This is a genomic window from Bacteroides sp. HMSC067B03, assembly GCF_001811315.1.
GTDB lineage: Bacteria > Bacteroidota > Bacteroidia > Bacteroidales > Bacteroidaceae > Bacteroides > Bacteroides faecis.
In genome coordinates, this window is sequence record NZ_KV804412.1 from 46,337 (window position 1) to 104,007 (window position 57,671).

32 protein-coding genes (1 of these 32 cut by a window edge) are annotated in these 57,671 nt (G+C 45.4%); 13 read left to right on the forward strand and 19 right to left on the reverse strand.

The features are described 5' to 3' along the window. A partial coding sequence (locus HMPREF2794_RS19185) for a glycoside hydrolase family 31 protein (protein ID WP_070752256.1) occupies positions 1-1,602 on the forward strand: 1,602 nt, incomplete at its 5' end. 283 nt (positions 1,603-1,885) lie between these two features. On the opposite strand, the gene HMPREF2794_RS19190 is transcribed toward HMPREF2794_RS19185, so the two are convergent. The 6 genes from HMPREF2794_RS19190 to HMPREF2794_RS19215 form a co-directional block, all read right to left on the reverse strand. Then, positions 1,886-4,399, reverse strand: a complete 2,514-nt coding sequence (locus HMPREF2794_RS19190; protein ID WP_032836618.1) for a glycoside hydrolase family 31 protein — start codon at positions 4,397-4,399, stop codon at positions 1,886-1,888. A gap of 24 nt (positions 4,400-4,423) precedes the next feature. Then, the gene (locus HMPREF2794_RS19195) at positions 4,424-6,202 is read right to left on the reverse strand and encodes an endo-dextranase (RefSeq protein WP_010535881.1); all 1,779 of its coding nucleotides are present in this window, start codon (positions 6,200-6,202) and stop codon (positions 4,424-4,426) included. 14 nt (positions 6,203-6,216) lie between these two features. After that, positions 6,217-7,731 carry a SusE domain-containing protein gene (locus tag HMPREF2794_RS19200; protein WP_029425143.1) on the reverse strand — a complete coding sequence of 505 codons (1,515 nt, stop codon included), beginning with the start codon at positions 7,729-7,731 and terminating at the stop codon, positions 6,217-6,219. Between the two features lie 36 nt (positions 7,732-7,767). Continuing rightward, the gene (locus HMPREF2794_RS19205; RefSeq protein WP_371441490.1) at positions 7,768-9,231 is read right to left on the reverse strand and encodes a RagB/SusD family nutrient uptake outer membrane protein; all 1,464 of its coding nucleotides are present in this window, start codon (positions 9,229-9,231) and stop codon (positions 7,768-7,770) included. A gap of 42 nt (positions 9,232-9,273) precedes the next feature. Continuing rightward, entirely contained in the window at positions 9,274-12,276 is a 3,003-nt protein-coding gene (locus tag HMPREF2794_RS19210; RefSeq protein ID WP_070752485.1) for a SusC/RagA family TonB-linked outer membrane protein, read from the reverse strand. 231 nt (positions 12,277-12,507) lie between these two features. Next, positions 12,508-14,199 (reverse strand): DUF6377 domain-containing protein, encoded by a 1,692-nt coding sequence (locus HMPREF2794_RS19215; RefSeq protein ID WP_070752258.1) that lies wholly within the window; start codon positions 14,197-14,199, stop codon positions 12,508-12,510. A 530-nt stretch (positions 14,200-14,729) separates the two neighbouring features. On the opposite strand from HMPREF2794_RS19215, the gene araJ reads away from it, so the two are divergent. From araJ to HMPREF2794_RS19255, 6 genes are all read left to right on the forward strand, one after another. Then, entirely contained in the window at positions 14,730-15,872 is a 1,143-nt protein-coding gene (araJ, locus tag HMPREF2794_RS19220; RefSeq protein ID WP_070752260.1) for an MFS transporter AraJ, read from the forward strand. A gap of 742 nt (positions 15,873-16,614) precedes the next feature. Further along, the gene (ychF, locus tag HMPREF2794_RS19235) at positions 16,615-17,718 is read left to right on the forward strand and encodes a redox-regulated ATPase YchF (protein WP_010535888.1); all 1,104 of its coding nucleotides are present in this window, start codon (positions 16,615-16,617) and stop codon (positions 17,716-17,718) included. 110 nt (positions 17,719-17,828) lie between these two features. Further along, positions 17,829-18,740 carry a ketopantoate reductase family protein gene (locus HMPREF2794_RS19240; protein WP_010535889.1) on the forward strand — a complete coding sequence of 304 codons (912 nt, stop codon included), beginning with the start codon at positions 17,829-17,831 and terminating at the stop codon, positions 18,738-18,740. Between the two features lie 27 nt (positions 18,741-18,767). After that, positions 18,768-19,613, forward strand: a complete 846-nt coding sequence (lgt, locus tag HMPREF2794_RS19245; protein ID WP_010535890.1) for a prolipoprotein diacylglyceryl transferase — start codon at positions 18,768-18,770, stop codon at positions 19,611-19,613. Further along, positions 19,610-20,254: a chloramphenicol acetyltransferase gene (locus HMPREF2794_RS19250; protein ID WP_070752266.1), complete on the forward strand. Its 645-nt coding sequence runs from the start codon at positions 19,610-19,612 to the stop codon at positions 20,252-20,254. Before lgt ends, HMPREF2794_RS19250 begins: the two co-directional genes overlap by 4 nt. A gap of 21 nt (positions 20,255-20,275) precedes the next feature. After that, entirely contained in the window at positions 20,276-22,357 is a 2,082-nt protein-coding gene (locus HMPREF2794_RS19255) for a discoidin domain-containing protein (protein WP_070752270.1), read from the forward strand. Between the two features lie 52 nt (positions 22,358-22,409). Here the strand turns inward: HMPREF2794_RS19255 and mutS are convergent, their stop codons facing one another. Together mutS and HMPREF2794_RS19265 are read right to left on the reverse strand one after the other, a co-directional pair. Continuing rightward, positions 22,410-24,998 (reverse strand): DNA mismatch repair protein MutS, encoded by a 2,589-nt coding sequence (mutS, locus tag HMPREF2794_RS19260; RefSeq protein ID WP_070752488.1) that lies wholly within the window; start codon positions 24,996-24,998, stop codon positions 22,410-22,412. 363 nt (positions 24,999-25,361) lie between these two features. Next, positions 25,362-26,231 (reverse strand): AraC family transcriptional regulator, encoded by an 870-nt coding sequence (locus tag HMPREF2794_RS19265; RefSeq protein WP_022301328.1) that lies wholly within the window; start codon positions 26,229-26,231, stop codon positions 25,362-25,364. Between the two features lie 215 nt (positions 26,232-26,446). Between HMPREF2794_RS19265 and HMPREF2794_RS19270 the strand changes: the two genes are divergently transcribed. Both HMPREF2794_RS19270 and HMPREF2794_RS19275 read left to right on the forward strand, forming a co-directional pair. Then, positions 26,447-28,819, forward strand: coding sequence for a glycoside hydrolase family 2 TIM barrel-domain containing protein (locus tag HMPREF2794_RS19270; protein ID WP_083312145.1), 2,373 nt, complete (start codon positions 26,447-26,449; stop codon positions 28,817-28,819). Between the two features lie 28 nt (positions 28,820-28,847). Continuing rightward, a complete protein-coding gene (locus HMPREF2794_RS19275) occupies positions 28,848-31,196 on the forward strand; it encodes a glycosyl hydrolase 115 family protein (protein WP_070752274.1) in 2,349 nt (782 codons plus the stop codon). Between the two features lie 154 nt (positions 31,197-31,350). Here the strand turns inward: HMPREF2794_RS19275 and HMPREF2794_RS19280 are convergent, their stop codons facing one another. From HMPREF2794_RS19280 to HMPREF2794_RS19295, 4 genes are all read right to left on the reverse strand, one after another. Continuing rightward, entirely contained in the window at positions 31,351-32,226 is an 876-nt protein-coding gene (locus tag HMPREF2794_RS19280; RefSeq protein ID WP_055269283.1) for a DMT family transporter, read from the reverse strand. An 82-nt stretch (positions 32,227-32,308) separates the two neighbouring features. Beyond that, the gene (locus tag HMPREF2794_RS19285) at positions 32,309-33,748 is read right to left on the reverse strand and encodes a sialate O-acetylesterase (protein ID WP_070752276.1); all 1,440 of its coding nucleotides are present in this window, start codon (positions 33,746-33,748) and stop codon (positions 32,309-32,311) included. Between the two features lie 31 nt (positions 33,749-33,779). Further along, positions 33,780-35,714 (reverse strand): heparinase II/III domain-containing protein, encoded by a 1,935-nt coding sequence (locus HMPREF2794_RS19290; protein WP_055269285.1) that lies wholly within the window; start codon positions 35,712-35,714, stop codon positions 33,780-33,782. Between the two features lie 21 nt (positions 35,715-35,735). Continuing rightward, a complete protein-coding gene (locus HMPREF2794_RS19295) occupies positions 35,736-37,484 on the reverse strand; it encodes a hypothetical protein (RefSeq protein WP_070752278.1) in 1,749 nt (582 codons plus the stop codon). Between the two features lie 928 nt (positions 37,485-38,412). Between HMPREF2794_RS19295 and leuS the strand changes: the two genes are divergently transcribed. From leuS to HMPREF2794_RS19320, 4 genes are all read left to right on the forward strand, one after another. Then, on the forward strand, positions 38,413-41,247 hold the full coding sequence (gene leuS, locus HMPREF2794_RS19305; protein WP_010535901.1) for a leucine--tRNA ligase: 2,835 nt from the start codon (positions 38,413-38,415) through the stop codon (positions 41,245-41,247). Between the two features lie 146 nt (positions 41,248-41,393). Then, complete coding sequence (locus HMPREF2794_RS19310; protein ID WP_008767390.1) at positions 41,394-42,311, forward strand: YitT family protein; 918 nt, start codon at positions 41,394-41,396, stop codon at positions 42,309-42,311. Between the two features lie 46 nt (positions 42,312-42,357). Further along, entirely contained in the window at positions 42,358-42,939 is a 582-nt protein-coding gene (locus tag HMPREF2794_RS19315; RefSeq protein ID WP_010535902.1) for a non-canonical purine NTP diphosphatase, read from the forward strand. Between the two features lie 161 nt (positions 42,940-43,100). Further along, entirely contained in the window at positions 43,101-43,943 is an 843-nt protein-coding gene (locus tag HMPREF2794_RS19320; RefSeq protein ID WP_022301324.1) for an OmpA/MotB family protein, read from the forward strand. 139 nt (positions 43,944-44,082) lie between these two features. Here HMPREF2794_RS19320 and HMPREF2794_RS19325 read toward each other — a convergent pair whose 3' ends face one another. The 7 genes from HMPREF2794_RS19325 to HMPREF2794_RS19355 all read right to left on the reverse strand — a co-directional run. Continuing rightward, a complete protein-coding gene (locus HMPREF2794_RS19325; protein WP_070752489.1) occupies positions 44,083-45,528 on the reverse strand; it encodes a glycoside hydrolase family 30 protein in 1,446 nt (481 codons plus the stop codon). 9 nt (positions 45,529-45,537) lie between these two features. Then, positions 45,538-47,808: a glycoside hydrolase family 3 N-terminal domain-containing protein gene (locus tag HMPREF2794_RS19330; RefSeq protein WP_070752280.1), complete on the reverse strand. Its 2,271-nt coding sequence runs from the start codon at positions 47,806-47,808 to the stop codon at positions 45,538-45,540. Between the two features lie 51 nt (positions 47,809-47,859). Continuing rightward, the gene (locus HMPREF2794_RS19335; protein ID WP_070752281.1) at positions 47,860-50,067 is read right to left on the reverse strand and encodes a GH92 family glycosyl hydrolase; all 2,208 of its coding nucleotides are present in this window, start codon (positions 50,065-50,067) and stop codon (positions 47,860-47,862) included. A 40-nt stretch (positions 50,068-50,107) separates the two neighbouring features. Next, complete coding sequence (locus HMPREF2794_RS19340) at positions 50,108-52,264, reverse strand: alpha-galactosidase (RefSeq protein ID WP_022301322.1); 2,157 nt, start codon at positions 52,262-52,264, stop codon at positions 50,108-50,110. 24 nt (positions 52,265-52,288) lie between these two features. Then, positions 52,289-54,235 carry a sialate O-acetylesterase gene (locus HMPREF2794_RS19345; RefSeq protein ID WP_029425146.1) on the reverse strand — a complete coding sequence of 649 codons (1,947 nt, stop codon included), beginning with the start codon at positions 54,233-54,235 and terminating at the stop codon, positions 52,289-52,291. Between the two features lie 7 nt (positions 54,236-54,242). Then, a complete protein-coding gene (locus HMPREF2794_RS19350; protein ID WP_070752283.1) occupies positions 54,243-56,264 on the reverse strand; it encodes an alpha-galactosidase in 2,022 nt (673 codons plus the stop codon). A 178-nt stretch (positions 56,265-56,442) separates the two neighbouring features. Further along, positions 56,443-57,671, reverse strand: partial view of a hybrid sensor histidine kinase/response regulator transcription factor gene (locus tag HMPREF2794_RS19355; RefSeq protein ID WP_070752285.1) — the 3' end only. The gene runs 2,803 nt beyond the window's last position; only the last 1,229 of its 4,032 coding nucleotides appear in the window; the start codon falls outside the window, past its right edge — the gene reads right to left on this strand; the stop codon is at positions 56,443-56,445.

Sequence of the window (57,671 nt, forward strand, 5' to 3'; positions counted from 1 at the left end):
TATAAGAACAGGAGCAACGGAAACAAAATATTTATCGATGTCCCCGGTGCAAAAGGTATCGAAGTATTCGTCATCACCGGACCGGAAGTGCTGGACGTAGTGAAGAGATACAATCTTCTCTCCGGCGGAGGATGTCTCCCTCCGATGTGGGGACTCGGATTCAAATACCGTGTGAAAGGAGATGCTACGCAGGACTCCGTGATGCGTTTTGCCGATTACTTCCGCAACAACAATATCCCGTGTGACGTATTAGGACTCGAACCGGGATGGCAGACAGCCACTTATTCCTGCTCTTACATCTGGAGCAAAGACCGATTCCCGCAGCACAAAGAAATGCTGACCCGGCTCCAAGAGAAAGGATACAAGGTCAACCTGTGGGAACACGCCTACGTACACCCCAGCTCCCCCATCCGGAAGGCACTGGAACCTTACTCAGGCGACTTCCTCGTATGGAACGGACTGGTACCTGACTTTATCAAACCGGAGGCACACAAGATATTCACCGACTACCACCGCACACTGATAGATGAAGGTATCTCCGGCTTCAAACTGGACGAATGTGACAACTCGAATATCTCATTCGCCTCTGCCACATGGTGCTTCCCGGATTTGGCGCAATTCCCTTCGGGTATCGACGGTGAACAGATGCACCAGGTATTCGGTTCTCTCTACGTAAACGCGATGGACAGCATCTACCGTGCCAAGAACACCCGTACTTATCAGGATTACCGTTCGTCCGGCATGTTTATGTCTTCACGCAGCGCCGTGCTCTACAGTGACACATACGATCCCAAAGAATACATTCAGGCACTCTGCAACTCCGCATTCGGAGGGCTGTTGTGGTGTCCCGAAGTACGCGAAGCTCACTCTGCCGAAGATTTCTTCCATCGCCTGCAAACGGTGATTCTTTCTCCACAAGCAATGGTGAACGCATGGTATCTGCAATATGCCCCCTGGCTGCAATTCGACCGTGGAAAGAACGAACGGGGCGAGTTCCTGCCGGAAGCAAAGCAATATGAGGAATATGCCCGCACGCTGATCAACCTGCGCATGGAGTTGATTCCTTATCTTTATGCAGCTTTCCACACATACCAGCAAGAAGGAACGCCTCCTTTCCGCCCGCTGCTGATGGATTTCCCGAAGGATGAACGCCTGCGCACGATCAGCGACCAATACATGATCGGCGACGGACTGATGGCGGCTCCCCTGTATGAGAATAAGAAAGCACGGAAAGTCTACTTCCCGGAAGGAACCTGGTATAACTTCAATACCAACGAAAAGTATGAAGGCAACCGTGAATATGAGATTACAACCGAACTCAATCAATTGCCACTCTACGTACGTCAGGGAACACTGTTGCCTCTTGCCGAGCCTGTTCCCTATGTAGATGCACAAACCGTATTCAACCTGAACTGCAAAGTGTATGGTACTCCGACCGCTACCTGCCAGCTTTTCGAGGATGACGGTATAAGCTATGATTTCCAAAAAGGACAGTTCAATCAAGTCACCTTGAATGCGGTTAAAGGAAAGGTAAAGCTGACGAGAACGAAAGGTTGCAAGATCAAGAGATACCAACTCAAAGGCTACGAATTTATCAACTAAGATAAAAGCTACGGTCTACTGAAGTCAGGTCCACTGAAGCAAACTATCGCAAAGAAACAAGCTAGTAATTTCATGATTAGTTTCAACCGTTGAAACACTTAGTTTCATTGCTTGGAACAAAGTGTTTCAAGCAATGAAACTAAGTGTTTCAAGCCGGGAAACAAAAACAAGAGTATCTGCCGTCCTGCAACCAATCACTATAAGCTAACTACTTATGAGCGTTCTGGTACAGACGGCAGATACTTTTTACTTTTACACTTACAAAAAGTGAGCCGAATCCAGACTATATATGCAGGGAAATCTGACTCTCTTCCCCCCGATCCGGCATACGAAGACTGCAAATGCCAGTCTCCTTATCCCAGCTCCACACTAAGCTTTCGGTATCACTATCCATATTCTCTTCCAAACGTTCCGGCTTCACTTTCTTTACTTTCGTACCCTGAACGGTCACTCCTTTGGGAGCTGTCTTCAGATAGATGCGGAAAACAAAGTTCCGGGGACCGGGCACTGTATAGCCTTTCCCTTCACGGGCACCAACCGAAAGATGATAACCGTCCTCATCCGTCCGGAAGCGAACGGGAGTTTTGGCAAATTCATCCCGCTGGTAACCGAGATTTTCTCCTTCATCTTCGTACAAAGTAAACGAAGCCTCTTCTCCCTTTGCCGCCGGGAAAACTTCAAAGATTAAAGGATAGACAGGCTTCTCATGCGTATAGTTCATCACCGGCATAGTCGGGATAACAGAACCTTGCTTTACAAACATCGGAATGCTGGACAACGGAGCCTCTACGGTAGTCCACTGCTCTCCGATGTAAGTCGTCTTCCGGTTGTTATAATCAATCCAGGTACCTTCGGGCAAGTAGACGTTCTTTGTACGCGCCCCTTTCTTCACTACGGGAGCCACCAGCAGTTCCTGTCCAAAAAGGAACTGGGCATCGGTAGAGAAAGTCTCCATGTCCATCGGATACTCCATGAAGAGCGGACGCATGATCGGTAAACCTGTGTCGTGAGCTTCGCGGGCATACGTATAAATATAAGGCAGCAAGCGGTATTTCAGTTCGATGGCTGCCTTTGCGTTCTTTTCCGCTTCCGGTCCGAAGAGCCAGGGTTCTACCGGGTTGTCGCCCTCATGATGAATGCGGCTCAGAGGATTGAATGCGCCGAACTGTATCCAGCGGGTATAAAGTTCCGCCATAGCGGGATAGTCTTCAATGTCTCCGCAATACCCGGTAATGTCACAGGTGGTAAACGGAATTAATCCCAGTCCGGCAGAAAGAATCACCGGAATCTGATTGGCCAGTTGCCCCCATCCCTGCGAAACATCGTCACCATTGCCGCAATCGCCTGTCCAGCCAAACGTATAGCGCTGCAAGCCCGCATAAGCGGCACGGGTCATCTGAAAAACACGACGGTCGGGGTTACGCTTTTCAAATTGTTCTTTCACTACCTTGTCCCAGGTCAGTCCGTAGACGTTATGGATTTCATCGTGCATGCCCAGATGATGTTTCATCACAAGGCGTTCGGTCTGCTCCTCATTGCTCCATGCCGGTTCGCCCATATCCGTCCAGAAGCCGGAGATGCCGTCATCAATAGGCTTCTGCTGATATGCTCCCCACCAGTCGGCTACGGCGGGCAAGGTAAAGTCCACTACTCCGCAGTTGCCTCCCCAGGGCCAGGGCATGTCGTAACTCTTGCCGTCGGTACTGTCTTTCACAAAGTAACCCAGACGGTCGGCTTCTTCCCACTGCTTCTTGTTGGCTTGTGAAATGACCGGGTCTTGTGATACCACGACTTTAAATCCCATTTCTTTCAGGTCGGACAGCATTTTCTTCGGGTCCGTGTAGTTTCCTTTCCGCCACTCGAAGTCCTGCAGATGTTCTGTCCAGCCGATGTCCTGATAGATGATATCGCAAGGGATTCCGCGCTGACGGTATCCTTCGGCTATCTCACGGCTCAGTTTCTCGCTGGTAAGCAGTCCCCGGCACTGAGCAAAGCCCAGTGCCCATTTCGGAGGCATAATGGGTTTGCCCGTCAAGCCGGCATACTGACCGATGATTTCTTTATAATCTTTTCCGAAGATGAAATAATAAATCATTTCGCCATCCGGTGCTTCGAAGCTATAGTAGTCACGGCTCTCGGTACCGAACTTGAACTCTGTCTTATACGTATTATCCAGAAAAATACCATACCGGTAGCTACTCATAAAGAAAGGAATACTTTTGTAGAGCGGGTCTTCCACTACACTGTAGCAGGGCTTGTCGCTGTTCCACATCTTATAAGACTCACCTCTGCGGTCCATCTTCCCCGTTTTCTCTCCGAGTCCGAAGAAGTGCTCGTCTCGGCGGAGTACCTTATATTCCACTTTCTTTGTCCCCTCGTTCACGTGTCCTTTGTCAGCATAGTCGCTGAACAAAAGCTTCTGATACTTATCGAATATCTGCAAACTCAACGGAGACTTATTCACGCGGATACGCAATTTCGCCGTGAAAATCTCGTAGCAGGCTGCCTGCTCATCCACATGTACTGTTCCCACGTCTTCCAGCTCTTCGTTGATCACTGCGAAGGAAGCATTTTTCCGTTGCAGTGTTCCGTCCGGCGAAAACCAGACCTTGACTACCGAAGGGCTGCAAAGCTGCAACTGCAACGCAGCGCTGTCCGCCAGGTGAAAAGTCACCCGGCGCCCTTGCTGTGTAAAAGAGGTGCATGTACGTACCGCATTTTCCGCCCATACCAGCGTTGGAAACATCAGGCACAGTGCCCACACCCAAAACCTGTATCTAATCTTCATACCTGTCATTTTATTCATTCTGTCTCAGCCACCTTATTCAGCTACAATCATGGTCCAATATTTCAGAGAAGGCAAAGTGAAAGAAACGACTCCGTTCTCTTGTGTAAAAGCCAGCTCCTGCAAAGCTCCCCCGTGTACATCCGGCGATGCTACCCACAGCTTGTTCACCTTTGCCGGCAGATTCATCTGCAAAGCCGCTTTCGTAATCAAAGCCGGTTCCGGCATAGTGCCGTCCACGTCTCTCCAGCTCAGGCTGTTCGCTTGCGAGAAGTTAAGGAGATGTATCACCTGCTTGTCGCCCACCTGTTTGGCATAGGTAGTGACCGACCCTTGTTGGGGAGGCCATACATTCAACTTCATTTCGCCGTTGGTACAGTTCATGGTGATGCTGTTCTCTGTTCCTCCGTCGCGAAGCAGATTCTGATACGACGTCAGGAAGTCGTAGTAATGAACCATCGCCGTTTTCAGCTCTTCGCTCATGGTCAGGTTCTCATTCGGGAAATATTCCTTGCACAGCATATGATCGCCTCCTAGTTCGAGGTGCGAACCACCCAAAGCAAACATTACGGCATCCGTCAGCAAGATACCCGGCGTATTAAACTCTCCCCGGTTATCTGCCTTGTTATAATTCATGTAGGCTGCAAAAACCGTATTCAACCGGTAGTTACCATATACTCCATTCTCATAAAGAATAGCTTTCAGATTGGTAAAGTCGGCCTCATCCGCCCATACTTCATTATAGAAGAAATCGACTTTGCCGCTCTCCCCTATCTGGCGGGCACCGTAACGGCTGACTGCGTTCATCACCAGACTCTTGTCCGGATGAACCTGCTTCATCGCTTCTATAAAAGAGGCGTATCCCTCGCGCAGGTTGACAGGAGTACCGCTGTAATCGTAAAGAGTACCGCGTCTTCCCAACTGGTCTATCTGATAACCGTCGAAGGCGAAATTAGCATACACATCGTCATTCCTTTCGGCAAGATATTCCTGCCATTCCTTGTTGGAAGGGTCTACCAGATAGATATTACTTTTCCATCCGCCCGGCAGGTCGTGACTGTCCTTAGTGGTATGAGAAGCATCCTTAAACAAGTACCATTCTTCCTTTACTCCATCCGCGGCAGCATCTTTCAAGGCTCCGAAACAAAGATTGTAGAACATGGATTTCATACCGAAACGGTGTTGTGCTTCAATGTAGTTCTTCACCGAACTTGTATAAACCTCACGGTTAGCAATGTCCATATATACCTCGTCCAACTGCGTGCGTGTGCCGCCCAACGGCCAGTGGTGCTTATTGTGCCAGTCCTGAAACTGCACCCAGTTGATATGGTGACGGTTCAGATATGCCATCTCTTCCTGCGTCTTCGCAGTTGTCTTCTCCTGACTGAAATCAGCGACAAAACCGTAGCGCGGGAAACGTGCCGGGTCACTGGATACATCTACCGCAATCGTGCCGACTATCACATCCGTGCCATTTTCCTGACGGTAAACCTCTGCCATGTATCCTTTGAAATCGGTGGCAGGCGGCTGCCACGTCCAGCCGGTACCGTTTACCGACTCCTCTCCGACCGTTTCACCCGAAAGGCGATAACGTACTTTGGTTCCGGCAGGCAGAGCGTTGTCTGCTGTAAATACCACCTTTTCTCCCGGTTTATAGAAAGCCTTATCCGTCGACAGGCCGACACTTAAGTCCGATGTTACCGGAGTCACTTCGGTCACACTTCCCGAAGCTCCTCCATGCTGCTGGTCCGACTCATGATCATCACTGCAAGCCATGCACAGGAAAGCAGCTGCCAAGTATATTATTTTCTTCATCTTGAATTCTTGTTTTATTGTTTCACAATCGAGATCGTCTCTTTCAACTGGTCAATCGTAATCCGATAAGAACCAGCTTCCTGAATATTCCACTTATTATCCAGACCACCCAAGTCCGCATCCGGATACATGCTGCTCAACTCTGCGTCAGACTTGGTGACGAACAAGGCTGTTTCCACCTCACCCGTCGGAGTCTTGCCATTCTTATCCGCCATAAACCAGTCTCCGCCCCAGTCGGACTGCTTATCGCATGAAATCTTCATCTCACCGGCTTTCAGCGTACCGCTCCATGTGAAGACGTAAGGACTGTCGGCACTCTTCGTCATCGGGGTAGCATTGTCCAGGCTCCATCCGTTCGGAGTTGCCTCACCTACCAGATACAGTCCTTCGTAAGGAGTGAACGGACGCATCAGCATCTTTTCTTTTCCTTTGCCTGTGTAGAACAGTACTTTATAAGGTTTGCCGCATTCGGTTTCCTTCATTTGCCATTTATTATCCTCGCCTCCGAGTACTACGGATGTCGAAGTGTACGGAGCATTTGCTGTAGCAGGATGAAAGAAGGCATCCGACTGGCCGAAGTCTGCCACAGAAGCGAATTTAAATTCTCCGTCTGCTTTCCAGGGGATGACAGCTCCATAATGGAACAAATCCATCTGAACGGCATCTTTGGACAGTGCTTCAAATCCCCAGCCATTGTCACCGGTAAACGAGCCGACAATGAAAAATTCTTCAAATCTCCAGCCGATGGCTTCCGTTTCGGTAAGAGTCAGCGACAAGTCGAGCAGGTCTACTTTTACAATGTACGTTCCTTCTTCACTCATTGTGAACGGTTCGTCCGGCTGGTCGCCTGATGTGCGGTAGGTTAGTTTGAGCGCTTCTCCGGCACTGGCGTCACGGTTGTATGACGGCAGGAAGTCTCCCAAAGTCGTTATAAACTTAAACGATCCGGCTGTCAGTTTTCCGGTCCACGTAAACTGTCCGTTGTCCGTACGCTCCATTGCCGTCGCTTCGTCGGCACTCCATCCTTTCGGAGTAGCGTCGCCAATCAAGTAAAGTGTGGTAGTAACCGGCTGGTAAGTAGTCACCGTGAAGGCAGCCGTTGCACTCTGCTTCTGATCTTCCATTCCGGCAACGACAGCTGTGATACGTGCTTCCAGCTCTGCTTTCACTGCATAGCCGATACCAAGCTGCGTATTCAGAAACTGGTTAAGTTCTTCTACTTTCTTTGTCCACTGGTACGTTCCTGTGCCCAAATCTACTGAGTAAGCATTGGCAAAGTCTGTTCCTGCCTCAGCCAGTTCCAGCGTATAAGAGATGCGGTTATCGCTTCCGTAATTCGTTCCGGTAGTCCACGAAAGGGCAAGCGCTTCCTGACTATGGTTCTTCTCGTTCAACACCAGCTCCTGCTGATTCACCGAAAGGGTAAGGGTATCATGTCCTTTATCTGTCTCCATATAATCCTCGGCACAGGCAACCATGGTTCCGCCGATGAAAAGAGAGCATAACAACTGATATATATATTTCTTCATCATATTATTGATCTAAATGAATGATTATAAAACAGATTAATAACCGGGATTCTGAGTCATCAGATGATTGGAGTCCATCTCTGTCTGCGGAATAGGCAGCAGGAGGCGTTCTTTGGTCACATTATTCTTACCGATGGATTTCAGGAATGTCAGCGCATAGTTTCCATTATCAATACGGATCATATCAAACCAGCGGTGTCCTTCAAAAGCTAGCTCCATCCGGCGCTCATGAATAATCTTCTCCCTCATTTCGGTCTGGGTCAGGGTAGTCGGCACATCTGCCAGCCCGGCACGCTGACGAACGATGTTCAGAGGTCCGGCAGCCAGTTCGGGATGTCCCTGTTCGTTCAATGCTTCCGCTTTCTTCAGCAGGACATCCGCATAGCGGTATACTACGAAGTTGTTGGGGTTGGTATTATACTCCGGAGAGACGGTCTTCGACACAAGGAACTTGCGCACATTATAACCTGTATTCGACCAGGAACGTCTGTACTCCATGCCGTCAAAAGCGGGACAGCCCTGATACAATACAGTTATGTCTTTCCGTAAATCACCGTCTTCGTATTGCTTGAAGAACTCTTCTGTAGGCAGGTTCCATCCATAAGCACCGGCTACCAGACTTGAATTACGAGGTCCCATGAAAGTCGACAGCCAGGATGACTGGTTATCACCGCCCCAGAAGTCATATTCCGTGCTTCCGGAGTATTGTACTTCGAAAAGGGATTCCGCACCATTGTTGATGGTAGCATCGAAGTTATCGGCATAATTGCATTGAGTCAGATCATATCCCATCGCGGCAATGTCATTGCATAGAGTCACGACTTCATCATAGTATTCGCGATGGTTAGGAGCAAGTGTCAGGTAAATATCCGCCAGCATGGCCATTGCGGCTTCTTTGCAGGCACGTCCTCTGTCGCTGTCTCCATAACTGCTCTTCGGAGGAAGCATCGCCACTGCATTCTTACAGTCGGAAAGAATCTGGGCATATACCTCATCTACCGTATTACGGGCAATATCCGTAGATTCTCCCGGTTCAAACGGTTGCAGGCGCAAAGGTACACCTCCATACAGACGCACCAGAATATAATAATAATGTGCACGCAGGAAATACGCTTCACCCATGCAACGGGTCTTTATCTCATCAGAGACAGCAGCCGAAGGCAGATTGGAAAGTACGATGTTGCAACGTCCGATACCTACCCACGGAGAGCGCCATACGTACAAGGCAAAGCCATTATCGCTCTGGGCTATGAAGTTGGAAGCCTGAACAGTTTCCAGTCCGTCGGTTCCCCCTCCGGCACCTACCTCACTGTTGCCCGCAATGATATCGAGGCTCCATATACGCTGGTTGTACATATTGGACGACTGGAGAGTCTTATAGCAGGCAGTGGTCAGTGCCACAGCAATCTCGTTCGTTACTTCCGATTCGGGATCGACTCCATATTTAGGATATTTATCTAAGAAATCGTTGCATGATGTCAATGCCAGCATGGCAAACATCATCACCAAAGTTGTTATCTTTTTCATATTCTTCCTCCTGATTTAAAAGTTAAAGTTCAAACCCATGCTGAATGTACGTGAAATCGGGTAGCGGCTGCTGTCGATACCATTGACGTCAACTTCCGGGTCGAAGCCGGAATATCCGGTAATAGTGGCCACATTCTCGCAAGAGAAGGAGATGCGGGCATTTTCCAGCTGAATCTTTTGCATCCACTTTTTGGGCAGTGTATACGAAAGTGTAATGTTCTTCAGACGGAGGTATGAACCGTTTTCTACAAATCTGTCGGATACACGGCAGTTCTGATTCGGGTCTCCCCAGATAGCGCGGGGCATGGAGTTGCTAGTTCCTTCGCCTGTCCAGCGGTTCAATACGGCTGTGGTCTGGTTGTAAGCGGCTGCCATTCCTTCGTTGTCTACATTGTTGGCATTATAAATTTTATTACCCGATACACCTTGCAGGAAAACAGAGAGTTCCCATCCCTTATAAGAAAAATTGTTGGTCAGAGAGAAGAACCAGTTCGGGTTCGGATTGCCGATTACGGTACGGTCTTCATCGTTGATGACTCCGTCGTTATTCAAGTCCCGGAAACGGATATCACCCGGAGCGGCTCCCGGCTGGGTAGCGTGGCGGTTTACCTCATCCCAGTTCTGGAAAAGCCCGTCAGTCACATATCCATAGAATACATTAATCGGATAACCGGCTCTGAGCATAGTCACGTAGGAGTTGCCCATCTGATTGATAAACATCGGGGTCTCACTGTTCAAGTCCAGAATTTCGTTCTTGTTATAGGTAGCCGTCAAAGCAGATTCCCAAGAGAAAAGACCTTTCATATTGATGGTACGCAGGGTCATTTCCACTCCCTTATTACGCATCTTGCCGGCATTAGTGAAGGTTTCGGTAGTATCTTCAAAGCCGGAAGTGATAGGAATGGAAGCTTTCACCAACATATCGGTTGTCTTCTTGATATATGCATCCAGCGAAAGGTTGACACGTGAGTTGAACAGGCTCATATCTACACCGAAGTTGGTCTGGCGCACTTCTTCCCAATGAATATTCGGATTGGAAAGGGTGGTCGATACCAAAGCGGTAGAATTATTGTTGCCGAAAGGATAGACTCCCGTATTATAGGAAGCAACAAAACCGTAGTTACCGATTTCCTGATTACCGGTCACACCGTATCCGATGCGTAGTTTGAGATCGTTCATCAGGAAGTTGTTGTCTTTCGGAAACCAGTCTTCCTGAGAAATGCGCCATGCCAGAGAGACGGAAGGGAAAGTTCCCCAACGGTTGTTCTTGCCGAAACGGGAAGAACCGTCACGACGTACAGTGGCTGTGAGCAGGTATTTATCTTCGTAAGAATAGTTGAGACGTGCCATCAGAGAAAGCAGTGCCCAGTCACTCTGGCTACCGCCGAGACTGTACATCTTCTCGCCGTTGTCCATCTCGTGGATATTATCAAACATGAAGATATTCTTTTGAGCATTCAGATAGTCGTAGTTGTTCCATTGAGCAGAAGAACCAGCCATGACACCCACACGATGTTTCCGGGCGAAAGTATGATCGAATACAAAATAATTGTCCCACAAATAGGTGAACGACTTGTTATCGCTTTTATAGCGGGAGGATTCTTCTACCGGGTTCGGTTTCCAGTTATAAGCCGGAGTAAAGTTGTCGGCAAACCAGAATTTGGCATCATAACCGAAGGTACTTTTCAGCTTCAGCCATTTGGTAAAGGTGATCTCTCCGGTAATATTTGCCAGAAAGTTATATCCTTTGGTCTCATTGGTCATCATGTGCAGTGTACCGATCGGGTTGCGAATACTTCCGTACCATTGCGCCTCCTGCCCGGGACCGCTCCAACTGCCGTCTTCATTCTTCACCGGCTGGGTGGGAAGTGCTTTCATTGCATCTCCGATACTGTAAGATCCACCTTCTTTCACATCGGTACTGAACGTCAGGTTAGTCGTGAACTTCAGCCACTTATTGACCTGAGCATCGCTGTTGGCCTGGAAATTGAAACGACGGTAATTAACGCTTTCTACGATACCGGACTGATCGAGGAAACCACCGGATACATAGTAATGAGCCTTCTCCGTACCGCCGGAGTAGCTCACAGAGTAACTTTGTTTCACTCCCGTGCGCAGCATCTCATCCAGCCAGTTCGTTCCTGCTCCCAATAAAGAAGGGTCTGCCCAGTAAGGGTTTGTATTATCATCATTATTAGACAGCATATCATTGCTCAGGGCAGCATATTGAGCGGCATTCAGCATATCGGGCACCTTGGTTGCATTCTGAACCGCCCAGTTTGCATTTACCGTTACCTTTCCCGCACCTTCTGCACCACGTTTGCTGGTAATCATCACTACACCATTTGCACCACGCGAACCGTAGATAGCCGTTGCCGAAGCATCTTTCAATACGTCTACCCGCTCTACATCAGCCATGTTCAGAGAAGACAATCCCAAGTCGGTAGGGATTCCGTCGATGACAATCAAAGGGTTACTGTTATTGATCGTTCCCAAGCCACGGATTTTAATGGTAACATTGTCACCCGGCTTACCGGCATCGATAATCTGTACACCGGATACCTTGCCTTGCATCGCCTGACCGATATTGGCTACCGGAGAGTCTTTGATATCTTTCACCCCGACAGAAGACACGGCACCGGTCAAATCGCTCTTTTTCATTGTTCCGTAACCTATTACAACTACTTCATCCAATACTTCCGTATCTTCCTGCAAAGTTACTTTCAACGAGGTTTTCCCGTTCACCGAAATGGTTTGCGTCTTATAGCCGACAAAAGAGACAGTCAGTGTGCTGTTGGCTGAAACACTTAATGAGAAGTTACCGTCTATATCGGTAATCGTACCATTCGTGGATTTCCCTTCTATCACGCTGGCACCGATAACCGGCTCACCTGCGGCGTCTGCCACATGTCCTTTTACTGTAATCTGTTGTGCAAATGCACTAAGAGATAGGAACAAGCCCCACATTATTAATAAGAGGCGGCGTTCAAAGCCTTTCGACTTCATGCTCTGTTTCATGTACAATAATTTAAAGTTAATATTAGGATTACTATTTGTTCTCGCTGAAACAAAAGTATCCACAATTAAACCCGCTTCTTTTGAGAGATAGCAAAAATATAGTGATTTATACAGTAACATACAGTATAAACCATTAATAATAAGATTATTATAGAATAACAATTATGCTAAAAAAGTAGTGGTTTTCTTACTTTTTCGTCTTACCGGTTTTCACTTTTCCCTTCATTTTCTCTATTCCGGGCGGGCGGCTTTCTCTTCCGTCTCCGCAACCTTCTCTTCTACCTTACCTATTTTCATCACTTTAGCCTCAAACTCATCTCGTTCGCCAAGTGCTTTATTACGGACACGCGTCCGGTAATTGTAGATGGTAGTAACAGAATAACGCAGGAATTGGGCAATCTTCGTACTATCCGTAATCCCCAGCCGGATAAGAGCAAAGATACGAAGCTCGGTATTTAATAGTTCTCCCGCCTTAGGTTGCATCGGCTCAACGAGCAGAGCATTGAATTCTTCCACGAAGTTGGGGAAGAGCTGCAGGAAGGTCATATCGAAATTAGCATAGAACTCTTTCAATTCTTCTTCGAGGAATTGGGAGGATTTGATTGCTTTATAGAGTTCTTCAACCTTACCAGCAGCCGCAATCTTATTCAGAGAGCGACGGTACAAATCCATTTTGTCGAGGTATGTAGAACATTGGTCCATATATCGCCCGATATACTCTTCTTTGATATAGTTCGTTTCTGAAAGCGTATGGTTCATCTCTTTCAGTTGTGAATTGGAGTGATGAAGTTCTTCATTCAGCTCTTGCAACAGTGTATTGGTGTCAAGCACTTCACGACGGGCTGCCGCCACTTTCTTCATCTGTTTATAAACAAAGAAGACAGCTACCAGCAAAAAGATAGAAAGCAAGCTAATACAGATCAGCGATATCTTCATTTCCTGTTGCTGCCGCTTCGCTTTCAGTTGGTAGGCCTGATCGATGATAGGGAACACCTGAGAGATTTCTAATGTACGCAGACGGGCATTGCAAAGAGTAGCATCTTCTAACGAGCACTTCAGATAATTATAAGCGCGGTCTATATCTCCGTCCTCATAGACAAGAGAGGCCAGTTTCCGAAGAGATACATATTCTTTCACCGCCGATTTCAAATCGGCAATAGCCGAAAGAGCCAGATAGTGCTTTTGCCCTTTTTTATCTCCCTTCAGGCGATATCCTTCTGAAAGGGTGTAAGTAATCATAGCTTTGGAGTGTTCATCCATCGAAGGTCTTCCGTAATAATCCATCAGCATACGAATTGCTTCATCATATTGGGCATGGACTATACATTTATCAGCCATGACTAATACGTGCCCCAAAGAATCGGAAGCATTTATCTGCAAAAGAGAGTCCCGATACAGGTCTGTCATCCGGTAATATGCCTTCTTTTCTTTTTCCGTGACGGCATAGTCTCCCATCAGTCCATAGATGGTACGATATAAATGATAGTAATAGGAATACAGATAATCGGGCAATGTCTTCTTGTCTATCTGCCCCAGCTGCTCCAGAGCTTCTTTATACATTCCGGTTGTTCCCATTACCTCTGCCATATTCATCGCGGAATCATCCAGATAATCTTGTTTTCCCATATGAGAAGCCAGATTCTGCTTTTTTTGTGCATATACATAAGAAGAATCCAGATTATAGGCCCGATATTCATCGAAGAGCCTGCCACAAAACCCATAACGCTGTTCATCGGAAGTTGCTTCCGAAAGTAGTTTCTTCAGGTCAGCAATACGAGCTTCCTTCTCTGCTCCGTAAGTCTGGCGGTTCTTAATGATACCATCAATCTGACGAAGCAACGCGTCGGTACTCTTATCATCATTTCTTGCACAAAGCAAACAGGGAAGGACAACTGTCACGAAAATCAAAACAATCTTTCTCATAGTCTATGCATATTATTACTGCAAAGATAAAAGTCTTTCAGAAACCTCAAGCCTTTCTTACAATTATTATGATAAATGAGGCCATTAAAAAACAGACGGAGGATAATTATTATATTTGCAATAATTACATTTCTAATAATGGCCATAAATCTGGTCACACCAGGATAAAACAGATATGAAGTATCCGACAAATTATTAAGAGCCCGGCTATAAAGAAATTATTAACTATCTGATATTTAAAGAATATTTGTAAATAATCTCTTATAAAATCCTCAAAAAAGCGGTTTAAAGTCATTGTATTTAATCGGACTACTCATTGAACTGACTCCCTTTTCCTTTCTCCCGGATTGAGCTATTAGTGGATAACTCCATATATCCGTCCTACCTCTAAACCGTATAAATTGATTTAAATCAAAATCTTTCATGGCGAACTCACCCTGAGATATTTTGTTTTACCTTTGCGCTCCGATAAAAGTCACTTTTAAATAAAGTAAGGTAAAAAAAGTAACAGGTATTAGGTTAAGTTTCGTATGAAGAAGAGTCTTATTGCATTGGCATTCGGTACCCTCGGATTGGGTATCGCAGAGTTTGTGATGATGGGTATACTGCCCAATGTAGCGAGAGATTTACAGATAAGTATCCCTACTGCCGGGCATTTTATTTCCGCCTATGCATTGGGGGTTTGTGTAGGTGCCCCCGTATTAACATTGGCCCGGAAGTATCCATTAAAACATATATTGCTGGTATTAGTCACCCTGATTATGATAGGTAATATCTGTGCAGCCTTATCACCTAGTTACTGGATGCTGCTTATTTCCCGATTCATCTCCGGACTTCCTCATGGAGCCTATTTCGGAGTAGGTTCTATTGTGGCAGAAAGACTTGCCGATAAAGGTAAAAGCTCGGAAGCTGTCTCCATCATGATTGCCGGAATGACCATTGCCAACCTATTCGGTGTACCATTGGGAACTTCTTTAAGCACCATGCTTTCGTGGCGTGCTACCTTCCTGCTGGTAGGTCTTTGGGGAATCGTCATTCTGTATTATATCTGGCGATGGGTTCCTCATGTAGAAGGACTGAAAGATACCGGCTTCAAAGGACAGTTCCGCTTTCTCAAAACTCCGGCTCCTTGGCTGATTCTCGGTGCTACGGCATTGGGAAATGGCGGTGTATTCTGCTGGTACAGCTATATTAATCCCATGTTGACAAATGTTTCCGGTTTCTCTGCCGAAAGCATCACCCCTCTGATGATTCTTGCCGGATTCGGTATGGTCATGGGCAATCTGATCAGTGGACGACTCTCTGACCGTTACTCTCCCGGAAAGGTAGGTACTGCTGCACAAGCACTTATCTGTCTGATGCTGCTGCTTATCTTCTTCCTCTCTCCTTACAAATGGGCGGCTGCTCTACTGATGTGCCTCTGTACAGCAGGACTGTTTGCTGTCTCCAGTCCGGAGCAACTATTGATTATCCGGGTAGCTAAAGGTGGAGAGATGTTGGGAGCTGCCTGCGTACAAGTTGCGTTCAATTTGGGAAATGCTATCGGTGCTTATGCAGGAGGACTTGCAGTTAGTGGTGGCTATCGCTATCCTGCCTTGACAGGTGTTCCGTTTGCGCTGATCGGATTTACCTTGTTCCTAATCTTTTATAAGAAGTATCAAGCCAAGTACTAGACTTTACAGCTTCCTAACCCCTTTATCGAATAGATACTGGACCTTCACCTTATCCTTAATCATTTTCGAGTAGAGAGAAAAACCGAAGAATAAGAAGACTAATGGCACCATATTGACGATTCTGCTGACAGATGCATTTTTAAAAACGAGCAAACCAGCCTTCGGGGAAATAAGGCAATGCATGAATATACAGATGATCTGTATATCTGTCCCGTTTGAATGGAAGATTATGCAAAAGTGTTGTTATCTGACATGCAGAATATATATATCCAACTTGCAGCACATTAATGACTGACACGTTGAGTAAGGCTACCTGACATGTCAGCCATTAATGTTCTGCATGTCAGCTAACGGTATCCAACAAGTCAAGCTACCCCATTTGACAGGAAAGGTATGAATACCGAATTATTAGAATTGTAAAGATTCATATACCACCCTATTTATGAACGAAATACAGATTTTCATTCCTTTATTTCCATCCGTTCCTGCCGCCAGGCAGAAAAAGGACCTTCTAAAGAGATTAAAAATTCATTTTGTCAATTTGCTCCAGACCTTTTTCCAAGCCTGCACAATTATCAGAAAAAGACAGAAAGTATACCAAGTTTCCCTCATTAGCTCAAAAAATGATTATCTTTGCAAACTAAAATGAGCAAGTTGGCAATCAGGACTGTTTTTATCGGGAGATTAGTGCCAACCCATTGCTCACATGTATGGATCATAATAAAAGAAATAATAGATTAATATGGCATTGCAATGTGGTATTGTCGGACTTCCGAATGTAGGTAAATCGACACTTTTCAACTGTTTGTCAAACGCAAAAGCGCAAGCGGCAAACTTCCCCTTCTGTACAATCGAACCGAATGTAGGTGTTATCACCGTTCCCGATGAACGTCTGAACGCACTGGCAGAGTTGGTACACCCCCAACGAATTGTTCCTACAACAGTAGAAATCGTAGACATCGCCGGACTGGTGAAAGGTGCAAGCAAAGGCGAAGGACTGGGAAACAAGTTCCTTGCCAATATCCGCGAAACAGACGCAATCATCCATGTACTTCGTTGCTTCGACGATGATAACGTGACACACGTAGACGGAAGCGTAAACCCCGTCCGCGATAAGGAAATTATCGACTATGAACTTCAGCTGAAAGACCTGGAAACAATCGAAAGCCGTATACAGAAAGTACAAAAACAAGCTCAGACAGGTGGAGACAAAGCTGCCAAACAAGCTTATGACGTACTCGTGCAATACAAGGATGCTCTGGAACAAGGAAAATCCGCACGTACCGTGACCTTTGAAACAAAAGACGAGCAGAAAATCGCTCACGAACTTTTCCTGTTGACCAGCAAACCGGTAATGTACGTCTGCAACGTAGACGAAGCAAGTGCCGTAAACGGCAACAAATACGTAGACATGGTTCGTGAAGCTGTAAAGGATGAAAACGCAGAAATCCTCGTTGTCGCTGCAAAAACCGAAGCAGACATCGCAGAACTGGAAACATACGAAGACCGCCAGATGTTCCTTGCCGAAGTAGGCCTGGAAGAATCGGGTGTTGCACGTCTTATCAAATCAGCTTACAAGCTGCTGAACCTCGAAACCTACTTCACAGCGGGCGTACAGGAAGTACGTGCATGGACTTATGAGAAAGGATGGAAAGCTCCGCAATGTGCAGGTGTAATCCATACTGACTTCGAAAAAGGATTTATCCGTGCAGAAGTAATCAAATACGATGATTATATCCAATACGGTTCGGAAGCAGCCGTCAAGGAAGCCGGGAAACTGGGTGTGGAAGGAAAAGAATATGTAGTACAGGATGGCGACATCATGCACTTCCGCTTCAACGTATAATAATAAATGAAGAATGAAGAACTAAAAATGATGAATTTAGTATCAGGCAGAAACTCCACCGGTCACTTTTCTTCATTCATAATTCTTCATTCTTAATTCTTCATTAAATTATGAAATATCTCATTGCAGGAACCGGAGGCGTCGGTGGCAGTATCGCAGGATTCTTGTCACTTGCCGGAAAAGATGTTACTTGTATTGCCCGCGGAGCTCATCTGCAGGCCATACAGACAAACGGCCTGAAACTGAAATCAGATTTAAAGGGAGAGCATGCGCTGGCTATCCCTGCTATGAATGCAGAAGAATTCAATGGAAAAGCAGACGTGATCTTTGTCTGCGTGAAAGGATATTCCGTCGATTCGATTACCGAACTCATCAAAAGGGCATCACACGACAAGACGGTCGTTATCCCTATCCTGAATGTTTACGGAACCGGTCCGCGCATTCAGCGCCTGGTTCCGGAGGTAACCGTACTGGATGGATGTATCTACATTGTAGGCTTTGTTTCCGGTGCGGGAGAAATAACCCAGATGGGAAAAATCTTCCGGCTGGTGTATGGTGCCCACAAAGGGACACAGGTAGCTCCGGGCGTTCTGGAAGCTATTCAGAAAGATCTTCAGGAAAGTGGAATCAAGGCTGAAATCTCTCCGGACATCAATCGGGATACATTTGTCAAGTGGTCGTTTATCTCGGCAATGGCTGTCACCGGAGCCTACTACGACGTACCGATGGGCGAGGTGCAGAAACAGGGAAAAGTACGGGATACATTCATCGGGCTTTCTACCGAGAGTGCTGCACTGGGACGTAAGCTAGGAGTCGAATTTCCCGAAGATCCGGTCAGCTACAATTTGAAAGTCATTGATAAACTCGATCCCGACAGTACCGCTTCCATGCAAAAGGATCTGGCACGGGGACATGAATCGGAAATACAAGGTTTGCTGTTTGACATGATTGCAGCAGCCGAGGAGCAAGGTATCGACATACCAACTTACCGGATGGTTGCCGAAAAATTCACAAAACACTAATTATCAAACCGTAAACCGTTATCCAACATGAATAGCCTCTTATTATCTATCAATTGGAATCCGAACCCCGAACTATTCAACCTGTTCGGCATTTCTATCCGTTACTACGGATTATTGTGGGCAGTAGGAATCTTCTTTGCCTACATCATCGTCCACTACCAATATCGTGACAAAAAAATAGACGAGAAGAAATTTGATCCCCTCTTCTTTTATTGTTTCTTCGGAATTCTGATTGGCGCGCGTCTGGGACACTGCCTGTTCTACGATCCGGGACAGTATCTGACAAGCGGAAAAGGATTTGTGGAAATGCTTTTGCCAATCAAGTTCCTGCCCGGCGGAGGATGGAAATTCACCGGTTACGAAGGACTTGCCAGCCACGGAGGTACACTTGGATTGATGATCGCTCTCTGGCTGTATTGCCGCAAGACGAAGCTTCATTATATGGATGTAGTGGACATGATTGCTGTCGCTACGCCTGTCACTGCCTGCTTCATCCGTCTGGCAAACTTGATGAACTCCGAAATTATCGGTAAACCGACCGACGTGCCCTGGGCATTCGTGTTCGAACGGGTAGACATGTTGCCCCGCCATCCGGGACAGCTTTACGAAGCGATTGCCTACCTGATTCTGTTCTTCATCATGTTCTATCTTTACAAGAATTATAGCAAGAAACTACACCGTGGATTCTTCTTCGGTCTCTGTCTGGCTTATATCTTCACCTTCCGTTTCTTCATCGAATTTGTGAAGGAGAATCAGGAAGCCTTCGAAGATCACATGATGTTCAACATGGGACAATGGCTAAGCGTTCCATTCATCATCATAGGTATCTACTTCATGTTCTTCTATGACCGGAAGAAAGTAGCTAAGAAATGAAACAGATTATAGATATAGAAAACTGGGAGCGGAAGGAGAATTTCAACTTCTTCCGCCATTTCCAGAATCCCCAATTATCCATTACCTCGGAAGTAGAATGCGGAGGCGCCAAACAGCGAGCCAAAGCGGCGGGACAGTCTTTCTTTCTCCACTATCTGTACGCAGTGCTGCGTGCAGCCAACGAGATTCCGGAGTTTCGTTACCGCATCGATACGGAGGGGCGTGTGGTGCTCTATGACACCATAGATATGCTTTCTCCCATCAAGATAAAAGAGAACGGCAAGTTCTTCACCACTCGTTTTCCTTACCACAACGATTTCGACACTTTCTATCGGGAAGCCAAAATGATTATTGAAGCCATCCCCGAAGACGGTGATCCATATGCAGCAGAAAACGGAGAAGTAGCGGACGGAGATTACGGGCTGATGCTGCTAAGCGCAACTCCCGACCTATATTTTACTTCCATCACCGGCACACAGGAAAAGAAAAGCGGTAACAACTATCCGCTGCTGAATGCCGGAAAAGCCATCGTAAGGGAAGGCAAGCTGGTGATGCCTATCGCCATGACTATTCATCACGGGTTTATTGACGGTCATCATCTTTCTTTATTTCACAAAAAGGTGGAAGAGTTTCTGAAATGAAACACACTAATACACATAGCAATGAAACTATTCTATAGACAACTTCTTATATTGACATGCTTTATATCCCTGCCAGTCTCTGTATTATATGCTCAACAGGGAACCAACCAATACATTCCTGTCAGCCAACACCAAACCATAGAAAGCGGAACTTACTGGTCGGCAGGTCAGATGCTGCCTCATTTTGCCACTCCTGCATCACAGCTGGACGGAATAGATATGAAACAGGGTAAGCTATCTTCGGAAGAAAAGACGATGCTGCTGGCTGTACAGGGGATAATCAACAAGCGGCAACCACGCATCTTCTTGTACGAGCATTTCAGCGAAGGTAAACATAAATGGCCCCGCTTGCTGAATTTATCCGTCAACGAACTCGAAGCTACCCAATACATGCGGTTAGTAAGCAAATACAAGAATGAACTGAAAGGAGTGATTCTATACGATCCGGAAAAGAGCGTCCATTACCTGAACCTGGCCTCAACAGTTGCCGGACTGGAAGATGCAATTCCCGTAACTTCCCAACTATACGAGCTTTTAAAGCAACAAAATATCCAGCTTCCCGTATTGGCAGACCTCAGAAAGCTGCCTTACACCAAAGCCACGGAAATCTACGAATACATGTACGACCAGTACTGGAAAAAGTGCACGCACCGTCTGCTCATCAGCCTTCCGCCCCAACGCGGCTTTGTACGCGACTTGGCAGTTGCATCAGGAGCAGCTATCGTGTGGCTGGACGCACGTGACTGGAAAGAAAATACAGTATTACGCAAGTTTATGAAAACCATGCAGCCGGGAGAAAGCATCATTACCGGTTGGTATGCCGAAGAACGCTCCGGTATAGGCCTTGCCACAGAATATGGGCTCTCAACCATCCCTTCCGATTTCTATGAAAATACAACAGTGTATGCAGGCATGCAACAGCAGATTCAGTATCCGGAAATACCCAAAATGCCCGCACTGGAAAACAAAATTTATCTGGCACTATATATGAGCGACGGCGACAACGTGCAATACTGCCAGCATGCCATGTCCGAACTATGGGACAAGAAAGGAAGAGGCGTGATACCTATCAACTGGACGATCAGCCCGGGATTAGTGGACTTCGGACCGGGACTGCTTAATCATTATTACACGACAGCCACCCCCAACGACTTCTTTGCATCCGGCCCCTCCGGTATGGGATATTCGTTGATTTACGACGCTCACAATTATCTTTGGAATGCAACCTCCGGAACAGACTTCACCCCTTATGCAAAACTGACCCAGCAATACCTGGAGAAAAGCGGACTGCGTGTCATCACCATCTGGGACGAAGTAAATCAGGAGCAAATGGGAGCTTATGCCCGTAACTGCCGTTACCTGTACGGCCTGACACAACAAGACTGGGAACGACGCCCGTATAAAGTGCCGACTTACATACAGGACCATAAACTCGCCTTCGTTCCGAATCTTCCTTGTTATGCCAACGGAGTGGATGTAATCTACTCCTTCTGGAGAGACACCATAGCCAAATTTGACGGTTCGCATCCCATATTCCTTTCCGCACAAGGTGAATCCTGGAAAATGGGACCGGACAATATCGTTGCCTTGAAGAAGCGTCTGGAAGAACTATCACTGGGCAATATTGTAATCTGCCGGGGCGACCATTTCTTCAATCTTCACAATCAGGCCAATTACCTGCCTTTCAATCTGACACTCTTACCCAAAATGAAGATTACTTCCAGTCCGACTTCCACAGAAACGAAGTTTGCAGCAGACGGCACGCCCTGCGAAGGACACCTGTGGATATCTAAGAAAGAAGGGAACCGCGCTTGGATACAATTCGATTTTAAAAATGAATACCTGATCAGTCGTTATGTAGTACGTCATTCCGGAAACGCAGGACTGCCGGAACGACTAAATACACGGTCTTTTTCAATAGAAGTCAGTCAGGACGGCAAGAAATGGACTCGTGTAGATATCCAAAAAGAGAATACAGTATCCGTGACGGACGTAGATATCACTCCGACAAGCGGAAGATATGTACGCCTGCTGATACAGGATGCAGGGGAAGATGGTATAGCCCGCATTGGGGATGTGGAAATCTACGGGTGCAGGAAATAACTGAACTGCACCCCAAAAGTTGGACACAGAACTTTAGGAGTGCAGTTCATCATTATTTGCCCCTGACTATCTTCTTAATATCATTCAGCTTATTCAACGCCTCAATCGGAGTAAGATTATTCACATCCAGATTGAGTATCTCATCGCGAATCTGGCAAAGTATCGGGTCATCCAACTGGAAGAAGCTGAGTTGCATACCGCTTCTGTTCTCACTGACTTCCGCCAATGGTTTGCCGGAGATACCTTGCTGACGGTTATCCGATTCCAATTGTTTCAAAATGGCATTGGCACGCTTCACAATACTCTTCGGCATACCCGCCATTTTTGCTACATGGATACCGAAGGAGTGTTCGCTTCCTCCACGTTCCAGTTTACGGAGGAAAATCACTTTATTGTCCACTTCCTTCACAGACACATTGTAGTTCTTGATACGCTTGAAGGATTTCTCCATCTCGTTCAGTTCATGATAATGGGTGGCAAACAAGGTGCGTGCTTTCGCTTTCGGATGTTCGTGGATATACTCTACGATGGCCCAGGCAATAGAAATACCGTCATAAGTAGACGTACCGCGCCCCAACTCATCGAATAGCACCAGACTCCGGGAAGAGACATTATTTAAAATATCCGCAGCCTCATTCATTTCCACCATAAAAGTAGACTCGCCTACCGAAATATTATCACTGGCACCCACACGGGTGAAAATCTTATCTACCAAGCCGATATGAGCACGTTCCGCAGGTACAAACGAACCGATTTGCGCCAACAGCGTAATCAGTGCAGTCTGGCGCAAGAGCGCAGACTTACCTGCCATGTTCGGACCTGTGATAATGATGATCTGCTGTGTGGTACTATCCAGCATTACGTCATTGGCAATGTACTTCTCACCAATCGGAAGCTGCTTTTCAATCACAGGGTGACGTCCCTGGCGGATATCCAGCACATCATTATCCTCAATAATCGGACGAATATAATTATTCTCACGCGCCACATTAGCGAAAGACAACAGGCAGTCCAGACGGGCTATCTGATTTGCATTAACCTGTATCTGCGGGATGAACTCCGTCAATGCCTGCACCAAGTCAGTATAAAGCTGGGTTTCCAGGACGAGAATCTTATCTTCCGCTCCCAGAATCTTTTCTTCGTATACCTTCAGTTCCTGTGTGATATAGCGTTCTGCATTGACCAGCGTCTGCTTACGAATCCATTCCTGCGGAACCTTATCCTTATGTATGTTGCGGACTTCTATATAATAACCGAATACATTATTGTAAGCTACCTTCAAGCTCGGAATACCCGTCTGCTCACTCTCACGCTGCTGTATCTGCAGCAAATAATCTTTCCCGGAGTAGGAGATACGGCGCAAATCATCCAGTTCCTCATTCACACCGTCTTTAATCACTCCACCTTTGTTGATCAGCAAAGGAGGATCATTATTGATCTCTTTAGCAATCCGGTCACGAATAGAAATGCAAAGATTCAGTTTTTCGCCTATCCGGTTCAGACTGGCATTATCCGCTTCGAGACAAGCCTGCTTAATGGGCTCAATAGCCTGCAGAGCAACCTTCAGCTGAACTACCTCACGTGGCGACACCCGTCCTACGGCTACTTTGGAGATAATACGTTCCAGGTCTCCTATCAGGTGCAACTGCTCTTCAATCAGCTCCTTAAAGTCCGGCTGACGGAAAAAGTATTCCACCACATTCAGACGGTCATTGATGGGCTTCTCATCTTTCAACGGGAAAACCATCCAGCGTTTCAGCAGACGGGCCCCCATCGGGCTGATTGTCCGGTCGATCACATTGAGCAAACTACTGCCGCCATCATTCATACTGCCGATCAACTCGAGGCTGCGGACAGTAAACTTATCCAAACGCACATACTTATCTTCCTCGATACGGGCCAGCGAAGTGATATGCCCGATCTGTGTATGCTGTGTCATCGTCAGATATTGCAGGATAGCGCCGGAAGCGATAATACCATTCTTCAGATGTTCCACCCCGAAGCCTTTCAGGTTTTTGGTCTCAAAGTGTTTCAGCAGTTTCTCGCGGGCGGTAGTTTCAGTAAAGACCCAGTCATCCAGTTCGAAAGTAAAGAACTTGCTGCCGAAGTTACCTTCGAACATCAGGCGTTTGCCCCGTTCAAAAAGAATCTCTTTCGGTCCGAAGTTATTCAGCAATTTGTCTACATAGTCGAAAGGACCTTCCGCAGTGAGAAACTCACCGGTAGATATATCCAGAAAAGCAACTCCACAGGAAGCCTTTCCGAAGTGAACGGCAGCCAGGAAGTTATTTTCTTTATAATTCAGTACATTGTCATTGATAGAGACACCGGGAGTAACCAGTTCGGTGATACCTCTTTTCACCAGTTTCTTCGTCAGTTTCGGGTCTTCCAACTGGTCGCAGATAGCTACACGCTTTCCGGCACGAATCAACTTCGGAAGATATGTATCGAGCGCATGATGGGGAAATCCTGCCATTTCAACGGTCTTTCCTTTCCCATTAGCGCGTTTTGTCAGTGTAATTCCTAAAATCTCAGATGCAACAATGGCGTCTGTAGAATATGTTTCGTAAAAGTCACCGCAACGAAACAGCATCACTGCATCCGGATGTTTGGCTTTCAAGTCCAGAAACTGTTTCATCATGGGGGTAAGCACGATTTCTTCTTCGTTCACGGTTCGCTCCTTTTCTTTTTTGTTGAGTGAATAATGAGATTATCGGAGCAAAGATAACAGTTTTTCGTCAGAGAATCAACGGAATTTCCTGTTTCAATTTTCACAATTAGTGTTGCATCCTTTTAAAAAAGCAGGTCCGATTTCTTAACAAGCAGGAAGAAAATCTTAAAACGTGTTATAAAACATGCTATTTTACTTGGATTATTTGCTAATTTCCCAAGAGTCCGTATCTTTGCAATGTGTTTTTCATAGTATTAGATTTAAGGTTAACAAAGGTTGGGTCAAGGCGTTGACCCTTTTTTTATGTCCATACGTCTCGTTCGCCTCTTTTTCTTATTCAGCCAGCATCATCTTTTTATAGTAAGACGGACTGAATCCGGTATGCTTCTTAAATGACTTGTTAAAATGGGAAATAGTATCAAATCCGCACTCCACACTAATCTGCGAGATATTCATATCGCCCATAAGCAGCAGTTTACATGCATATCCTATCCGCATCTCCAATATATAATTCTTAAACGATTTGCCCGTTTTACTCTTAAAGAAGCGGCAGAATGCAGCAGGATTCATGGCAGCCAGAGAGGATATTTCATTCAGGTCGATCTGTCGCGTATAGTTTTTATTCAGGTAAGCTATGATTTTATCGATTCTCGATCCATCATATATAATATCATTCTCGAAGTCAGAAGTCGATATTACAGACCGGGAAGTAACGTTTGCCATCTCTTTCAAAAGTTGCAGGAAAGAAGTGATCTGGTCAACCCCTGTCTCCAACGGAATGGATTCGAGCAGCTCAACCAGTCTTGAAGAACAGCCTGCGGGAAAGTAAATCCCCCGTTGTGCCTCTTCAAGCAGATTTTTGATCTTAATGAAATGGGGATAGTAATTAAAGGCATGGTGCATGAAGTCTTTTTCAAACTGGATGATAGTACCTGTTGTCCGGAGTGTACTGCCTTCTTTTTGATATACATCATCACTTTTCATATAATGGGGCAGATCAGAGCCTAGCAAAATGATATCACCATCCGCATATTTCTCCGCATTATTTCCGACAAACCGCATCCCCGTACCTTCTTTTACATAGATAACTTCATACTCCGTATGGAAATGCCACGGATAAGTGAAGTAAGGGTAGTCATAAAAACGAGCCTTCAAAGGGGATGACTTCGATATAGGAAGCTGCTCGTTCATTATCTTTCTCATAACCAGCTCTGTTAATTGCAAATTTGAAATAACTATATGCAAATATAGGAAAAAACATTTATTATACATATCGCTACTTTTGCAACAAATTAAAAAGGTTAACTCTAAAATAATCAATCTATAAGCTATCTATGAGTAATATCAGCCATTATGAGACAAGACTTTTTAAATATTTCTTGTACTTACTTTTATTGAGTATGCTTCCATCCCTAAACATGAAAGCATCTGAAAGAAAGTCTCTTTTCGACAGAAACTGGTATTTTTACCGGGGAGACGTTAGGAATGCAGAATCACCTGTTTACAACGATTCTGCCTGGAGAAAAGTGGATCTTCCCCATGACTGGAGCATCGAGCCACTCGAGAATCAGGAGCCTGATAAAGTAGTAGGACCATTCAGCCGTGAGAGTGTAGGTGGTTTTGCTACCGGACAAACCGTAGGTGGCAAAGGGTGGTATCGTAAAACTTTCATTATCTCACCGGAAGATGCCGGGAAAAGACATGAGTTATACTTCGAAGGAATTTATAACCAATCGGAAATATGGATCAATGGACAGAAGGCGTATTATAATGTCTACGGATACACCTCTTTCAAAGTAGACATAACACCTTACTGTAAGCCAGCAGGAGAGAAAAACATAATAGCCGTTAAAGTTATAAATGAAGGCAAAAACTCCCGCTGGTATACAGGATCGGGTATTTATCGTCATGTATGGATGATCCGTACTTCACCGTCCTATATTGAGGATTGGGGCACTTTCATAAGCACCAACAGCATTGATAAGGAACAAGCCGTCGTCATACTGAACACAACCATTGTTAACGGAGATACAGAAGAAGGAGAATATACCGTAAATATCAACCTTACTTCCCCCAGGGGAAAAGTTGTATCTACCACCAATAGCACTGTAAAAATGACATCAGGAAATAAACATGAAATTCCTTTTACCATCACAGTGAAGAAACCCCGGTTATGGTCTACCGATACACCGGAGCTGTATATAGCTAACATCAGTCTTTGGAAAAATAAAGAAAAGAAAGACGAACTATCCATCCCATTCGGTATTCGTACCATACATTTCTCTACCGGAAAAGGATTTAAACTCAACGGAGTACCAATGAAATTAAAAGGTGGCTGTGTTCACCATGACAACGGTCTTTTAGGATCAGCCGCCTTCGACAGAGCAGAAGAAAGAAAAATACAATTGCTGAAACAAAATGGATTCAATGCAGTACGTACCTCCCACAACCCAATGTCCGAAAGTTTTATGTCGGCTTGCGACCGATTAGGCATGTTGGTTATTGACGAAGCATTCGACCAATGGAAAATAAAAAAGAATCCGGAAGATTATCATCTTTATTTTAACGAGTGGAGCGCACGTGACATCCGGTCTTTAGTGCTAAGAGACCGTAATCATCCTTCGGTAATCATGTGGAGCATCGGAAATGAAATCAGGGAACGTATTTCGGACAATGGACTCAAGATTGCAGAAGATTTGAAAAAAGAAATACTTAAGCATGATAATACCCGTCCTGTCACCGCCGGAGTAAATAAGTACTGGGATAAAGACAGGAAGAATATGCTTTCTCTTGAAAAGGCTTTCAGGCATCTTGATGTAGCCGGTTACAATTATATGTGGCGTTTTTATGAGGAAGACCATGCCAAATATCCCGAACGCATCATGTACAGCAGTGAAAGTGTGGCCAACGAAGCATCTCAAAACTGGGATAAAGTAGAAAAGCTTCCCTACGTCATAGGAGATTTTATATGGACAGCAATTGATTACCTCGGCGAATCGGGACTGGGCAATTCTATCGAAGTAGATCCGGAAGAAAACATACACCAGTTCATGGGTTGGCCCTGGTTTAATGGCTGGTGTGGAGATATTGACCTTTTAGGCGTAAAAAAAGCTCAATCCTACTATCGTGATATTTTATGGCACAACAGAAAGATAAGCATGGCAGTCGAAACACCTGTCCCAGAAGGTAAGATCCGTAAAGTAAGTTTCTGGGGATGGCCTGAAGAATCCTTATCATGGACCTTTCCCGGAATGGAAAATAAAATGATGAAAGTTAATGTATATACGCGTGCTTCTAAAGTGAGATTATACCTGAATGATTCTCTTGTAGGTGAGAAAGAAACAAACGAACTATATAAAGCTTCCTTTAGAGTGCCCTATCAGGCAGGGAAACTAACAGCAGTGGAAGTAAACGAGAACGGCAAAGGGGATTCCGTCATACTGGAAACTACCGGAGAACCTGTCGCCCTCAGATTAACAGCCGATAAGACAAAGATGAAAGCTCATGGGCAGGACCTCTCCTATGTACTAATAGAACTTGTTGATAAAAAAGGAAATATCATCTCTCACAATGACCGTAAAATACAGATTAGTCATAAAGGAACCGGCAAGATCATCGGCTCCGGAAATGCTTCTCCAACAGATATGGCAAGTTTCGGCTCACTTCAACCGATGCTTTTCAAAGGAAGAGCAATGGTAATTGTCCGCTCCGGCTACGAGCCCGGAGAAATGAAATTGACAGTGAGTGCAGGAGGAGTACAACCAGCAACAATCGCTCTAAAAACAAAATGAATTAACCATTTATTCCCATAAAATATCCATGAGAAAATTAATCATCAGCATTTTAATCGGAGTTATTTTTCCACTTTATGCTTCAGCTGGTTTTGTCTTTCGGAATGATAAAGATGTAACAGTGGTCATCAACGATAGTGAAGAACAAGTGGTCCACACCGCCCTTGAGATGTTTCAGAAAGACTATGTCAATGTTTTCGACAGAGAGTTGAAAACAAGTAACCAACAGGGAAATATATACATAGGCACAATCGGACTGAATAAGAAAGCGGAACAATTCATCGCTATCAAGGATATTCAGGAACTAAAGCAGCATGAGGAAGCTTTTCTGGTTAGTGTCAAAGACAACCACCTGATCATACTGGGTAGTGACAAGCGCGGAACTGCTTATGGCATTCTGGAACTGTCACGAATGATCGGTGTATCTCCTTGGGAATGGTGGGCAGATTCTCCTGTAGAGAAAAAGCAATCATTCAAACTGAAAGAAGGATTCAAAACACTCCAATATCCCTCGGTTGCCCGTCGTGGCATCTTTATCAACGACGAAGACTGGGGACTAACCCCATGGAGCTACCTAACCCACGAGCCGTCTGATACGAAAGGACAAATCGGCCCTAAAACACATGCAAGGATATTCGAACTATTGTTACGTCTGCGAGCCAACACATTCTGGCCTGCCATGCATACCTGCTCCGTCGCTTTCTACCTGACACCGGGTAACAAGGAGACTGCAGACAAATATGGAATATTTATTGGTACTGCCCATTGCGAACCAATGATGCGAAATACCAATGCTGAATGGAAAACAGCCGGAACCGGAAAGTACGACTACGTGAACAACCGCGAAAATGTGCTCAGATTTTGGGAAGAACGCGTCAAAGAGCTCGCCGGTTCCGATAATATTTACACTTTGGGCATCCGTGGAGTACATGATGGTAAGATGCAGGGTGCAAACACCTTACAAGAACAGAAAGCAGCCCTGACTAATGTCCTCAAAGACCAGCGGGAAATGATAGCAAAGTATGTAAATCCGAATGTAGAGCAAGTATCGCAAGTATTCATCCCTTATAAAGAAGTACTGGACGTTTACAAAATGGGACTGGAAGTGCCAGAAGATGTTTCTTTGCTATGGTGCGACGATAACTATGGGTACATCCGCCATTTCCCTGACAGCAAAGAGCGTGCACGCAAAGGCGGAAATGGTATTTATTATCACATTTCATACTGGGGACGCCCGCACAGTTACCTTTGGCTGGCAACTAACCATCCCGCCCAACTTTATACACAAATGAAATTAGCCTACGACAAAGGAGCCCAAGATATGTGGATACTGAATGTAGGCGATATCAAGCCCGGTGAATACCTTACGGAATTGTTCCTGGATATGGCATGGGATATCAATGCTATTGAAAACAATATAAACGGGCTGGACAAGCACTTATACTCCTGGCTCAGCAGAGAGTTCGGAGAAAAAAATGCCAAAGAACTGCTTCCGGTAATGAATGAATATTACCGCCTTGCCTACATACGTAAACCGGAATTTATGGGCAACACACGTATAGAGGAAAAAGACCCTAAATACAAAATCATCTCCGATCTTCCATGGAGCGAAAAATACATTAAACAACGCATTAAAGAATACGAAACAATTGCAGCTAAAGTTACCTCAATGTCTCAAAAGGTTGCTCCGGATAAACAATTTGTATGGTTTCAGTTGATCGAGTTTCCTGTTCGTGCAGCCCACGAAATGAACAAAAAGCATCTTTACGGACAGCTGGCACGCCACGAATTAGCAGACTGGCGACTGAGCGATACGGCATACAACAACATGGCCTCCTTAATGGAGAGATATAACTCCCTTAATAACGGCAAATGGAAAAAAATGATGAGCTATCCACAAAGCCTACCGGTATTCAAGAAAGTTCCACATACCCGATCCACCACCCCGCTACCGGAAGATGATCATCCTCTTTACCTATTCAATGGAAAAGATTATTCCCAGTTTAACGGAGAAAGCCCCGTTACCCATGGTCTGGGTTATCAACGTGGAGCCATCAGTCTATCTAAAGGAAGCGATGTCATATATAACTTTAAAGCTAATGATACTGATTCAATCCTGATAGAGGTTGCTTTAACTCCTAACCATCCGGTTGAAGGTAAACAAATCAGATATGCTATTTCTATCGGAAACGAACCGGAACAAATTGTCGACTTTCACACCGAAGGACGAAGTGAAGAATGGAAACTGAATGTCCTCAGCAATCAGGCAAAACGAACGACTTCGCATAAAATAAGTTCATCAAAGAAACAGAGTCTGAAAATCACTGCTTTAGACGAAGGAGTTATGATTGACCAAATTAAAATCCGAAAGAAATAAAAGCAGCGACGGATAATTCCTAAAGGTAAACAACTACCTATTCGATAAATAAGATGTAAACAGCTAAAATAAGACCGCCCCTCTTTCTTATCAGAGACGGTCTTATTCATTTATAAATAATATATAGCCTAAAATAAAGAGTTCTCCCTGAACTTTATTTCTTTTCCGCCCAATATACTCCGCAGACAATACAAGCAGCACCGCCCAAAGCTACCAGAGTAATCTTCTCATCCAGAATAAGGGACGATGCAATCATTGTAACCAAAGGATTGAGATAGATATAATTGGATGCCCGAACTGTTCCCAACTGTTTCAACACTACATTCCACAGTACATAGCAAATCAGGGAAGCCAGCACGGCGAGGAATAGCAAATTGAATAATACGCCCGGTTGCAAAAGTACGGCAGTATCGGGCTGCAACGGATGCAGGAGAAAAGCAGGCAAAATAGTCAGCACTCCATAAAAGAAAATCTTACGGGTGATAAATACAGTAGGATAGCGTCCGGCCATTTTTTTAATAATCAAACTATAGAATGCCCAGGACAATGCGGCAAGCAAAGTCAGCAAATCGCCTATCGGAGATATTTTGAGTACGAAACTACCGTTAAAAACAATCAACCCTACCCCCATCAATGCCAGTAAAGAACCGTATATCAGTCCTTTCGATGCCTTTTCGCTCTTATAAAAAAGCAGAGACAAGATAGTGGTCAGCAAGGGAGCCGTGCAAATGATAAACGATACATTCGAAGCCTGCGTAATCCCTAAAGCGGTATTCTCTGTAAAGAAATAAAGCGAGCCGCCGAATATACCTCCGGCTACCAGCCACAATTCATCTTTCCAGTTACCGGTGAACAAACGTTTGGGAGAAATGACCCAAATGCCTGTATATGCAATCAGAAAGCGGTAAAAGAATATTTCCTGAGGTGTCAACCCGTGATTTATCAATACTTTAGTCGAAATGAATGTCAGTCCCCAGATAGCTACTGTTAGTATGGCAATCAGATGATAGTATCCATGCTTTAGTTCCATAATGATGGTTTTAATGAGGACACAAAGATACAGGGAATCATGGATATACGCACTGACTTTCACGGATATATTTCATACGGAATTACCAGTTATCAGTCCGGAAAGGCGCCGCAGGGATACCATGAATGCTGAAAATGCTTGCTTCTACATAATTCTTATACGCATACCGCACGGCCACAGGATGAGGAACTTTGTCACTCGAAACAGCCAGCCGGGCAGTCTTGGTTTCTATTTCGGCAAAAGCCGGGTGGAACACTTTATCTTCACCTGCTATCTCAAATCCTTTGAGCGATGTCCACATTGGGCCCAGTCCGCGTTGGGCATGATCGAAATTGATATAGATTTTATTCTCCTGTATCTCCATTGATTTATAAACAGGGGGAGCATATCCAAATCCTTTCATACCGTAGGTCTGTGCCAATGCCCAATAGGCCAGCCTGTTTCCTACCGTCTCCTTGTCTACGGGATGAATGAAAACCGGATGGCCGACATCCATTGTCGTCACCATGCCACTATTCGGTATATCCTTCATATTCTGCAACTGCACTTCACGCAGGCGGGCAGCCGAAGTACCGTCGGCTCCTTCATAGTTGAAAGGAGCTATCTGCACAAAGTAGAAAGGAAGCTCTCCTCTGCCCCATTTCGCACGCAGGTCAGTAACAAAGGCAGGCATAAGGCTCTGATAAAGACCGGCATTGTCACGGTTGCTTTCTCCCTGGTACCACAAGAATCCTTTCACAGCAAAATGAGTCAAGGGAGCTATCTTCGCATTATAAAGCACACACGGAGTAGCGGTGGGATTCTTCACTTCAGCATCGTTGTCGAGTATGGAAAGGTCGATACTGTCAAAAGACTTTATGGATTCCCTGCTCATCCATGCCTCCACTTTCGATCCTCCCCAGGTAGATACAACAATGCCTACGGGTACTTCCAGCACTTCCTGTATATAACGTGCAAAATAATAAGACACGGCACTGATGTGGGAAACATTCACCGGGGTATTTTCGAGCCATTCGCCCTGGCAGTCTTCCTGAGGCGTTTTACTAAACTGACGTACCCATCTCCCATCCTTTGAATCTGTAGTGTACATTCGGATAGGTGTGGATGGCTTGGCTTTGGCGATGAGATCGTTCGTCCCTCTGACCGGTTGCCGGTCGAAGCCGCCCATAGGCATCTCCATGTTCGACTGGCCCGAACAGAACCAGACTTCACCGATCAGTATATTCTGCAATGTGAGCAATTCGCCGTCATTGAAAGTAATCTTGTAAGACCCTCCCGCAACAGGGGTAGATACCTTCAAAGACCAGTTTCCTTTTCCATCCGACGACGATTTATATACCCGGTTGTTCCACGAAGTTTTCACCGTCACAACAGCATTGGGACGGGCCTTTCCCCATAGTTCGACTTCTGTTTGCTGCTGTAATACCATATTATCTCCAAGTATGGAAGGTAATGTCACTTTTGCCTCACTCTTCATTGAAAAAGATAGGACTAAAAACAAAAAGCTTATCAGATATTTCATATATATTAATTATAAAGATAAATACTCGACATCAGAAAATATCCCATTGTGCCCTTACAGTCATATTTTTGTCTTTCACACGGATCATCAACGGGTAACAGGTTTCTACAGGACGTCGTTCAGTCCCGGTTTTTGTTACAATATCCGGATTGGTAGGCGGTATGCCGGAAGCTTCGCCCACAAACAATTCAAAGGACGGCACGCCATCTACCCGAAAAGTAATCTTTCCGGTTGGCGTACTGACTGTAAACGGATGATTCATCACACTCCTTTTCACATTTCGGATCTGTTTATAAGCAACCGCCTCATCAAGCTTTGCACCTGTAAACTCTCCTTCTATCTGTGGCTGCTCTGTCAGTAACAGCACATAGTCATACTGATGAATCGTGTCTGAGATGCAATCGAACTCGTCGCAAAGGGTGTCTCCTTTCAACAGAAGTTTTCTCTTCATTTCGACTCCCGGATAAGCCTTGTCACAAAAGGCTTCTATGGAATGATTATCGAAATATACCATCTGCCCCGTCGCAGGACGCTGGTCTTTACAATCGACAGTTACCGTGTTGTGAGAAAGCGTCCGTTTATACCAGTTCAGGTAATCGGGGATTCCGTAGGCGCAGGTGCCCAAATCAGGCAATATCTCCTTTTCACCGTTATGGATGGAGATAGAAAGTTTATCCGGATGCCCATGACCACCACCGGACGGACCGTACTTCAGTACTACCGACTTCTTACCGCTCCGCAATACCCCATAGCCCGTCTGACCAAACAGGTAGCTTTCCGATTCCTTCAGTTCCTTGTCGGGATGGATAGTAGTATTGGTCAGAAGCGCTTCCGGCGAAAGTCTGTCTTCCAGCCGATAGCAATCCTGTAGAGTATTCAGCAATAGGGGATTCTTATAGCGGGCATAGGCCACTTCATACAGTCTGATCTGTGTCGGCAGTGAAACTCCATACCATCCGTCGTTGTGGGAAGGAAAAGTCAAGTCACTATAAATGCTCTTTATAGGAGCCACGAACATCATCTCCAGTTGTTTGTCCCACAAATCATATCCCATCGAACGGACTGCACCAGCCGTCAGCAGCATCGCCCTCAACGGAAAGAAATGATAATTGGCAGAACCCTCGTTCCACCAGCCGTCTCTGTTGACGTGTGTTTTCATCATCTGCCGGTAACCCACTTTCGTGTGTTCAACAGCGACTTTCACGATACTGTCATTATTGAGGGCAACTCCTATAGCGGCCAGTCCGCTATTATTCCAGACCTGCCAGTTGCCTCCACCACCTCTTTTCAAAAGCAGACCGGCACCTTCTTTCAGCAATCCTTTCTCTATTTTTTCCACCTCTCCCTTTTTGAGCAAAGGCTTAACAACAGAGTAGACACGGCATACATCACTGAACCATCCCGCCTCATCCAGACTTTGCGCATATATCTTTGCACTATAATTGGCAGGTTCGGGAGTGTTACGCCCTTTATCATGAATTTTATAATGCGGGTATTTATCGGCGTAATCCAGCAACATGTCTTTCATATAGCGGGCATACTTTTTATCTCCGGTAGCCAGATACACATACATGCAATCAGTAAGAAACTGCTTGTTCCTGTCTTGGGCAATCGTTATCCATGCCCAGTTGATACGGTCGGAACTCCACGTTTTCTTGCAGAAGGAACAATACTGCTTGTCAGGACTATTCCAGTCGAACTCAAAGAACACATTATGTACCGGACAGAAATAGTCGTGCAGATGCCCGGCTTCTTCTTTAGGGACAGCCAGCGGATATTTCAACCGTTCGTCGATATGCGATTTTAGTGTATCTACAATGGTCTTTCCCCAAGGGGTTTGCGCAGATGACCGGATATTAGCCATGTCCTCTGCCGAGAAGAAATAAGTTTCGCGCTTCTGCCCGTAGGCAACAGAAAGCAGGCATAGAAGTCCGCAAGCAATCAGAATATATTTTTTAGTCGTCATAATCTCTATTTCTTTAGCTAGTTATAACAGGATTGACCAATCGCCTGTATAATAGGCTTTATTTAGCTTTTCCAATGAACGGACATCTTGGTTGCGGGTAAAAAGATATTCCAGATCCTTGTACAAGTACAATTGCAACCAGTATCCTTTATCATACTTCTCACGGATGGATAATGCCTGTTTCAACTTGGCATACCAACCTGTATTTACCCGAAAATGCTCGGCTACCTTGCATGCCTGCATAGCATTGTTCCACATACCGTCTGCCATCTTATCCATCAAATTTATGAAGTCTTTATACTTAAAAGATGAAACATCAATGAGTTCGCAACGGTCGTCTACTCCCATTTCCTTTAAATCCACAATTGTTTCAAAAGTCTGGTCACCATCGAGGTCATACTCCAGATAATCAAAGAAGCCGTTGCCATCTTTGTCAGTGTACTTCACCGTTGCAAAACGGGAAGGATTCTTGTCCAACCCGAACCACATCCTGTCCCATCCCTGATAGTAGTCTGTGTTCTGATCGATTCGCCAGCATCCCCATTCCGCACCATACAGATGAAGTCTGCCGTCAAACTTACCCATATAAAGTTGGCCGTTTCCTGAATTATCCAGGTCCCATTCCCCACGGTCACCCGCTGCATCCGATTGTTTGTTATGATCAATTCCACCTTTGTTCCATCCCACCTTGAAAGGGTCGCGCGGGTCGTATAACTCTACACGTTCCCAACGATGGCAATCATCATCTTCATCATATCCAAAATAAACCTGATCCCATTTTCCTCTGTTGAATATAAGGTCCCATGCACTGTCATGGTCCGGATAAATCAACTCAGTCATCCTCCTGAAACGGGGATCTACAAAGAAAGAATCCGTCCCAGCCAATCGGGGATTCCGGAACTTATGAACCTGATCTCTGTAATCAAACCCTTTTCCTCTGAAAGAAAGCGTGAAGTCAAAGTCAAATTCATCACCCGGACGATTATCATTATCCATATCGACGGCAATAGAAACCCAGTCGATGTTTCCGGTCAGCTGCTTGTTAACGAAGCTGTTGGCGGGTGCACTGGCATCTACTTTCTTTGGAGAATCTACCAGTCTGATTGCCATTTCACTCAGTCCGTCACCGTCTTCATCGTAGAAAAGAAATGGATTTTCCCAGTTCAGCCTTACATCCTGCATATTGTAAGTAGCGACATGAATCTTAAGAAAAGCTGACTGCCCGCTATAATCCATATAGAAATCGCAGATACCTGTCTTGTCCCAGCTTTTAATCTGCATGGTGTTCCAATCAATATAGTTGAAGATATTATCCTTGTCAGTATCCAGCACGATCATATAGTGTCCGTTTGGCCATACTTCGTCCGCTTTCCGGGGAGGATACTCGGCGACAATCTGCATATCGGCTTTTCCGTCATTATCGGTATCTATCCAGTCGATAATAAGATCACCATGTCCACCGTAAATGCCATCACGGTTTCTGTCTATCAAAAGACAGTCATTTTTTGTATCTCCTTCCAGATCATCCCATCTCATGTCTCCGTCATCGTCCAGCCATAATATCGGAATACTGTCACGGGTAATCGAATAGATAGCGTCCGGCTTTCCACCACCATTCAAATCTACGATTTTGGGTGTATATCCTACCGGAGGAGGAGGTAACCGGAATGACACAATTTTGAGCTTGTTATTCCAGTAGTTTTTGTTTTCCTGTGCCTTGGCAGAGAAGAATGCGAGAACCAATGTTAATAGTACCAGTAGCCTTTTCATTTCTTAGAATTTTATGATAACTGGCACAAATGTAAGTCCCGCTAGTTAATTTAGTAATTAATTTGCAATTAATTCGAGGAGAAAAATGAAGGTATAGGCTGGGAAAGATCGTTTTTAGGGGAATATACGGTCTAATTTAACGTTTATTTAAAAGGTTTGTCAGTTCAAACCCTAAAAATGATAGAATTTCATTTTCAGCAAAGTAAAACGAGAAATAGAATGTTACAATATACATTAGCGCAGACAAGTCCAATAGGATAATATCAAACTATTTTCTTTATTCCCCCTTCTAAATCTCTAAGTGTTATTTTTCTCTTGTCTCTTTTTTGTTTTAAAACTAAGCCTAATATATTTAGACAGTATCCAAAAACTAAATAGAAAAAACAACCTTACAGAAAGAAGTTCTAATTTACAAACAAATCACCACCATCAGACACCCCAAATTCGTATATCTTCCTTTCTTACACTATTCCTCCAAAATCGAATAAACTCCCTACGCGTTTTTAATAAATAACGAGAGAGTTTATTATAAACGGTACCCAAGTTTATTATAAACTATTTTTAGGAGTTTCCAGCAGCCTCAATAAAATTATTATAACAGAAATGGGCAAGAACCTTCACAGTTTCTTGCCCATTCGTTATCCTGGCTATGCAATTTTGCACATCCACCTATTGAGCTTATGTTATATTTTTTATATATTCTATCATTACTTTTCCTTTTTATATTCCTCCAAATATACGAAATAAAAACAAAAAAGTCAATAGCAAGACGATGTTTTCCGTGACATTTCTCCATTTGTCACGCAATACCTTATCATAAAAAAGGTTTTTTTCACTCACTACGTGGTTATCTGAAAATAAACACGTAAATTTGCTAGCTCAAATTGAAATAACAGTATAAATCACTATAAATAAAAACTTTATCACTATGGAGTACAATTTCAGGGAGATTGAAAAGAAGTGGCAGCAAAGGTGGGTGGAAGAGAAAACCTACCAGGTTACGGAAGACGAATCGAAGCAGAAATTCTATGTATTGAATATGTTCCCTTACCCGTCGGGAGCCGGATTGCACGTAGGGCATCCGCTGGGATACATCGCTTCGGACATTTACGCCCGTTACAAACGACTGCGTGGCTTCAATGTACTCAATCCGATGGGATACGACGCTTACGGTTTGCCGGCAGAGCAGTACGCCATCCAGACCGGACAGCATCCCGCTATCACAACCGTCAACAACATCGACCGTTATCGCGAGCAACTCGATAAAATAGGCTTCTCTTTCGACTGGAGCCGTGAAATCCGTACCTGCGAACCCGAATATTATCACTGGACTCAATGGGCTTTCCTCAAAATGTTCAACAGCTACTACTGCAACGACGAACAGCAGGCACGCCCTATCCAAGAACTGATCGACGCATTCGCAATCTACGGAAACAAAGGACTCAACGCTGCCTGCAGCGAAGAACTCAGCTTTACCGCCGAAGAATGGAAAGCGAAAAGCGAAAAGGAACAGCAGGAAATCCTGATGAACTACCGCATCGCTTACCTGGGTGAAACAATGGTGAACTGGTGTCAGGCACTGGGAACCGTATTAGCAAACGACGAAGTAATAGACGGCGTCAGCGAACGCGGCGGCTTCCCTGTAGTTCAGAAAAAGATGCGCCAGTGGTGTCTGCGTGTATCCGCTTACGCACAACGCCTGCTCGACGGACTGGATACCATCGACTGGACCGAATCACTGAAAGAAACTCAGAAGAACTGGATCGGACGCTCCGAAGGTGCTGAAGTGCAGTTTAAAGTAAAAGACAGCGATCTCGAATTTACCATCTTTACCACCCGTGCAGATACCATGTTCGGCGTGACCTTCATGGTACTGGCTCCGGAAAGTGAACTGGTAGCCCAGTTGACTACTCCTGAACAGAAAGCAGAAGTAGACGCCTATCTGGACCGCACCAAGAAGCGTACGGAACGCGAACGTATCGCCGACCGCAGCGTTACCGGTGTATTCAGCGGTTCGTATGCCATCAATCCGTTTACAGGTGAAGCAGTGCCCATCTGGATCAGCGATTACGTATTGGCAGGATACGGAACAGGAGCCATCATGGCCGTACCCGCCCACGATAGCCGCGACTATGCTTTTGCCAAGCATTTCGGACTGGAAATCCGCCCGTTGGTAGAAGGTTGTGACGTAAGTGAAGAAAGTTTCGACGCCAAAGAAGGAATCGTCTGCAACTCTCCCCGCCCGGATGTAACTCCTTACTGCGATCTTTCCCTGAACGGACTGACCATCAAAGAAGCCATCGAAAAGACCAAGCAATATGTGAAAGAGCATAACTTGGGACGTGTAAAGGTGAACTACCGTCTGCGTGATGCCATTTTCTCACGTCAACGTTACTGGGGAGAACCATTCCCGGTTTACTACAAAAACGGAATGCCTTACGTAATCGAAGAAGACTGTCTGCCACTGGAACTTCCGGAAGTAGACAAATTCCTGCCGACCGAAACAGGCGAGCCCCCATTGGGACATGCCACTAAGTGGGCATGGGACACGGTAAACAAGTGCACAGTAGAAAATGAGAAGATCGACAACATCACCATCTTCCCGTTGGAACTGAACACCATGCCGGGATTTGCCGGTTCCTCCGCATACTATCTGCGCTACATGGACCCGCACAACCACCAAGCATTAGTGGACCCGAAAGTGGACGAATACTGGAAGAACGTAGACCTCTATGTTGGAGGAACGGAACACGCTACCGGACACTTGATCTACTCTCGTTTCTGGAATAAGTTCCTGCACGATGTAGGCGCATCCGTAGTAGAAGAACCGTTCCAAAAGTTAGTAAATCAAGGGATGATCCAAGGCCGCAGTAACTTTGTATATCGTATCAAAGATACTCACACCTTCGTTTCACTGAACCTGAAAGACCAATACGAAGTTACTCCGCTTCATGTGGATGTAAACATCGTATCCAATGATATTCTCGATCTGGAAGCATTCAAGGCATGGCGTCCCGAATATGCGGAAGCAGAGTTCATCCTCGAAGACGGAAAATACATCTGCGGATGGGCAGTTGAGAAGATGAGCAAATCAATGTTCAACGTGGTTAACCCGGATATGATTGTAGATAAATACGGCGCGGATACACTTCGTATGTACGAAATGTTCCTCGGTCCGGTGGAGCAATCCAAGCCTTGGGATACGAACGGTATCGACGGTGTACACCGCTTTATCCGTAAGTTCTGGTCGTTGTTCTACAGTCGTACGGACGAGTATCTGGTGAAAGACGAACCTGCAACGAAAGAAGAATTGAAGAGTCTTCACAAGCTGATCAAGAAGGTAACGGGAGATATCGAACAGTTCTCATACAATACCTCTGTCAGCGCATTCATGATTTGTGTCAACGAACTCTCCAATCTGAAATGCAGCAAGAAAGAGATACTGGAACAGCTCATTATCGTTCTCGCTCCTTTCGCTCCGCATGTATGCGAAGAGTTGTGGGATACACTGGGACACGAAACTTCCGTATGCGATGCCGCATGGCCCGCATTCAACGAAGAATATCTGAAAGAAGATACGATCAACTATACCATCTCCTTCAACGGAAAAGCACGCTTCAACATGGAGTTTGACGCTGATGCCGCTTCGGACACCATTCAGGCTGCCGTATTAGCCGACGAACGTTCGCAGAAATGGATCGAAGGCAAAACACCGAAGAAGATCATCGTCGTGCCGAAAAAGATTGTAAACGTAGTAGTATAATAGATTTTAGGCACGGATTACGCGGATTTCACGGTTTTGAGTTATTGAAAAGGCCGCGTTAATCCGTGTAATCCGTGCCTGAAAATAGTATAAGAGAATCTTAATACAAGTTCGCACTATACAGATTTAACCAATAATAAACCAAAATGCGCAAACCAGCAAAGGCGGAAATAATGAGAGAGGTGAAAGATTATATCTACATTACTCTCGGATTGATAAGTTATGCTTTGGGATGGGCGGCGTTCTTGCTACCCTACCAGATAACGACAGGAGGTACTACCGGTATCGGGGCTATCATTTATTACGCAACAGGATTTCCTATCCAGTGGTCGTACTTTATTATCAATGCAGTTCTGATGACATTCGCTATCAAGATATTAGGTCCGCGATTCAGCATAAAGACTACTTACGCTATTTTCATGCTGACCTTCTTGCTGTGGATATTCCAAGTGCTGGTAAATAACTACATACAGACACCTGATATGTCTGCTGACGGGAAACCTCTGCTGCTTGGCAGCGGACAGGACTTTATGGCCTGTATCATCGGTGCGGCTATGTGCGGTGTAGGCCTGGGCATTACTTTCAATTATAACGGAAGTACCGGAGGAACGGATATTATCGCCGCTATTGTCAATAAATACAAAGACGTATCGCTGGGAAGAATGATCATGATTTGTGATGTATTCATCATCAGCTCCTGTTACTTTGTATTCCATGACTGGCGCCGGGTAATCTTCGGTTTCGTCACCCTGTTCATCATCGGTGTCGTGCTCGACTGGATTATCAACAGTGCCCGCCAATCCGTCCAGTTCTTTATCTTCTCCAAGAAGTATGACGAAATAGCCGACCGTATCATCAAAGATACAGACCGCGGAGTAACGGTACTCAACGGCACCGGATGGTATAGCAAAAACGACGTAAAAGTACTGGTCGTACTGGCCAAAAGGCGTCAGTCGCTGGATATCTTCCGACTGGTAAAACGTATCGACCCGAACGCTTTCATCTCACAGAGTTCTGTCATTGGTGTATATGGCGAAGGATTCGATCAGTTGAAAGTGAAATAAACAGGTGAATGAATCCGGATAATTCCGCTAAAACAAGAATAAGACAATGAAACGCAAGCTTGTATTTGCTACTAACAATGCTCATAAACTCGAAGAAGTAGCCGCTATCCTCGGGAATCAGATAGAACTGCTCAGCCTGAATGATATCGACTGTCACACGGACATTCCCGAAACAGCCGAAACACTGGAAGGAAATGCCTTACTGAAATCCTCTTTTATCTACAAAAACTATCATCTGGATTGCTTTGCCGATGACACCGGACTGGAAGTGGAAGCACTGAACGGGGCACCCGGGGTATACTCTGCCCGTTATGCCGAAGGCGAGGGACACGATGCTCAGGCGAATATGCGCAAGCTGCTTCACGAACTGGAAGGAAAAGAGAACCGGAAAGCACAATTCCGTACTGCCATTTCGCTGATTTTAGATGGAAAGGAATATCTCTTTGAAGGAGTGATAAAAGGAGAAATCATCCAAGAAAAACGTGGGGATTCCGGCTTTGGTTATGATCCGATATTCAAACCCGAAGGCTACCAACAGACTTTTGCCGAGCTGGGAAACGAAATAAAGAATAAGATCAGTCACCGTGCACTGGCTGTACAGAAACTTTGTGAGTTTCTGCAACGCTGATTTCCCTGCATTATCCGGGAGGCTGCATAACTTGGCATGAAGTAACTTTCAACAAGTAACAGCATCCAAAGTATTTCTTTACCATATGATACAGAGTTTAATAAAAGATTTTTTGTAATCTTCGCAAGAATATTATTTCTTTGCAAAAAAAATAAAGCGTCATGAAGAAAATTGCATTATTTACTCTCCTTACCTTATTATTGTGTACTTCGTGTGTAACGAAAAAGAAGTTCATGATGACAGAAGCCGCACGTATGGCAAGTATCGATAGCTTGCAGAGCCTGCTGACCGATTGCCGTAATACAGGCGACCAGATGTCGGCACAGATCAAGAAGCTCCTGCGTGATACGACACAGATGGGAAACAGTATCCGCCAGTATCAGAGCATGCTCAGCACTAACATGACCGAACAGGAAAAACTGAATGCCTTGTTGAGTCAGAAGAAAAACGAACTCAGCGAAAGAGAACGCACCATCAACGAGCTACAGGACATGATTAATGCCCAGAACGAGAAAGTGAAGCAACTGCTGAACAGTGTGAAAGACGCCTTACTGGGCTTTAGCACTGAAGAGCTGACCGTTCGCGAGAAAGACGGCAAAGTGTATGTAGCGATGTCGGATAAACTGCTGTTCCAGTCAGGAAGCGCCCGTTTGGACAAACGCGGTGAAGAAGCGCTCGGCAAGTTGGCGGAAGTACTGAATAAGCAAACCGACATTGATGTATTTATTGAAGGCCACACCGACAATAAGCCGATCAACACGGTACAGTTCAAAGATAACTGGGATTTAAGTGTAATCCGTGCTACTTCTGTAGTACGTATCCTGATTAAGAATTACGGTGTAAATCCTTTGCAGATACAGCCCAGTGGCCGTGGCGAATATATGCCTGTTGACGACAATGAAACAGCAGAAGGAAGAAGCAAGAACCGCCGTACGGAAATCATTATGGCTCCGAAGTTGGATAAGCTGTTCCAGATGTTACAGACTTCCGAAGAGGCAAAATAAATATTATTTAGGCACGGATTACACGGATGAACACGGTTTTAAGAGATTGAGTATCTAAAAACCGTGTTCATCCGTGTAATCCGTACCTATTTTTTTATAATTCGGTTCGTCCCGTGCGGACGAATACCTTTTTTACCTGTTAATCCACCTTTATCGTATTCAGACAATTGGCTTTCGTAAAGAACCGGAATGACGTGCCTTTCAGCTTTACCGTCACCGTCTTATCCTTGCCTTCCTTCTCCATATACAACAACACGGTACTTCCATCAGGATTTTCGAATGCCAGTATCTCTTTGGCAGAACCTTCCACCGGACGATAGACAGCACCCGGCAACACAAAATGACTGATATGTTTCATCAGATAATACTCATAAGTAAATCTGAACGTTCTTGATTCAGGGTTCACCACCACCAATGAGTTTTGCCTCCATCCCCAACGACTGATTCCTCCTTCTTCAAGGGAAACATTCCAATAATTGTATATCGAAATACCATTGTCCATATAGTGTTTAAGCAAATCCCATGAATGGAGCATGCCGTTCCAGTCGTTGTGTCCGTCACCACATTCCTGCTCAGTCTGCATCAGTTTCATCTTTGGATAATGCCTTCTCACTTCCTTCACCGCATCCTTTCCTGCCCACTGAAAACCGACTGCCTTGACGTACTTCTTCGCGTTAGAATCCTGCAATATGGTGTCTACCAACAGATAGTTTGCACGCTCCATGGTACCGAACATGACATCCACATTAAGCTTCTTCATCTCAGGTCCCAGATAATCGCCGACAAAGGAAGCTAATCCTTGTGCCGTCCAGCAGCAACTGGGAAAAATCTGTGCCGAGTTGAACTCATTCTGAGGCATTACACCAAAGATGTCAATCCCTGCCTTTCTGTAAGCCTTAATAAACTTCGAGAAATACAGCGCGTATGCTTTCAGATATTCGGGCTTCAGAATAAACATATCCATTCCTTCCCTTCCCGCACGGTCAGCCGGAAGTCCATTGTCAAACTTCGTATTCTTCAACGAAGGATCACACACGGCACTTGCATAATGTTTGTTATGCTTCATCCAGGAAGGAGGGCACCAAGGTGATGCCCAAACCTTTATATCAGCATTCTGAAGTTGTGCGCTCTTTATAAACGGTATCAGAGTCTCTGTATCGTTTTGTATCGAGAAATTCTTCATCTTAAAGTCACCGTTATTCTCATTGTACGAATACCAGTCACGGGAGAAATCGTTTGCTCCTATCGGCATCCGGCAAATAGTGAAATTGGCTCCATAATTCGGAAAAAAAAGCTCTTTCATTATTGACTCGCGGTCAGCGGAAGGCAACAATCCAAGTGACACCCAGCCCAGTTCATTAAAACATGCCCCGAATCCTTCGATTGTCTGCCCTTTGCCATTTGATACGCTTGCCTCCTCCTGAGTTTCGCCATTCATTGCCTTTGTCCGGTCTGTTACCTCTACCCAGCTGTCAATAGGCGAAGTCACAATTTGCCGGTACGTAACCTTCGGTTGTCCCCATGTACTCATTCCCCCCAGAGAGAGGGCAATGAGCACGAAGATATGTTTGTATTTTAACTCCATAAACAGCAACTATTTAACTACAATAGTATTCTTGAAATGAATCCTGTCCGACGAACTGCCGACCTGTATCTCAAACTCTCCCGGTTCTACCACTTTTCTCATATATGCATTGTAAAAAGCCAGTTCGGAAATAGGCAGTTCCAGTGAAACCATTGTTTTTTCTCCCGGTTTAAGGTTGATTTTCTTGAATGCCTTCAATTGCTGGATAGGAGTAGAAATAGAACTGACCATGTCGCGTACATATAGCTGAACGACTTCCTGACCTTCCCGTTTTCCGGTATTTTCCACTTCTACATTCACCATCAGTTTTCCTTTATCAGAGAAGATGGAATCACTCAATGTACAGGTGTTATATTTGAAATCGGTATAGCTCAGACCATATCCGAAGTTGTACAAGGCATGCGGTTTCTCAAAGATATAGTGTCCCTTAGGATCATCCGGCGAACCACCCTGGTCAAACCATTGCTCACGGTCAGTGGGATAATAATTATAATAACAAGGAGTATTACCTGTACTTCTGGGAAAGGATATATTTAAACGTCCCGAAGGATTTACTTTTCCCAGCAGAATCTCAGCCATTGAGTTACCTTGTTGCTCACCCGCGTAGAATTGCACCAATATAGCATCTGCATTTTCCTTTGCCCACGAAAGAACCAACGGTTTACCGGTAATCAGAACTACAATCATAGGTTTGCCTGTTGCCTTCACAGCTTTCATCAGTTCCAGCTGCTTGCCCGGAAGCTCCAATGAAGATAAATCAAACCCTTCACCCGAAGTTACTTTATGATCCTTTGCATTACGCCCCAGCCAATAACTGCGCGTACCCACTGCCACAATTGCCAGATCACTCTTTTCCACCATCTTCACCGCATCGGTAATACCCTCTTCATTCTGGCTCCACCAGTCACAGCCGTCCACATGGTTGACCGTTACTTTCTTGCCGAATACATTTTTGATACCTTCATACAAAGATACACATTCGCGATCTTCCGGATTCACCCATGCATAATCTCCGGCAACTCCATGATCTCCGTTCGGTCCTACCACAGCGATCGATTTGTATTTGGACAAGTCCAACGGCAATATATTATTCTTGTTTTCTAACAATACGGCACTTTCATCCGCTACCTTCTTGGCCAGTTCCACATGTTGCTTGTTACGAACGACCTTGCTGACACTCTTCGGATCACCATAAGGATCGTCAAACAGGCCCAGTTTAAACTTAGCCGTCAAAATACGACGAACGGCACGGTCGATATACATCACATCCAGCTGACCTTTCTCCACCTGACCTTGCAAGGTTTCATACGCCGCGTCCCAAACGTCTATATCAATACCAGCCGTCAGAGCCATTTTAGCAGCAGCTTCGGTGCTGGGAGCTGCCATATGGAATGTTTTCAGACGGTCGACAGAACCCCAGTCAGAATATGCAAAACCTTTAAAGCCCAGTTCTCCACGCAGGATATCGGTCATAAAGTAGGAAGAACCCGTCACAGGGATTCCGTCATAAGCGCTATAGCAACTCATGACCGCAACCGGATCGGCTTCTTTGATGACACGAGCGAAAGGATACATATACAAATTACGCAATTCACGCTCACCACCGGCTACGAAAGCACTGTTCAGTCCGCCTGTAGGCGTACCGTGTGCAACGAAATGCTTGGGCATACATCCTACTCCATTCTTCTGGAAACCGCGAACGAAACCGATCCCCATTTCAGATATAAGGTAAGGATCTTCTCCGAAAGTCTCTTCCACACGTCCCCAGCGCAACTCGCGCGCAATGTCCAACACCGGAGACAAGACCTGACGAATCCCCATCACACGTGCTTCTGCCGCTTCGGCTTCCGTCATCTGGCAGATCAAGTCGGGATTCCATGTGCTCCCCTGTGCGATAGCTTGTGGGAATATAGTACATCCGTTCTGCAAAATACCATGAATACCTTCTGCCGAAGTCAGGATAGGAATACCCAGACGGGTCTCGTTTGCCATATATTCATGTATCTTCTGGTATAAATCGGCGGCTTGCTGAGCCGATATATTCATCTCGTGAGCAGTGCCGAAGCTTTCCCCATTATATGTACCTCCAATATTATTGATATCCCAAGTACAACGCTGCTGCAACTGCCCTACCTTCTCGCGCAAGGTCATCCGGCGCAATAAATCTTCAACACGATCTTCGATCGGAGCATTCTTATCTTTATAAATCGGTCGGTCATCGGCCCAAACTACCGAAACGCCCAGACACAAGGCTAAAACTGTCAATTTAATGATTCGCATGTTTATCTGAATTTATTTGAATACAAAAACGATTTCTTTTTTATTCTCTGTTTACTTTCCCCAGCCGGACGGTTTCTTTCCCATCTTAAAGACCATCGTACCACCGTTCATTATATCCTGGTGAGTGATGAAAAAATCTTTATGTTTCTTTCCATTCAAAGTTACCGACTGAATGTAGATATCTTCGGGAGACTTACGGATGGTCCGGATATGAAAATCCTTATTTCCTGCCAGTTTCAAAGTACACTCATCCAGAAGCGGAGAGCCGATGATATACCGACCGTCGGCAGGATTGACCGGATAGAATCCCATCGCACTGAATACGTACCATGCAGACATCTGACCGCAGTCATCATTTCCGGCATATCCCGAGGATGTATTGTTATACAACGTATTCAGAATATGGCTGACATACTTCTGAGTCTTCCACGGCTGACCTGCAAAGTTATAGAGATAAGCTACGTGATGGCTGGGCTCATTGCCATGTGCATATTGTCCCACAAATCCCGAAGCGTTATGATTCATCTGTTCGCTCTTATAATTGGAAGTAAAGAACGTATCCAGCTTTTGCTCAAAGGCCTTCGTTCCGCCTGTCAGTTCCATCAAAGCCTGAATATTGTGCGGGACATACCAGAAATACTGCCATGCATTTCCTTCGGTGAACGGATGGCCGCCATTTCCACCGTACTGATAAGGATCGAAAGGTTCGATCCATTCTCCCTTGTCATTCTTGGACTGGAAGAACTTCGTTTTCGGATGGAAAAGGTTACGATAATACTCAGAACGTTTATGGAATCGCTCATAATCAGCATCCTTATTCAGTTTCTCAGCCAGTTGTGCGACACACCAGTCATCGAAAGCCTGTTCCAAAGTGATGGAAACCGATTGAGTCTGAATATTTTCAGGCATAAAGCCATACTTCTCCCACACTTCAAAAGGAGAGTTGGGATGTGAGGTTACCGAACTGTTATACACCGCTTCATAGGCTTTTTCCACATCAATCCCGGGAATGCCTTTTAGGATGGCATCAGTAATCACAGGGATGGAATGGTTGCCGATCATACAGTAATTATCCTGCCCCCATAATTGCCAGATAGGCAGGTAACCGTAGTATTCATACTGGCGTATCATGCTCTTCACGAAGTCAGTCACCCGTTCGGGTTCCAGCAGGGTATAGAGAGGATGGGAGGCACGGAAAGTATCCCACAGGGAGAATGTGGTATAATGAGTTTCATTGTCGCCCACTTTACGGGCTGTATAGTCAGCAGCCATGTATTCGCCATTCACGTCAGACATGATATTAGGCTGTATCATCGTGTGGTAAAGAGCCGTATAGAATATCTCTTTCTGGACTTCCGTACCTTTTATTTCAATCTTTCCCAGTTGCTTTTCCCAATCGGCATCCGCAGCAGCCATATAGCGGTCGAAGTCCCAGTGCGGAGCTTCCTGTTCCATGTTCTGACGGGCATTCTCCATAGAGACGGACGAAAGGGCTACCTTACACGTCAGCGGCTTTCCATTCAGCTTGCCGAAACGGAAGCAGCCATGAAGATTAGTGCCGTTGACCACTGCTGTGTTTTCATGGACACGTCCGCCATCTCTCAAGGTAGAAGTAAGGATAGGGCTTGAAAACTCCATATAGAAATAGATTTTACGCAGTTTCGCCCATCCGGTAATGATACGGTAACCTTCCACTGCATGATCATTCAGAATACGGATCTGAGCATTGATAATCCGGCGTCCCCAACTACCTTTATCTGCCGAATGATCCATATCCAGTATAACTTCCGCATCTTTACCGGCGGGGTATTGATAGCGGTGAATACCGTTTCTCTGAGTAGTGGTCAGTTCTACATTGATATTCTCATCCTTCAGCATTACCTGATAATAACCGGGGCTGGCTTTCTCCTCGTCATGGGTGAATGTGGAAGAGGTGCGTCCGCTACTGGTCGGCATCAATGTAACGTCGATCAGGTCCGAAGCTCCCGTACCACTCAGACGGGTATGGCTAAAGCCCAAAATGGTACTCCGGTTATAGTCATACCCGGAAGCATCGCCCCAGTTGGGCGCTTCACTGGTGTCCGGAGAAAGTTGTATCATACCAAACGGTGAGGTTGCCCCCGGATAATTATTACCCGAGAGTCCCCCATCGATGGTCCCAGTTCCAATAAATGGATTTACATATTTAGTGATTTCCCCTGCCTGCAATGTAGCGAGAGTCAATGAAAATGCACATACACTTAAAAGTAATTTCTTCATGGTTCGTGGTGTTTTTATAAGCTATGTTTCCTATATGCTTTTATTCTGCTGTTATTTCAATGAGACGGCTGTTCAGTTGCTGTGTCGTGAAAAGATCCAGTCCGACATTCATCAGATATTCTCCGGAGAAAACCTGATCGTTGCCTTTGAGTGAAGAATTGCTGCCCGGCATCATATTGATTTCTTTCACACGATACATTTTGTTGATATCCAATCCTTGCAGGCGGACAGGCAATGTCTTTTCGGCATAGCGCGGATGGATGTCGAACGCAAATACAGCAGCCGTTTTCTTGTCTTTTCCTACAAACATGGAAGAGGTATGATTGCTTCCGTAAGGAGAAACGAGACGATACATATCGCCTTCCAAAATGACCGGTTTCAGGCGATTGTAGTTCTTCACAGCCTGATCGCAGTACAGATGTTCATTCTGGTTCATATCCTCCAGTTTGATGTCGAAACCTAACTTGCACATCATGGCCACATCGGTACGGAACTTGATGCTGGTTCCACGATTCCAGGTAGTGACGTGGGCACACAGCGTCTTACTCGGGAATACCTGCGAGTACCCCCATTGTATAAACAGGCGCTCGATAGGATCGGTATTGTCGCTCGGCCAGAACTCTGTGAAATACTTCAATGCTTCATAATCGGAGCGTCCGCCGCCACCGGCACACAGCATCATCGGAAGATCGGGATATTTAGCCTTGATCCTATCCAATACCTTGTAGAGTCCACGCACATAATCGATATACAGATGAGACTGCTTATCTTTCAGATACACCGAATAGATATTGGTTATCGGACTGTTGCAGTCCCACTTAAAGAAGGCGATGCCGGGATATTTAGTCATCAGGTTATCGACCACGCCAAATACATGATCCTGTACCTTCGGGTTACTGAGGTCGAGTACCATCTGGTTACGGAAGTAATATTCGTCACGGTTGGGCAGGTGAATCACCCAGTCCTTATGTTTCTCGTAAAGCTCGCTTTTCGGATTCACCATTTCCGGCTCTATCCATATACCGAACTTGATACCTTTCTTATGCGCCTCTTCCACGAGACGTCCTACTCCGTTCGGCAGTTTACCGGCAGTTTCTTCCCAGTCGCCCAGACCCTGATGGTCACTGCTACGGGGATACTTGTTGGCAAACCAGCCATCATCCAGCAAGAACATGTCTACCCCCAGTTTGGTAGCCTCATCCATCAGACCGATCAGTTTGTTTTCATCAAAATCGAAATAGGTAGATTCCCAGTTATTAAGTAAAGTCATACGTGTTTCGTTCCCTTTCTTCACCTGGTGATTGCGCGCCCAGTCATGGAAGCTACGGCTTGCCTCTCCTTTTCCCTGCGTGCTGTACGTGAAATAAAAGTCCGGAGTGCGGAACACTTCCTTTGCGGGCAGACTGTATTCCGAGTCATACGGATTGATTCCGCTGATTATACGCAGTTCGTTCTTGTTGTCTACTTCGAAAGTAAAACGGAAGTTGCCAGTCCATCCGATGGTTCCTACCAATACTTCTCCGGCATTTTCCTGCGAAGGATTATCAAGAGCCAGTTGGAAGAAAGGGGAAACAAACATATTGGCGCGTGCACCCAACTTGGTATCGATTACTTTCTTACCGAAGGCAAGCTCTCTTTCAGTCACATTGGCCTCGTGTGCCCAGTCACCGGAAAACTCGGTCAGGAAATACTTGCTACTGTTCAGGTGAAGCATCGAAGAAGCATACTTACTAAGTATGACAGGCTTCTTCTCTTCGTGGCTGATTTCAGTGAATGTACGGATAATATTCTCTTTGTCATAAGCTACATAATGCAGCTTTACGGTAACAGGATATTTATCATCTTTAAGGGTAATCACCGTCTCGTTGATTCCGTTGCCGGTGTTATTGCTCGAATGATCTACGTATTTCAACAGCAGTGAAGAGTTGTAGTCGTTATGGCGTATGTGAATAGCCGGTTCAAAGTAATCTTCCATACCATGAGTCAGATATGCCTCGGTTCCTTGTGGCAGATACTGGATATCAGAGTCGTGGTGAAGCTTTTTGCCTAAGTATTTCTGATACAGACGTCCGTTATCAGCTACCTGATAGATAAGGCTGGTCCGTTCAGTTTCTATTTTGATAAGCGGCTTGTCAGAAGCCTGCAAAAGAGAAAAAGAACTCAAAAGAAAAAAAAGTAAGAATGCTTTTAATTTCATTGTGTACATTATTATGGTTTATATTTATTCTCTGGTACGGAACGGAGGGACGGGAAGCCCGCTCTTGCCATATAGGTTGCAGACCGGATTATCTGCCCACGCGTAGCAGGCTGCCGTCGGTATTTCTATCCGGTCGGACTGCAGAATGACTTCTTTTCCGCGAATGGTAGCCTGTGCCGGAACAAATTTTCCGTCCGGACCTGCCAGTATAAAGCCTTTCGGCTCACCTTCCCTAGCTACAATTTCCTGATCGAAGCTAAGAATCAGCGTACGTCCCGAAATACGGTATCCCTGATAAGCGGGAACTTCGTACGTACCTTTGTTGTAAGTCTTTGCCAATGCCGCTTGCGCCAGTCGTCTTCCTACCTCCTGCTTGTTCTTCGGGTGGATATCATAATCTTCACCAAGATCGATAGCGCATGCCATACCTGTATTGGGCAAATGCAGCGCATGTGCCTGCGCATCACGGAGAGCCGCCCATTTAGAGTCCGGCTGCACTTCTTCCGGTTTCAGATAATTGGCCAACTGCACAAAGTAGAACGGAAAATCCTGCTTCCATGCTCTTCTCCAGTCTGTAATCATTGACTGGAACAGTACTCTGTATTGTTCATCAAATCCTACGTTATTCTCTCCCTGATACCAGATAGCTCCTTTGATAGGAAAGACTGTAAAAGGGTGTATCATTGCATTGTAAAGTACAGTTGGGTAGCAGGATGTCGGCCATCCGGTTCCTTCGGGAGACAAAGGTCTGGAAGGTGCACCAGTCATCGACACACCGATATGATAGTTCCAGTTGCCTGCCAGGGAAATCTTTTTGCCGTTCGCTTCCATGTACATCTGCCGGGGTTCTCCGTGTATACCGCCTTCGCCGCCATAATCGATGGCACGTATGGTGATCACTCCTCTGCCTGCCTTTGCCAATGCTGCGGGAATCTGATAAGCACGCACCGTATTACATCCCGATGTTCTTCCGATTTCCTTACCGTTAAAGTAAGTAATATCATCATCGTCGATCATGGCCAGATGGAAGGTAATCTCCTTACCGTTCCAGTCAGCAGGTATTTCCACTTCTTTCTGGAACCAGACGGTACCGTCAACATTCAGTCCGCGAGTTTCCCAATAGGCGGGCAGTTCCATCGGTTTCCATTCATTCCCAGTCTGAAGGGCTGATATCCATTGTGGAGTTCCGTCTTTTAATCCGGGGTCCTTAGCATCAAACTGCTGAAGCCATTCGTCCATTTCCCGGTGATAAAGTTCGACAAGCTTCTCTCTCCGGAAACCTGCGCTTTCCATTTCGGCCATCTTTTTCTGGAATCCCATGACCTGCTTCAATGTCTGATGACTTGTCCACGATTCGGCAGGTGTCCCACCCCACGTACAGTCAATCACCCCGACAGGTATATTCAGCTCTTTCCACAATTTACGGGCATAGAAATAAGCAACAGAAGAAAATTCCGGCACAGTAGCGGAACTACATTCCTGCCAGCCGTTCATATTCATTTCTACGTTTTCCTGCGGAGAGAAAGCTACGGTTTTCTTCACTTGCAACAGGCGGATAGAGGGATAGTCAGCATCTGCCACTTCCTGCTCGTAGTTCATTACTTTTCCCCATCCGGCAACAGGCATTTCCATATTCGACTGTCCGGAACAGATCCATACTTCGCCCGACAGGACGTTGTTCAACACCAGTTTCTCCCCATCCGAGACAGTTATCTGATAAGGTCCTCCGGCAGACGGAGTCGGGACTTCTATCGTAAAATGACCGTCGGCTGCCGCTTGGGTCGTATATTTTTCATTATTCCAGCTCACCTTTACGGTCACCTGTTTACCGGCCTTCGCTTTTCCCGGTAAAGTCAGCCGGCTGTTTTGCTGAATGACCATATTATCGGTAAAAAATGAGGGTAGTGTAACCTTAGCCTGCGCAAAGGCCGCCACACATAACGATAAGAGTGTTAATTGGTATTTTTTCATTTTTCGGTTATTTAAATTCAAATAATTGCACATCTTTAGAGGGTACAGTTACTTCGAGCTGTCCTTCGGCAGAAGTCTCGTTGCCGCTCCATAATTCTTTCACCTGATAGCTGCGTGCTTTATCCAGCCCTATTCTTTCCAATGAGAGCGTAGTAGTCTGTTCCTGATCCGAATAGTTGAATACCGCACAATGGAAACGACCGTCAGGAGTCTGTCTTACAAAGATATGTTCCGACTTTTCCCCGTTTCCTTCTACCGGACGGAACACTTCTCCTGTTGCCACAGCATTTACCTCCGGATTCGTCAGGTATTTCTGTGACTTCTCTTTACCGTCTTTTCCCCCGCCTGCACTGAAATCATCTCCTGTAATGTAAATGCCGGTAATGACACCCGAAGTAATACGGGCACGGTTTTCCCCGTCAGTGGCATCTCTCAGCACGATATGATCGGCATCATTATATTGGTAGATATACTTCTGCCACCAGCCGTATGAAAGAGCATTCAATGTATATTCGGTATCCTTGATCTGATTCCAGGCATCACAGGCTATTCTGCGTGATTGCGCATACTGGGCAGGGAAGACAGGAGAAATGGACAGGTTGATATACATATCGCCAAAGTACTGGTTGAGCAACTTCATGCCATAATTATATCCTTGTATACCTGTCTTGATTTCGGGATTATACCATCTGTCGGCTTCCATTGCACCGTGTGTCATAAAGTCCATCTTTACATACTCAAATCCGGCACGGTGGAATAAACCGGAAGTCTTTTTCATCATAGCCTCCACTGCCGGATGCGTAGGGTCGACCGCATAAGCGCCATCCAGCTCCTGCGGCTTTCCGTTGGCATAGAGATAGATATCTTTGTACTTATATTCCGGTGCGGCATCCACCGTCCGTTCCGGGTCGCGTGCCCAGTCGGTGAACGGAGTCCAGTAGATACCACCGATCTGCCCGTTCGACTTACACTTTTCGATAAAGGATTTCAGCTGTTCTTCATTCATACAGTCCCAACCGGAATCCAGACCGATATAAACAGTCTGGTCGGGGTTTACGAAATGATTATTTTGCAGATTCTCCTTGAAGTAGTCGGAGACTTCCATCGCTTTCTCATACGTCAGGTTGAATTGTAATGCCCCCCAGCTGTTCCAACCAAATGGAACAGCTTTCTCCCATGCTTTGGGAGGGGCAATTACAGCGTTGGCTTTCGCATACGCTTCCAGTCCATCGCACCAATTTTCAAAGAAACCCAAAAAAACTTTAGGGGATTTAATCTTTTTACCTACTAATGCACCGTGAACTTTCACATCACGGGTCTGCTCATCTGCTATGCCCCCAAAACATACCAGCGAACCTATATTATCATTCATTCCCTTGCCTATCGAAACAGCTGTTTTCCAGTTGTCATGTTCTACGGAACCGATTACCAGGCCGTTCCGGCTTTCATTATTGAATATGGCTGTTACTTCATAACTAACCAACGTATCGAAACCAAGCGGATGAGACTGATATCTGATCCATTTGTCATTGTCGAACGGAACAAAAAGGGCACGGTTGTCACCTGCCTGCAAGAATCCGGAAATGGAATCGACATTGACCGGAGCCATTTTGGCGGAACTGATTTCCTCTTTCGCTTCTACCGTGAAGTCGGTCAGTATATATTCTTTATCCGGATAAAGATAGAAATACTGGGTCAGTTCAGGAAGTTCCTTATCCGTGTATTCTACCTTATATATATGTCCCTTCCCGAAAGAATCGGATACTTTGCCCGTACTGATTTTATGGCGGGCATAATCACTCGTCTTTATTTCCCTCCCTTCCCATTGATAGGAAGCATACATTCCGTTACAAATATTTTTTGACTTATAGGTGAGTGATATACCACCTTCCTGATCGTCATAAGTTATATTCCATACATCGGTAGAGAACGTTCCGCCTCCACCCGCACAGTTAGAAAAGAAAAGAAACAGAAGAAGCATCAGGGATACTCCGGACATTTTTTGTAGTAGCAGCTTTTGGTTTTTCATATGGTATAATATTCTAGTGTAAAAAAATAAAGCATACCCGAATAAGAAACTTTTTTTCTCTTATTAAGGTATGCCACAAAGGTAAGGATTGGCAACTCCTTTACTATGTACAAACGATTCAAAAAATGATAAAAATACGGCAAATAAGCTCCAATGCGGGCTAAGAGAGGTATTTTATCTATTTTGTTCCCGCTCCTGCATCGACATTCTTTATCTCCTGCGTGATAACGATCTGCTTGCCGGATTGGTATTGTTTCTCAAAATCTTTGGGGGTCATGCCGAATTGTTTCAGGAACAACTTGCTGAAATAAGACGGTGAATTGATACCGACCATGTAGCAGATATCTCCGATACGGTATTTCCCTTCCTGAATAAATTCGGCTGCCTTTTTTAGCTTGATCAACCGGATAAAATCAAGCGGAGACAAGTTGAACAGCGTCTTGATTTTCCTTAACAAACTGGAACGGCTCATACAGAGTATGTCTGCCATACGTTCTACACCGAAGTTGTCATCGGTTATATTATCTTCAATCACTTTGATCACCTTATTCATAAATTCTTCGTCCGCCTTATTCATCTGCATATTGTTGACGGAGAAGAACGGGCGTTTTGCGAAAGCTTCTCTCTCCCTGCGCCTATTGTCGAGCAAAGACAGGACTTGTTCTTTCAGATAATTGAAAGAGAAAGGTTTCTCCACATAGGCTTCCGCACCATATTTCAGACCGTTGATCTTGCTGTCGATATCATTTTTAGCTGTCAGGAAGATGATAGGGATATGAGAAAGTTCCATGTCCGATTTTACTTCCTTGCAAAGTTGGTAGCCATCCATTACAGGCATCATGATATCACTGATGATCAAGTCTATATGGCTGCTCCGCAATATTTCCAGCGCTTCTACCCCGTTCATCGCTGTCTCTACGGTAAAGCTTTCCTGCAAGCGTTCGTGAATAAAGGTCAGCATGCTTTCATTGTCTTCCACCAGCAGGAGGGTATATCCATATATATCTGTCGTGACGGGGGTATGTTCATCCAGTTCGACAATGTCCTTCTGTATGGTTTTATGGTTTTCCAGTTTCATGCCTTCCATATTCAAAGGAATGGTCAGTACAAAAACATTATTCTCCTGATTGGTATCCAGATAGATGGTACCTTTGTGCAATGACGCCAACGAACGTGCCAGAGACAATCCGATCCCCACCCCGTTGCGAGGCTTCTCTTTTCTGTCCACCTGATAGAAGGGTTCGAATATATACTGGCTGACTTCTGCCGGAATCTTGTTTCCGTCACTGGTGACACGAATCGTAAAGCTGCCCTCTCCCTTTTCCAGTTCCACAAGTACATTCCGGCTGGCATATTTCAACGCATTATTGAGCAGGTTGCTCAGTATCTTGGTTATCGCTTCTTTAT

What these genes read in the sequence shown, in the direction of transcription:
- HMPREF2794_RS19190 (WP_032836618.1), bottom strand. Translation starts at nt 4,399, where the DNA reads ATGACAGGTATGAAGATTAGATACAGGTTTTGGGTGTGGGCACTGTGC.
- HMPREF2794_RS19195 (WP_010535881.1), bottom strand. Translation starts at nt 6,202, where the DNA reads ATGAAGAAAATAATATACTTGGCAGCTGCTTTCCTGTGCATGGCTTGC.
- HMPREF2794_RS19200 (WP_029425143.1), bottom strand. Translation starts at nt 7,731, where the DNA reads ATGAAGAAATATATATATCAGTTGTTATGCTCTCTTTTCATCGGCGGA.
- HMPREF2794_RS19205 (WP_371441490.1), bottom strand. Translation starts at nt 9,231, where the DNA reads ATGTTTGCCATGCTGGCATTGACATCATGCAACGATTTCTTAGATAAA.
- HMPREF2794_RS19210 (WP_070752485.1), bottom strand. Translation starts at nt 12,276, where the DNA reads ATGAAACAGAGCATGAAGTCGAAAGGCTTTGAACGCCGCCTCTTATTA.
- HMPREF2794_RS19215 (WP_070752258.1), bottom strand. Translation starts at nt 14,199, where the DNA reads ATGAGAAAGATTGTTTTGATTTTCGTGACAGTTGTCCTTCCCTGTTTG.
- araJ (WP_070752260.1), top strand. Translation starts at nt 14,730, where the DNA reads ATGAAGAAGAGTCTTATTGCATTGGCATTCGGTACCCTCGGATTGGGT.
- ychF (WP_010535888.1), top strand. Translation starts at nt 16,615, where the DNA reads ATGGCATTGCAATGTGGTATTGTCGGACTTCCGAATGTAGGTAAATCG.
- HMPREF2794_RS19240 (WP_010535889.1), top strand. Translation starts at nt 17,829, where the DNA reads ATGAAATATCTCATTGCAGGAACCGGAGGCGTCGGTGGCAGTATCGCA.
- lgt (WP_010535890.1), top strand. Translation starts at nt 18,768, where the DNA reads ATGAATAGCCTCTTATTATCTATCAATTGGAATCCGAACCCCGAACTA.
- HMPREF2794_RS19250 (WP_070752266.1), top strand. Translation starts at nt 19,610, where the DNA reads ATGAAACAGATTATAGATATAGAAAACTGGGAGCGGAAGGAGAATTTC.
- HMPREF2794_RS19255 (WP_070752270.1), top strand. Translation starts at nt 20,276, where the DNA reads ATGAAACTATTCTATAGACAACTTCTTATATTGACATGCTTTATATCC.
- mutS (WP_070752488.1), bottom strand. Translation starts at nt 24,998, where the DNA reads ATGATGAAACAGTTTCTGGACTTGAAAGCCAAACATCCGGATGCAGTG.
- HMPREF2794_RS19265 (WP_022301328.1), bottom strand. Translation starts at nt 26,231, where the DNA reads ATGAGAAAGATAATGAACGAGCAGCTTCCTATATCGAAGTCATCCCCT.
- HMPREF2794_RS19270 (WP_083312145.1), top strand. Translation starts at nt 26,447, where the DNA reads ATGAAAGCATCTGAAAGAAAGTCTCTTTTCGACAGAAACTGGTATTTT.
- HMPREF2794_RS19275 (WP_070752274.1), top strand. Translation starts at nt 28,848, where the DNA reads ATGAGAAAATTAATCATCAGCATTTTAATCGGAGTTATTTTTCCACTT.
- HMPREF2794_RS19280 (WP_055269283.1), bottom strand. Translation starts at nt 32,226, where the DNA reads ATGGAACTAAAGCATGGATACTATCATCTGATTGCCATACTAACAGTA.
- HMPREF2794_RS19285 (WP_070752276.1), bottom strand. Translation starts at nt 33,748, where the DNA reads ATGAAATATCTGATAAGCTTTTTGTTTTTAGTCCTATCTTTTTCAATG.
- HMPREF2794_RS19290 (WP_055269285.1), bottom strand. Translation starts at nt 35,714, where the DNA reads ATGACGACTAAAAAATATATTCTGATTGCTTGCGGACTTCTATGCCTG.
- HMPREF2794_RS19295 (WP_070752278.1), bottom strand. Translation starts at nt 37,484, where the DNA reads ATGAAAAGGCTACTGGTACTATTAACATTGGTTCTCGCATTCTTCTCT.
- leuS (WP_010535901.1), top strand. Translation starts at nt 38,413, where the DNA reads ATGGAGTACAATTTCAGGGAGATTGAAAAGAAGTGGCAGCAAAGGTGG.
- HMPREF2794_RS19310 (WP_008767390.1), top strand. Translation starts at nt 41,394, where the DNA reads ATGCGCAAACCAGCAAAGGCGGAAATAATGAGAGAGGTGAAAGATTAT.
- HMPREF2794_RS19315 (WP_010535902.1), top strand. Translation starts at nt 42,358, where the DNA reads ATGAAACGCAAGCTTGTATTTGCTACTAACAATGCTCATAAACTCGAA.
- HMPREF2794_RS19320 (WP_022301324.1), top strand. Translation starts at nt 43,101, where the DNA reads ATGAAGAAAATTGCATTATTTACTCTCCTTACCTTATTATTGTGTACT.
- HMPREF2794_RS19325 (WP_070752489.1), bottom strand. Translation starts at nt 45,528, where the DNA reads ATGGAGTTAAAATACAAACATATCTTCGTGCTCATTGCCCTCTCTCTG.
- HMPREF2794_RS19330 (WP_070752280.1), bottom strand. Translation starts at nt 47,808, where the DNA reads ATGCGAATCATTAAATTGACAGTTTTAGCCTTGTGTCTGGGCGTTTCG.
- HMPREF2794_RS19335 (WP_070752281.1), bottom strand. Translation starts at nt 50,067, where the DNA reads ATGAAGAAATTACTTTTAAGTGTATGTGCATTTTCATTGACTCTCGCT.
- HMPREF2794_RS19340 (WP_022301322.1), bottom strand. Translation starts at nt 52,264, where the DNA reads ATGAAATTAAAAGCATTCTTACTTTTTTTTCTTTTGAGTTCTTTTTCT.
- HMPREF2794_RS19345 (WP_029425146.1), bottom strand. Translation starts at nt 54,235, where the DNA reads ATGAAAAAATACCAATTAACACTCTTATCGTTATGTGTGGCGGCCTTT.
- HMPREF2794_RS19350 (WP_070752283.1), bottom strand. Translation starts at nt 56,264, where the DNA reads ATGAAAAACCAAAAGCTGCTACTACAAAAAATGTCCGGAGTATCCCTG.